General features: G+C 35.2%; 49 protein-coding genes, 1 tRNA gene, 1 pseudogene and 1 CRISPR repeat array (1 of these 52 cut by a window edge). Of the genes and pseudogenes, 33 read left to right on the top strand and 18 right to left on the bottom strand.

From position 1 onward, the window contains the following. Nucleotides 1-527: 527 nt before the first annotated feature. Complete coding sequence (locus ACGH47_RS06295; protein WP_411623002.1) at nucleotides 528-893, bottom strand: nuclear transport factor 2 family protein; 366 nt, start codon at nucleotides 891-893, stop codon at nucleotides 528-530. 410 nt (nucleotides 894-1,303) lie between these two features. On the opposite strand from ACGH47_RS06295, the gene ACGH47_RS06290 reads away from it, so the two are divergent. The 3 genes from ACGH47_RS06290 (at nucleotide 1,304) to plsY (ending at nucleotide 5,747) form a co-directional block, all read left to right on the top strand. Further along, nucleotides 1,304-1,774: a YhcH/YjgK/YiaL family protein gene (locus ACGH47_RS06290; protein ID WP_267351891.1), complete on the top strand. Its 471-nt coding sequence runs from the start codon at nucleotides 1,304-1,306 to the stop codon at nucleotides 1,772-1,774. 372 nt (nucleotides 1,775-2,146) lie between these two features. Continuing rightward, complete coding sequence (gene uvrA / locus ACGH47_RS06285; RefSeq protein ID WP_411623039.1) at nucleotides 2,147-4,987, top strand: excinuclease ABC subunit UvrA; 2,841 nt, start codon at nucleotides 2,147-2,149, stop codon at nucleotides 4,985-4,987. Between the two features lie 163 nt (nucleotides 4,988-5,150). Beyond that, the gene (plsY, locus tag ACGH47_RS06280) at nucleotides 5,151-5,747 is read left to right on the top strand and encodes a glycerol-3-phosphate 1-O-acyltransferase PlsY (RefSeq protein WP_267351893.1); all 597 of its coding nucleotides are present in this window, start codon (nucleotides 5,151-5,153) and stop codon (nucleotides 5,745-5,747) included. A gap of 257 nt (nucleotides 5,748-6,004) precedes the next feature. Here the strand turns inward: plsY and ACGH47_RS06275 are convergent, their stop codons facing one another. Together ACGH47_RS06275 and crcB are read right to left on the bottom strand one after the other, a co-directional pair. Continuing rightward, entirely contained in the window at nucleotides 6,005-6,403 is a 399-nt protein-coding gene (locus ACGH47_RS06275) for a cell division inhibitor SulA (protein WP_267351895.1), read from the bottom strand. Between the two features lie 109 nt (nucleotides 6,404-6,512). Continuing rightward, nucleotides 6,513-6,890 carry a fluoride efflux transporter CrcB gene (gene crcB / locus ACGH47_RS06270; protein WP_267351896.1) on the bottom strand — a complete coding sequence of 126 codons (378 nt, stop codon included), beginning with the start codon at nucleotides 6,888-6,890 and terminating at the stop codon, nucleotides 6,513-6,515. Between the two features lie 307 nt (nucleotides 6,891-7,197). Between crcB and ACGH47_RS06265 the strand changes: the two genes are divergently transcribed. Next, nucleotides 7,198-7,809, top strand: coding sequence for a riboflavin synthase subunit alpha (locus tag ACGH47_RS06265; RefSeq protein WP_411623001.1), 612 nt, complete (start codon nucleotides 7,198-7,200; stop codon nucleotides 7,807-7,809). Nucleotides 7,810-7,896: 87 nt separating this feature from the next. Continuing rightward, a complete protein-coding gene (locus ACGH47_RS06260; protein ID WP_411623000.1) occupies nucleotides 7,897-8,451 on the top strand; it encodes a YbhB/YbcL family Raf kinase inhibitor-like protein in 555 nt (184 codons plus the stop codon). A 139-nt stretch (nucleotides 8,452-8,590) separates the two neighbouring features. On the opposite strand, the gene mmuM is transcribed toward ACGH47_RS06260, so the two are convergent. From mmuM to mfd, 5 genes are all read right to left on the bottom strand, one after another. Further along, nucleotides 8,591-9,532 carry a homocysteine S-methyltransferase gene (mmuM, locus tag ACGH47_RS06255; RefSeq protein ID WP_411622999.1) on the bottom strand — a complete coding sequence of 314 codons (942 nt, stop codon included), beginning with the start codon at nucleotides 9,530-9,532 and terminating at the stop codon, nucleotides 8,591-8,593. After that, nucleotides 9,525-10,922, bottom strand: coding sequence for an S-methylmethionine permease (gene mmuP / locus ACGH47_RS06250; protein ID WP_411605263.1), 1,398 nt, complete (start codon nucleotides 10,920-10,922; stop codon nucleotides 9,525-9,527). The genes mmuM and mmuP overlap by 8 nt, the downstream gene beginning before the upstream one ends. A 53-nt stretch (nucleotides 10,923-10,975) precedes the next feature. After that, complete coding sequence (locus ACGH47_RS06245) at nucleotides 10,976-12,520, bottom strand: DUF945 family protein (RefSeq protein WP_411622998.1); 1,545 nt, start codon at nucleotides 12,518-12,520, stop codon at nucleotides 10,976-10,978. 101 nt (nucleotides 12,521-12,621) lie between these two features. After that, nucleotides 12,622-14,127, bottom strand: a complete 1,506-nt coding sequence (locus ACGH47_RS06240; RefSeq protein WP_267360032.1) for a DUF945 family protein — start codon at nucleotides 14,125-14,127, stop codon at nucleotides 12,622-12,624. Between the two features lie 470 nt (nucleotides 14,128-14,597). Beyond that, the gene (gene mfd, locus ACGH47_RS06235; RefSeq protein WP_411622997.1) at nucleotides 14,598-18,056 is read right to left on the bottom strand and encodes a transcription-repair coupling factor; all 3,459 of its coding nucleotides are present in this window, start codon (nucleotides 18,054-18,056) and stop codon (nucleotides 14,598-14,600) included. 160 nt (nucleotides 18,057-18,216) lie between these two features. Between mfd and lolC the strand changes: the two genes are divergently transcribed. From lolC to lolE, 3 genes are read left to right on the top strand one after another with little or no spacing between them, the layout of a single operon-like run. Continuing rightward, a complete protein-coding gene (gene lolC, locus ACGH47_RS06230; protein ID WP_411623038.1) occupies nucleotides 18,217-19,419 on the top strand; it encodes a lipoprotein-releasing ABC transporter permease subunit LolC in 1,203 nt (400 codons plus the stop codon). After that, complete coding sequence (lolD, locus tag ACGH47_RS06225; RefSeq protein ID WP_411622996.1) at nucleotides 19,412-20,104, top strand: lipoprotein-releasing ABC transporter ATP-binding protein LolD; 693 nt, start codon at nucleotides 19,412-19,414, stop codon at nucleotides 20,102-20,104. Before lolC ends, lolD begins: the two co-directional genes overlap by 8 nt. Before the next feature lie 24 nt (nucleotides 20,105-20,128). Then, complete coding sequence (gene lolE / locus ACGH47_RS06220) at nucleotides 20,129-21,367, top strand: lipoprotein-releasing ABC transporter permease subunit LolE (RefSeq protein ID WP_411622995.1); 1,239 nt, start codon at nucleotides 20,129-20,131, stop codon at nucleotides 21,365-21,367. Between the two features lie 51 nt (nucleotides 21,368-21,418). On the opposite strand, the gene ACGH47_RS06215 is transcribed toward lolE, so the two are convergent. Both ACGH47_RS06215 and ACGH47_RS06210 read right to left on the bottom strand, forming a co-directional pair. Beyond that, on the bottom strand, nucleotides 21,419-22,150 hold the full coding sequence (locus tag ACGH47_RS06215) for a rhomboid family intramembrane serine protease (RefSeq protein WP_411622993.1): 732 nt from the start codon (nucleotides 22,148-22,150) through the stop codon (nucleotides 21,419-21,421). Between the two features lie 54 nt (nucleotides 22,151-22,204). Next, nucleotides 22,205-22,699 (bottom strand): N-acetyltransferase family protein, encoded by a 495-nt coding sequence (locus ACGH47_RS06210; protein WP_411622992.1) that lies wholly within the window; start codon nucleotides 22,697-22,699, stop codon nucleotides 22,205-22,207. A 272-nt stretch (nucleotides 22,700-22,971) separates the two neighbouring features. On the opposite strand from ACGH47_RS06210, the gene ACGH47_RS06205 reads away from it, so the two are divergent. The 7 genes from ACGH47_RS06205 (at nucleotide 22,972) to ACGH47_RS06175 (ending at nucleotide 31,412) form a co-directional block, all read left to right on the top strand. Beyond that, the gene (locus tag ACGH47_RS06205) at nucleotides 22,972-23,607 is read left to right on the top strand and encodes a hypothetical protein (protein ID WP_411622991.1); all 636 of its coding nucleotides are present in this window, start codon (nucleotides 22,972-22,974) and stop codon (nucleotides 23,605-23,607) included. 485 nt (nucleotides 23,608-24,092) lie between these two features. After that, on the top strand, nucleotides 24,093-25,046 hold the full coding sequence (locus ACGH47_RS06200) for a hypothetical protein (protein ID WP_411622990.1): 954 nt from the start codon (nucleotides 24,093-24,095) through the stop codon (nucleotides 25,044-25,046). 48 nt (nucleotides 25,047-25,094) lie between these two features. Then, complete coding sequence (locus ACGH47_RS06195; protein ID WP_411622988.1) at nucleotides 25,095-29,534, top strand: toxin VasX; 4,440 nt, start codon at nucleotides 25,095-25,097, stop codon at nucleotides 29,532-29,534. Nucleotides 29,535-29,546: 12 nt separating this feature from the next. Continuing rightward, nucleotides 29,547-30,248, top strand: coding sequence for a hypothetical protein (locus ACGH47_RS06190; RefSeq protein ID WP_411622987.1), 702 nt, complete (start codon nucleotides 29,547-29,549; stop codon nucleotides 30,246-30,248). A 34-nt stretch (nucleotides 30,249-30,282) separates the two neighbouring features. Then, nucleotides 30,283-30,495, top strand: coding sequence for a hypothetical protein (locus ACGH47_RS06185; protein WP_411622986.1), 213 nt, complete (start codon nucleotides 30,283-30,285; stop codon nucleotides 30,493-30,495). A 13-nt stretch (nucleotides 30,496-30,508) separates the two neighbouring features. Continuing rightward, the gene (locus ACGH47_RS06180; RefSeq protein ID WP_411622985.1) at nucleotides 30,509-31,210 is read left to right on the top strand and encodes a hypothetical protein; all 702 of its coding nucleotides are present in this window, start codon (nucleotides 30,509-30,511) and stop codon (nucleotides 31,208-31,210) included. 34 nt (nucleotides 31,211-31,244) lie between these two features. Further along, complete coding sequence (locus tag ACGH47_RS06175) at nucleotides 31,245-31,412, top strand: hypothetical protein (RefSeq protein ID WP_411622984.1); 168 nt, start codon at nucleotides 31,245-31,247, stop codon at nucleotides 31,410-31,412. A gap of 276 nt (nucleotides 31,413-31,688) precedes the next feature. Then, nucleotides 31,689-32,633: direct repeats of the CRISPR family, unit length 29 nt; unit sequence GTGTTCCCTGTATACACAGGGATAAACCG. A 188-nt stretch (nucleotides 32,634-32,821) separates the two neighbouring features. Here the strand turns inward: ACGH47_RS06175 and ACGH47_RS06170 are convergent. After that, complete coding sequence (locus tag ACGH47_RS06170; protein ID WP_065557677.1) at nucleotides 32,822-33,403, bottom strand: IMPACT family protein; 582 nt, start codon at nucleotides 33,401-33,403, stop codon at nucleotides 32,822-32,824. 54 nt (nucleotides 33,404-33,457) lie between these two features. On the opposite strand from ACGH47_RS06170, the gene nfi reads away from it, so the two are divergent. Continuing rightward, entirely contained in the window at nucleotides 33,458-34,129 is a 672-nt protein-coding gene (gene nfi, locus ACGH47_RS06165; RefSeq protein ID WP_411622983.1) for a deoxyribonuclease V, read from the top strand. Further along, complete coding sequence (locus ACGH47_RS06160; RefSeq protein WP_411622982.1) at nucleotides 34,119-34,865, top strand: tRNA1(Val) (adenine(37)-N6)-methyltransferase; 747 nt, start codon at nucleotides 34,119-34,121, stop codon at nucleotides 34,863-34,865. Before nfi ends, ACGH47_RS06160 begins: the two co-directional genes overlap by 11 nt. 13 nt (nucleotides 34,866-34,878) lie before the next feature. On the opposite strand, the gene ACGH47_RS06155 is transcribed toward ACGH47_RS06160, so the two are convergent. The 3 genes from ACGH47_RS06155 to apt all read right to left on the bottom strand — a co-directional run bounded on the left by ACGH47_RS06155 (nucleotide 34,879) and on the right by apt (nucleotide 37,938). After that, a complete protein-coding gene (locus tag ACGH47_RS06155) occupies nucleotides 34,879-36,288 on the bottom strand; it encodes a basic amino acid/polyamine antiporter (protein ID WP_065557680.1) in 1,410 nt (469 codons plus the stop codon). 45 nt (nucleotides 36,289-36,333) lie between these two features. Continuing rightward, nucleotides 36,334-37,104 (bottom strand): dimethylargininase, encoded by a 771-nt coding sequence (gene ddaH, locus ACGH47_RS06150; protein WP_411622980.1) that lies wholly within the window; start codon nucleotides 37,102-37,104, stop codon nucleotides 36,334-36,336. Nucleotides 37,105-37,386: 282 nt separating this feature from the next. Next, a complete protein-coding gene (gene apt / locus ACGH47_RS06145) occupies nucleotides 37,387-37,938 on the bottom strand; it encodes an adenine phosphoribosyltransferase (protein WP_267352294.1) in 552 nt (183 codons plus the stop codon). A 303-nt stretch (nucleotides 37,939-38,241) separates the two neighbouring features. Here apt and ACGH47_RS06140 point away from each other — a divergent pair, with 303 nt between their 5' ends. The 12 genes from ACGH47_RS06140 to yegQ all read left to right on the top strand — a co-directional run bounded on the left by ACGH47_RS06140 (nucleotide 38,242) and on the right by yegQ (nucleotide 49,432). Continuing rightward, a complete protein-coding gene (locus tag ACGH47_RS06140) occupies nucleotides 38,242-39,579 on the top strand; it encodes a vWA domain-containing protein (protein WP_411622979.1) in 1,338 nt (445 codons plus the stop codon). A 7-nt stretch (nucleotides 39,580-39,586) separates the two neighbouring features. Further along, on the top strand, nucleotides 39,587-41,056 hold the full coding sequence (locus ACGH47_RS06135) for a sensor histidine kinase (RefSeq protein ID WP_411622977.1): 1,470 nt from the start codon (nucleotides 39,587-39,589) through the stop codon (nucleotides 41,054-41,056). Next, a complete protein-coding gene (locus ACGH47_RS06130; RefSeq protein WP_411622976.1) occupies nucleotides 41,037-41,720 on the top strand; it encodes a response regulator transcription factor in 684 nt (227 codons plus the stop codon). Before ACGH47_RS06135 ends, ACGH47_RS06130 begins: the two co-directional genes overlap by 20 nt. A gap of 129 nt (nucleotides 41,721-41,849) precedes the next feature. After that, nucleotides 41,850-42,455, top strand: coding sequence for a recombination mediator RecR (recR, locus tag ACGH47_RS06125; protein ID WP_267352290.1), 606 nt, complete (start codon nucleotides 41,850-41,852; stop codon nucleotides 42,453-42,455). 123 nt (nucleotides 42,456-42,578) lie between these two features. After that, the gene (locus ACGH47_RS06120) at nucleotides 42,579-43,397 is read left to right on the top strand and encodes a pyridoxal phosphatase (protein WP_411622974.1); all 819 of its coding nucleotides are present in this window, start codon (nucleotides 42,579-42,581) and stop codon (nucleotides 43,395-43,397) included. A gap of 13 nt (nucleotides 43,398-43,410) precedes the next feature. Next, the gene (gene truC / locus ACGH47_RS06115; RefSeq protein ID WP_411622973.1) at nucleotides 43,411-44,124 is read left to right on the top strand and encodes a tRNA pseudouridine(65) synthase TruC; all 714 of its coding nucleotides are present in this window, start codon (nucleotides 43,411-43,413) and stop codon (nucleotides 44,122-44,124) included. 321 nt (nucleotides 44,125-44,445) lie between these two features. Further along, complete coding sequence (locus tag ACGH47_RS06110) at nucleotides 44,446-44,856, top strand: DUF4878 domain-containing protein (protein WP_267378808.1); 411 nt, start codon at nucleotides 44,446-44,448, stop codon at nucleotides 44,854-44,856. Between the two features lie 91 nt (nucleotides 44,857-44,947). Further along, complete coding sequence (locus tag ACGH47_RS06105) at nucleotides 44,948-45,556, top strand: YiiX/YebB-like N1pC/P60 family cysteine hydrolase (RefSeq protein WP_267378805.1); 609 nt, start codon at nucleotides 44,948-44,950, stop codon at nucleotides 45,554-45,556. A gap of 337 nt (nucleotides 45,557-45,893) precedes the next feature. Beyond that, nucleotides 45,894-45,967: transfer RNA gene (locus tag ACGH47_RS06100), tRNA-Cys, on the top strand. Nucleotides 45,968-46,164: 197 nt separating this feature from the next. Then, entirely contained in the window at nucleotides 46,165-46,635 is a 471-nt protein-coding gene (locus ACGH47_RS06095) for a hypothetical protein (RefSeq protein WP_411622972.1), read from the top strand. Between the two features lie 974 nt (nucleotides 46,636-47,609). Further along, a complete protein-coding gene (locus ACGH47_RS06090) occupies nucleotides 47,610-47,801 on the top strand; it encodes a thermostable hemolysin delta-VPH (protein ID WP_065557694.1) in 192 nt (63 codons plus the stop codon). Between the two features lie 287 nt (nucleotides 47,802-48,088). Then, entirely contained in the window at nucleotides 48,089-49,432 is a 1,344-nt protein-coding gene (gene yegQ / locus ACGH47_RS06085; protein WP_411622971.1) for a tRNA 5-hydroxyuridine modification protein YegQ, read from the top strand. A gap of 48 nt (nucleotides 49,433-49,480) precedes the next feature. On the opposite strand, the gene proA is transcribed toward yegQ, so the two are convergent. From proA to gpt, 4 genes are all read right to left on the bottom strand, one after another. Next, nucleotides 49,481-50,734, bottom strand: coding sequence for a glutamate-5-semialdehyde dehydrogenase (gene proA / locus ACGH47_RS06080; protein ID WP_411622970.1), 1,254 nt, complete (start codon nucleotides 50,732-50,734; stop codon nucleotides 49,481-49,483). A 182-nt stretch (nucleotides 50,735-50,916) separates the two neighbouring features. Beyond that, nucleotides 50,917-52,029 (bottom strand): glutamate 5-kinase, encoded by a 1,113-nt coding sequence (gene proB, locus ACGH47_RS06075; protein ID WP_411622969.1) that lies wholly within the window; start codon nucleotides 52,027-52,029, stop codon nucleotides 50,917-50,919. Between the two features lie 24 nt (nucleotides 52,030-52,053). Next, a complete protein-coding gene (frsA, locus tag ACGH47_RS06070; protein ID WP_411622968.1) occupies nucleotides 52,054-53,310 on the bottom strand; it encodes an esterase FrsA in 1,257 nt (418 codons plus the stop codon). 30 nt (nucleotides 53,311-53,340) lie between these two features. After that, complete coding sequence (gpt, locus tag ACGH47_RS06065; RefSeq protein WP_220217131.1) at nucleotides 53,341-53,874, bottom strand: xanthine phosphoribosyltransferase; 534 nt, start codon at nucleotides 53,872-53,874, stop codon at nucleotides 53,341-53,343. A gap of 150 nt (nucleotides 53,875-54,024) precedes the next feature. Here gpt and ACGH47_RS06060 point away from each other — a divergent pair, with 150 nt between their 5' ends. From ACGH47_RS06060 to ACGH47_RS06045, 4 genes and pseudogenes are all read left to right on the top strand, one after another. Beyond that, entirely contained in the window at nucleotides 54,025-55,488 is a 1,464-nt protein-coding gene (locus ACGH47_RS06060) for an aminoacyl-histidine dipeptidase (protein WP_411622967.1), read from the top strand. Between the two features lie 182 nt (nucleotides 55,489-55,670). Then, the gene (gene argC / locus ACGH47_RS06055; protein ID WP_267359836.1) at nucleotides 55,671-56,681 is read left to right on the top strand and encodes an N-acetyl-gamma-glutamyl-phosphate reductase; all 1,011 of its coding nucleotides are present in this window, start codon (nucleotides 55,671-55,673) and stop codon (nucleotides 56,679-56,681) included. 71 nt (nucleotides 56,682-56,752) lie between these two features. Further along, nucleotides 56,753-57,532: an acetylglutamate kinase gene (gene argB, locus ACGH47_RS06050; RefSeq protein WP_267352278.1), complete on the top strand. Its 780-nt coding sequence runs from the start codon at nucleotides 56,753-56,755 to the stop codon at nucleotides 57,530-57,532. A 122-nt stretch (nucleotides 57,533-57,654) separates the two neighbouring features. Further along, a pseudogene (locus tag ACGH47_RS06045) lies at nucleotides 57,655-57,671 on the top strand (argininosuccinate synthase) (its annotated part continues 1,201 nt past the right edge of the window); the annotation flags it as partial.

Raw genomic sequence — 57,671 nt, 5'->3', positions numbered from 1 at the left:
AAAGCGGGGGATAGGATGAATACAAATTATAAACCAATTTAAATTTACCTCATCAACGATGATTCTCTCATGTCTGAATCTTTCTATGGAAGACCAATAGAAAGGAAGCAGGCTCTCTTGCAATAAAGCTACCAAATATTAGCAATGAGTATTTTCTTTTCAGTCTGCCATAATCTAGCAATATATATCAATAAAGCTCTAAATAATAGTAATTTTAAAATACAAATTAAAGTGGTTTCACATAAATCGAATTGATTATTGATACTGTATCTTTTTTGCATTCACTAATTATAAAAAACCCCTATTTATGATAAAAATTCGAGTAGACCATTTATCTTTTATAATTTAAAAGAAAAAGTTAAAGAAAAATACAAAACTAGTAGAAGATAGATATTATGTTAAAACTATCTTTTACATAAAAATAAACTTTGAAGCACAGAATGGGTATATTGGAGTTTAGCTAATTAACAACCTTATCCTTTAAACCCAACCAAGATAAGGTTGTCATGTTTATCCCATAAAATGAACTAAAATAAACTATTTTTATTAACCGATTTTACTTTTTCTACATGGGACTCAATGACATTCCAATGTTCAACGATCTTATTGCCTTCGACACGATAAATATCACATACTTTATTTACAGTACCGTCTGGTAGGGAACATTTATAAAATACGTAAACCATATTCGCTTCACAACTGATGTTGATAATGTCGAGTTTGGGTTTAGTCTTAATAAACCCTTTGAAAAATTTAATAAATCCTACTTGACCATCTTCAACTTGAGGATTATGTTGAATATAGTTTTCTGCAACATAATGAGGAATTTTATCCACATTACCGTTAATAAAAACATCTTTGTAATAATTTTCGATCAATTCTTTATTTTTCATCATAGTTACCTTTTGTTAGAAAGACATACATTCTATTGAAATTAATGATTTATTAAGAAAAGAAGAAGATCTGAATAGCTATTGTGTATTAAAAAATGGATATGATAATGATAAAGACTGTAAATAATAATTAGCTGTTAGTGTTATACCACCTCCTTAATCAAATGTCACGATTTCTGTTTAAACTCGATTAGTTTAAAGTCGACCATATTAGGTCATTTTAATCTTACTGGGATAACTTAACACAATAACTAATTATTTTATCAATATAAAGCATTCGTCATAGGCATCAAAAAAGTCTAAAGGCTATCATAGTCTATCTATTAAAATGTATTGGATAAGTATATACTTAAACAAATGCTGTGTATTTGTGATATCAGTAATGTTTCATTTATGAAGGATTATCAAATATGATTTTAGGTAATATTAACCATTTAAATTTAGTCCCTTATTTGCCTGCCAAAATAAAGCAATCGATTGAATATATCAAAGATAATGTCAATCAAAATACGCCTATTGGGCGTTATGACATTGACGGTGATAAGATATTTTTTATGCTTTCTGATAGTTCAACTCGTCACATTGACAAGGCTAACCCTGAATATCATCAAAAATATATTGATGTGCAAATTGTATTAGACGGTCAAGAGGGAATGGCGATTAATACTTTACCACCTTACACTAACAGGCTCGATGATCAACTTACTACTAACGATATTGCATTTGTTGAAACCCCGAAAGAAGAAACATTACTGGTTTTGCATTCAAACGATTTCATTGTTTTTTTTCCTAATGAAGTCCATAAACCTTTGTGTGCAATAAACAATAACATTAATACTGTTCGTAAAGTGGTCATTAAAATAGCCTTAGATCATCTTTAATTTAGGAATCATTGCGCTAAATTGAGATGAATTTAGCGCATATACTATGACATACTTGCCAAAATTGCATCCAAGCAAATGAGTTTAATAAATAGTGAACATCTATTTTCAATGCTTACTTCGAAAAGTCGGTTAACTGGCACATTATGCTTAAATGTTCTGGCATTAACGGAGTACGATAAAACTCATTATGATATTTTGCTCATTGAATTTTATTGATAAATTTGTTAGTGTTAATAAAAAAACCGTAAAACCCATAAACTCATCAACGGTGAATTAGTACTATATTTCATCACTCATCACTGGTATAATATACAGTTAAATTTTCATTTGAATTGTACAAAAAACATACTTAAGAAGAGATCTATGTCAATTAAAGATATCGATATTCGAGGTGCGAGAACGCACAACTTAAAAAATATTAATGTCATTATTCCACGCGATAAACTTGTCGTTATTACTGGGCTTTCAGGTTCTGGTAAATCTTCATTAGCATTTGATACGCTTTATGCAGAAGGGCAACGGCGTTATGTCGAGTCATTATCCGCCTATGCACGACAGTTTTTATCATTAATGGAAAAACCCGATGTTGATCACATTGAAGGATTATCGCCAGCGATTTCAATTGAACAAAAATCTACATCGCATAATCCACGTTCAACGGTCGGTACGATTACTGAAATTTATGATTATCTCAGGTTACTTTTTGCCCGAATAGGAGAGCCTCGTTGTCCAAATCATAATTTACCGTTAGCAGCGCAAACCGTGTCGCAAATGGTCGATAGCATTATGGCATTACCGGCTGAAAATCGATATATGCTACTTGCACCAGTGGTGACCGAACGTAAAGGGGAATTTGTTAAGCTTTTTGAACAGCTTTCTGCAAGCGGTTATATACGGATAAGGGTAGACGGTGATGTCTATGATTTATCTGATCCACCACAACTTGAATTACAAAAGAAACATACTATTGAAGTTGTTGTCGATCGTTTTCGTATTCGTGATGATTTAAAACTACGTCTGGCAGAATCGATTGAAACAGCACTATCCATTACCAATGGTATAGTTAAAGTAGCTAATTTGGATGATCCAAAAGCTGAAGAAAAAATATTTTCGGCTAATTTTGCCTGCCCAATTTGTGGTTACAGCATTTCTGAGTTGGAACCTCGTTTATTTTCATTTAATAATCCAGCGGGTGCTTGTCCCGAATGTGATGGTTTAGGTGTTCAACAGTACTTTGATCCTAAACGCATTGTACAAATGCCTGAAGTTTCGTTAGCTGCGGGCGCAATAAAAGGCTGGGATCGTCGTAATTTTTACTATTTTCAGATGTTAAAATCTTTGGCGGATCACTATAAATTTGATATTGATAAGCCTTACGAAAAATTACCTGAAAAAATAAAAGATATTTTATTAAATGGTTCGGGTAGTACCGAAATTACCTTTGTTTATACTAATGATCGTGGTGATGTGGTTAAACGAAAACATACTTTTGAAGGTATCATAAATAACTTAACGCGTCGCTATAAAGAAACCGAATCACAAACGATTCGTGAAGAATTAGCTAAATACATCAGTAACCGCCCATGTCCATGTTGTCATGGATCAAGGTTATGTACAACAGCAAGACATGTATTTATTAACGATACAAATTTACCAACGATTAGTGATTTAAGTACTCAACAAGCAAAAGAATTTTTTGACAACTTAGTGTTAACCGGTCAACGTGCCCAAATTGCAGAAAAAATTCTGAAAGAAATTAATGACCGATTACAGTTTTTAATTAATGTTGGACTTAATTATTTAACGTTATCACGTTCGGCAGAAACCTTATCCGGCGGTGAAGCGCAACGTATTCGCTTAGCCAGTCAAATCGGTGCCGGTTTAGTTGGCGTAATGTATGTACTTGATGAGCCTTCTATTGGTCTACATCAGCGTGATAATACTCGCTTAATTGATACATTGACTTATTTACGTGATTTAGGTAATACTGTCATTGTGGTTGAACACGATGAAGAAGCGATTATGGCTGCCGATTACGTGATTGATATTGGTCCGGGGGCAGGGGTTCACGGGGGCGAAGTTGTGGCTCAAGGAACACCTAAACAAATCATGGAAAATAATGCATCGCTTACAGGAAAATATTTATCCGGTAAAGAAAAAATCGAAATCCCCGCAACGCGTACCAAAGTTGATAAAAAACGGATGTTATCGCTAATCGGGGCAACGGGTAATAATCTTAAAGATGTCACGTTAAATATTCCGGTCGGACTGTTTACCTGTATCACTGGGGTATCGGGATCGGGCAAATCCACTTTAATTAATGATACATTATACCCACTCGCTCAAAATGAACTCAATGGCGCTGAAAAAAGTGATATTGCACCTTATAAATCCATTAAAGGTCTTAACTTTTTTGATAAAGTTATCGCGATAGATCAAAGTCCGATTGGACGAACACCACGTTCAAATCCTGCTACTTATACCGGATTTTTTACATCGATTCGTGAGCTTTATGCAGGAGTACCTGAAGCACGAGCCAGAGGGTACAATCCAGGGCGATTTAGCTTTAATGTAAAAGGTGGACGTTGTGAGGCTTGTCAAGGCGATGGCTTAATTAAAGTTGAAATGCACTTTTTACCTGATATTTATGTGCCATGTGATCAATGTCATGGTGCACGCTATAATCGTGAAACGCTTGAGATCAAATACAAAGGTAAATCTATTAACGAAATTTTAAATATGACCGTTGAAGAAGGGCGTGAATTTTTTGATGCGGTTCCAATGATCTCTCGAAAATTACAAACCTTGATTGATGTTGGTTTGGCTTACATTACTATTGGTCAATCGGCAACGACATTATCGGGTGGGGAAGCTCAGCGAGTTAAATTAGCCAAAGAACTATCAAAACGTGACACAGGTAGTACGCTCTATATTTTAGATGAGCCAACGACTGGTTTGCATTTTGCCGATGTTAAACAATTACTTGCGCAATTGCATACTTTACGTGATAAAGGTAATACTATTGTCGTCATTGAACATAATTTAGATGTCGTCAAAACCGCTGATTGGATTGTGGATCTTGGGCCAGAAGGGGGGAATGGTGGCGGTGAAATTATTGCCGAAGGTACACCAGAAGAGGTTGCAAAATCCAAAATATCTTACACGGGTCAATATTTAAAACCACTATTAGATAAACAAAAAAGAAAGTAAAATAGAGTCAATTTTGATTAAAGGATTAAAAAGGACGGGAGGCAACTCCCCACTTTTATTTATTTCTCTATTAATAAACATCGATAAAAAGTTCATTAATTGAATTAGTATAACTTTTTATCGATATAATAATCAGAAAATAGGTACATCTAGGGAGGGGCTTTTGTCATTAGAAATCTTAGCGATGATCATCATCGCCTATCTTTGTGGTTCATTGTCAGGTGCTATGATAGTTAGTCATGCTATGAAATTGCCCAACCCCTTAACGCATGGCTCTCACAATCCTGGGGCAACCAATATCCTACGAATTAATGGTAAACTACCTGCTATTGTTGTCTTAATTTTTGATATGTTCAAAGGTACGCTACCTGTGTATCTGGCGTATCGAATAGGAATATCGCCCTTCTTTTTAGGTATTATTGGCATTTCTGCTTGTCTTGGGCATATTTTCCCCTGTTTTTTTCATTTTAAAGGCGGTAAAGGGGTTGCGACAGCATTAGGGATGATGGCACCGATTGGACTTGATTTTACAGGATGTTTTATACTAACTTGGCTAATAACCTTATTGATAACGGGCTACTCATCAGTTGCAGCTATTATCGGGTTTCTTATGGCGCCATTTTATGTTTGGTTGTTTAAACCTGAGTTGACCTTACCGGTAACTATGCTTTCTTGCCTCATTATTGTTCGCCATAGTAGTAATATTATGCGTTTATTAAAAGGTGAAGAACCAAAAAGCTTAAAGCGATTAAAACTGTAATTTAATGGCATCAGTCGGATTCAGATCGGTTAACATAACAGTATTGACATGACGGTAGCGATGAAAAATGAGTTGTTAACTTCACAAATTATTACTTGATGATTATCAGTTAGAAATTCGCCTAAAAAAGTATCAATCTCAATAAAATTCTCGAAAAAAGAACACGTACATTGATGATGATTGATTCTTCATCGAATTAATTGGTGTTATCACTTTCCTTTTAACTTAACTTATCCAAAAATAATCATCTTTTCAGTTTAATGGTATTGAGTATATTGCTCTTTGGATTCATCATTGACCAAAAATAACGTTGTATCACTGGCTAACACCGCGTTATGCAAACGTATTTTATCTTGTTCATTAAGCTGCTTAATACAAGCAACGACATAACTACACGTTTTATTTTGTAAGGCTTTTTCAATCGTTGATACCAGATTTTCATTTTTTATATTGGTGATATGGATTACTTTTTGCTTATCTAAACCGGCAAAGTTAACCCAAGATCGCTTTAACATCGGTCTATCGGATAACCAAAGCTGCCATTTTTTTGCTTTATTAAATGAACGTAATAACGGTCGCTGTTGTTGTAATACTTGCTGAAAAGGAGATTCAAACTCAAACGCCATAATTTGTTGTGATGATTGTTCAATAAGCATAATGACCTCTAACTGTATTAATATACAGTGTATATTAATACAGTATTTTAAAGTTGTAAATATTTTTTATGTTATGTTAGGCTAATCAATTATTAGGCTAACAAAGCGATCAAGAACGAAAATATTGATAAGTCCAAATGCCTAAAAAAGTCATCAATACCGAGCCAACAACATGGATACCTATTGTCGCTAATGCCCATGTTACTCTGCCTTCCTGCAATAAATTAACAATTTCAGCCGAAAAAGTAGAAAAAGTTGATAAACCACCACAAAAACCCGTGACGATTAATAAACGCCATTCAGGGGAAAGATTAGAATGATTAAAAAAAGCGATGGCAAAACCAATAATATAGCCAGCAATTAAATTAGATAATAGTGTTCCGATTGGAATAGTAAAGGCAACCACATTGAATTTAAGTGATAAAAACCAGCGAAGTAAACCACCCGCTACAGAACCGAATGAAATGGCTAAAATAAGTTTTAGCATCAACAATCCTTAATAAAATTTGAGAAATGATTTTTACTCAGTGAATGAGAATGTCATTATAAAATGACTTAATAAATATTGACTAGTTTTTGTATAACAAATTCTAATAACGCTGCTTGAACACTGAGTTTCAATAGGGTATCAAAAAAATAGAGTTCTTAGGGTATATCTAATAGTACTTAACATAAGTTATTCAAACCAATCTTAACCGATTAAATTGATTTGTTAAGGAATGAATGATAAACATAGAAATTTATTATTAGATTACGATAAAATGGAGATCTCAAAAGATTTAAACGGAAATTATATGTTTACGGGTATTGTACAGGGTGTTGGTCAAATAATTGATATTAACGATCAAGATAAATTACGAACTTATAAAGTTAAACTTCCAAGTCAGCTAACGCAAAATATTGAAATTGGTGCGTCAATTGCGAATGATGGATGTTGTTTAACGGTAACAGGTTTTGCAGATGATTGGGTCTCATTTGATATCATGCAAGAAACGCTAGCTTTAACCACATTAGGCGATAAAAAACTGAATGATTACGTTAATATTGAACGCAGTGCAAAATATGGCGATGAAGTCGGTGGACATGTCATGTCTGGACACATCTCTTGTACAGCAACGATTGTGGATATTCAAAAAACGGCAACCAATTGCCAGATGCAACTTACACTACCCAAACAGTTTATAAAGTATGTTTTATATAAAGGTTTTATCGGCATTGATGGCGCTAGTTTAACGGTGGGCGAAGTAGATGAAAATGGTTTTAAAATCCACCTTATTCCCGAAACATTAGCGATAACAACGTTTAAAAATAAAAAAGTTGGTGATAAAGTCAATATAGAAATTGATTCACAAACTCAAGCGATAGTTGATACGGTTGAGCGAGTATTAGCAACTAAGTTTAAATGAGGTTGAAATAGAACATTGTGATGTAAACTGCCGATTAGTCAATAAGTTAGTTATTTATTTTATTCATTTAAAATATAAGGAGTAAACATGCGTCATTCTACCAAATTGAAACCCTTGTTTTACGGAGTATTATTGTTATTCACTAGTTACAGTTATGCATCTGAAATGCAGCTATCCAGTCCTGATTTAAATAAAAATGGTTTTACAGATCAATTTATTTATAATCAATTTGGTTGTCAGGGTAAAAACCTATCGCCTAGCATTGAATGGAATAATGTACCTAAAGAAGCAAAAAGTTTGGCATTAACCATGTATGATCCAGATGCGCCAACCGGATCAGGATGGTGGCATTGGACGGTTGTCAATATTCCGGTCGATACGACAGCGTTAAAGCAATCAGCTGGTAATAATATTGATTTATTGCCTAAAGGAAGTCAGCAAGTTCGTAATGATTTTGGTACGGCAAATTATGGCGGACCTTGCCCACCAGAAAACTCTAATCACCGTTATCAATTTACACTCTATGCACTTGATATAGACAATATCAATGTTGATGATAAAACAACGCCAGCTTTAGTTGGTTTTATCATCAATTCGCATCAAATCGCTAAAGCATCCATTACCTTCAATTACGGTCGTTGATGAGAAAGTTACTCTTCAATATGAAGTCTTTAATTAGTGATTGAATATAAAAGCTTGATAATATCGAAATCAAATAATCAAACCCAAAGTATACAAAATCAACATTATTTGATTTTGTATACTTACTCAACGGAAAGTTTTATTTATCTTGCAGGAATTTAGCGATATTAGCAATATCGTTAGGTGTGGTTTGACAACAACCGCCAATTAATTTAGCACCAGATTCTATCCAGTTTGTTAACTGATTAGCAAATGTACAATTATGTTGCGGGTTAGGGTGCCATTGTTTGATTAAAGGATCATATACTTCGCCAGAATTTGGGTAAACGATTAATGGTTTTGATGTGAGTTTGTTTAATACATTTAGTGACCTTGTCACTTTTTCTAATGCAATGCAATTGATGCCTACACTGGCAATTTGCTCAATATTATTTAAATATTCGACAACTAAAGATAACGGTGTTCCATCACTCAGATGCTGATCATCTTTCAGTGTAAATGAAAACCAGCAACTTATTTTAGGAAATTGTTTAATCACCTTTGTTAATGCTTTTATTTCAGTAAAAGAAGGCAAGGTTTCACAAGCGAGTAAATCCACATTGGCATCGATAAGTGCTTTTATGCGGACATAATGAAAGTCCATAAAGGCTTCTTCACTCAGTTGATAGGCTCCTGTATATTCGGAACCGTCAGCTAAATAGGCGCCATAAGGCCCAACAGACCCGGCAATAAGTAAAGGTTTAGGTTGGTCTAATTCGCTTAAATACTGTTGTTTAGCTTGTTGTGCAAGTTCAACACTTTTTTGTATTAACGCAATAGAATCGTTGAGATTAATGCCTTTTTTAGCAAATCCTAAAGGTGTTGCTTGATAACTTGCTGTAATGGCACAGTCTGCGCCAGCTTTAAAATAGTCATAATGAACTTGCCGAATTAATTCAGGTTGCTCAAATAATACTTTTGCTGACCATAAACTATCATTTAAATCGCTTCCACGACGTTGTAACTCGCTGGCAAGTGCACCGTCAACAATGATAAAGTTTTTTTGGTTTAATAAATTCTTAATCGGATTATTATTAATCATTTTGAGTAACTCGAGTGTGATACTTATGCGTCAAATGGTAAGCCATAAAACAAACAATGACAAAAGGGATGCCACAATATAGTGCTATTCGTTGCTCGGGATCAAAAGCCAGTCCAATACAGGCAATCACGCACAAAATTGTGCCTAGAATCGGGACTAAAGGGTAGTAGGGCGCTTTATATTTTAAATTAATAATTTGTTCTTGAGAAAGCTTTTGCCTAAAAAAGTAATGTGATACACAAATACTTAACCAAACAGCAACCACGGCAAAACCTGAAATAGCTGTTAACGCAACAAAGACTGTATCGGGTGCAATCACACTAGAAAACAACGCCAGTAATCCCCCTAACATACTCACCGTTATAGCGGTGGTTGGAATCCCTTTAGTGGTTAATCTTGAAAAGCATTTAGGCAAAGTACCTTGATTTGATAACGACCATAACATTCGACCTGATGCATAAAGTCCTGAATTAGCCGCCGATAAAATGGCAGTTAAAATTACAAAATTAAAGATATCTGCAGCATAAGGGATACCAATATTTTCAAAAACCATCACAAAAGGACTTTTAATGACGCCTGCTTGTTCCATGGGCAATAAAGCCGCCAGTACAAAAATAGTGCCAACAAAAAAAATGATTAACCGTAAAATGGTTGTTTTTATGGCTAAAGGAATACTTTTTTCAGGCTGCTTAGTTTCACCCGCAGCAATACCAATTAGTTCTGTACCAGAAAAGGCAAAATTAACCGATACCATTGTCATGATGATAGGTGTCAATCCATGTGGAAACCAACCATTATCTGTAATATTGTGTAGAAATGGGGCTGGCATATCGTTTTTCATCGGTATAAAACCAAAAATAGCTGCGCTGCCCGCAATAATAAAAACTATAATCGTAATGACTTTAATTATTGAAAACCAAAATTCACTTTCTGCAAAAAATTGTGCAGTCACAATATTCAAAACAAATATAACTGCACAAAAAATTAAACACCAAACCCAAACAGAAATATCCGGAAACCAATACTGCATACACATACCCGCAGCGGTTAGACTTGAACCCAATGCAACTGTCCAGGTTAGCCAATATAACCAAGCAACGGTATAGCCAGTAGCGGGGCTAATGAAACGGGAAGCATACGTATGAAAAGCACCGGTTTCGGGCATAGCAACCGCAAGTTCACCAAGGCACAACATAACTAAAAAAACGACCAAAGCACCAATTAAATAGGCAATAATCGCTCCCACGGCTCCTGCGGTTGCAATAATATAACCGGTATTAAAAAATAATCCTGTGCCAATCACGCCACCTAACGATAACATAATTAAATGCCGAGTTTGCATAGTACGTTTAAATTGATTCTCAGGTGATTTAGATAGATGATTGTTCATAACATGGTATGTCCGCTAGCGTATTAAAAAATTATTTATTGTCTCAATTCACATCAAAAATGAGTGAAAAAATCGTCTTTACTATAAATTTTACCATTCACTTCTGCTTGATGTGTATCACCTGAATAGTTGGCATCTGAATATATCCCTTTCATTCCATTTTTATCAAAAGTGAAAAGAATTGAATCTTCTAACCACGATTTTATATCATTTCCTATATCTATTTCATCAATTTGCTTTTGTGTAACAACATTTTGTTGATGATTTTCAAATTGAGCTGCAATATAATTTATAACGTTAAATGGCATATCAAGTTTAAGTTTGAATTGATTGATATTATCGTTAGAAGATAATCCACGAAAACTGGTATTACTCTTATAATCCACTAGCAAATCAGCATTAATATCGCCGACATCAGTATGCCAATTAAATTTATAGGACATGCTCCTATTATCTTTATCAGGATTAACATCATAAGGATCGCTAAATTCTATTCCAAATCCAAATTCGCCTAATACAAACGACAGCATACTGATTCCATCCATGTTTATAAATTCATTATTCGAGGAGATAGAACCAAGGTTTTGGTTTCCATACGTTAATGAGCCTATTTTAAAGTCTATTGAATCATAATAATTCTCATCAGTTTGATTTACTGATTGATTAATTAATATTTGGTTTAATATGGCGGTTGCGTTGTCATTGAAAAAATTCTGGGATATAACTTTATTTATGGTTAAATTGTTATGTAATATTCCTTTTTTAAAATCACCATTTCTAACAGCTTTTACATCCTGAAAATTTAGCTCTTTTTTATATGTCGTAACATATTGATAATTTCTGTCAATAAGATCATAATTTTCTTCTGAATAATAAAGATTTTTCAACTCCAATACATAATTTAAAGAGCTATGACTGCTTTCGGGCTCGGTTTTGATAGAAACTTGATCAAGTTTCAAGGATAGGTTTCTGAATTCCGATGTTAATTCTAATTTGTCCCAGTGTGAATTTACGCTGACAGTTGAAAAATCTTTAGAAACATTGAAAAAGCACTCACCTTCAGTTAAGTACAAATTGTTTTCGCCAAACACATGATTGACTAGATTTATCTTAATAGGGTTATTTTTCAAATAAATACTGAACTCTTTTTGAAAACTTAAATTGGCATGACCAGTGATGAATGATTGGTTATTTGACCATTTCCAAAGCTCTGGAAATGCTTTTTCAGTCATTTGATAATCTATCATTGCGACTTGAGGTGTAAAATCACCTTTAGCGATATTGACGATAGGAAAAGGGCCGTGATAAATTGTAATATCATCACTAAAGAGGATATTTTTATCATTCTCAAGATCCGTTTGATTATCTACTGATTCGGTGATAGTCAGGTGTAATTTCGTTGAGAATAGACCTTTATCATAATGGCTTTTGGTTATATTGATCTTACTCATATCCTTGCTGCCATTAATTTTTTCACTGATTAATGACAGGGTATTATCAATTTCATTTTCAATTTTATTGCCAATGTACCAAGTTGAACCTAAATATCCTATGCTTAAGACTGCAACTATTCCTATTGTAAATTTAATTTTTTTCATTGTTTTCCCGTTATTTTTTATAATTATTAATTTGATTTTGATAAACCTAAAGCAACGCCTAGTTAGCCTATCAAGCTAATTAGGCGTAACTAAAAAGAGTCTTAAAGAGAAAGAATTAGACGATTAAAATCATTTTTATTCATTTTTTGTCCATTGATTATCACGTCAGAATCACTCTGTTTTGTTTTCAAATCCAGATAGATACCTTGCTTATCTTCATCAATAGAAATAAGAGGATGATCTTTAATCTTAGATTTCGCGATTAAATTAATCATATATAATTTTCCAGCAATCATATCATCAGTCACATCCGTTTCATTGTAATTTTCCGTTTGTGCCCACATACGTGCTAATACTTTAAATGGAATCTGAATGTTATAACTTAACATGCGATCGGGGGTAATATCATTATTATTGTCATCCGTTGATAAGTTGTTATCGACTATCGCTGATGTGTTGGCAATAATATCGCCTGAAGCATTATGCCAATTTAACAAACCATCCCATTGAATTTTTGAAAAGTCAGATGCATTTTTTTCAATGAATAAACTTTCAAACGGATTCTTTGTGTTAAATCCTTCAAAATTAAACTTAAATTCACCATGACCTAAATTTTGTTTGCCAAAATTGAACGATTCAATACTAGCCTCATAACTGCCCTCTGAGCTATTATTTGGATTAGATCGAACATCTTGCTTAAAGAATATATTATTAAAAACAAATGGCGCTTGTGGATTGAAACTTAAGACAGTTGTTTTCAATTTTTCTATGTTCATCTTGGATTGATAATTAGGTATATTAGCTCCATTGATCGGATCAAATGTTATTGTGTACTGAGCTGAACTACTTATATTATCAATATCTATTTGGACTGGAAGACTTGATCGAGCGTTTATCGTTAAAGTATCAACGTTTGAGTTTAGATCAACGATATCATCTCCTTTATTTTCTAAGTTAACCTTAAGATTGCTCAATGAGATTGAACTAACCTGATCAATTTTATATCTTAATTTATCAAGCTTTATAGACATCGATGAGGTCAATTCATTTAAATCACTGGTGATGGTGATGTTGCCTTCTGAAATATCTATTCCTTCTTTAAACTGAGGCATGTCAATAGTATTCAAGGCTTTTGTGGTAATTTTTGTGACGACATAATCACTAAATTTAATCCCCATAGTGGCGGTAATAAAAGGTTTATCTCCTGCAAGTTTCCAAAGAGTTGGATTGTCTTTTTCAGTCATTTCATATTCAATCCATGCCAATTGGGGGACAAAGTTACCTTTAATTAATGCGGCCATAGGGAATGGACCATGATGGATAGTTATATCGTCATCAAAAACGGTTTTTGGTTCATTGACATCATATTCAATGCGGGGTTTTTCGGTTATAGTAAGGTGAAATTTGGATGTAAAAATATTTTTTTGATAATTGCTTGTTTTGATTGATATATCATATTGATTTTGGTAGCCATTAATCGTTTCATTAATGTTGATTAATTGACTATCTAATTCTTTCTCAATTTTATTGCCAATATACCATGAACTACCTACATATCCGATTGCTAATAGCGCTACAAAGCCGATAGCTAATTTACTTTTTTTCATTGGTTTTCTCTTTTAATTCATTGTTATTACATAAATTATGTGCTCATAATTCAGAGACGAGTAAAACTAAATTATTATCAATAAACTATCTTATTATGAATAAATAGTTTTATGCGATTCTGACCTTTCAATTCTAATGGATTTCAGAACGATAAGCGAGTTTTTAAGTGATTTTATAAAATCACAATTTATTAGAGAAAATATTGATTCTAATTTCATCGCATACTTAGCGATATAGAAAAAAAACTTAACTAATGGTCAAAATGAGTATGACCTTACTCATTAAGAAGGATAAAGAAAATGTTTGGTAGATAGGAATCAAAACATGATAGTTATTCAACTAACAAATAATGTTTTATATTAACTTCAAATTAACCGGCAATATTAATTTAGCTCTGCTCATTGCTATGTGGGTGGCATCTATACAGAGCAATGAGCTATTTATTAAAGAATTTTCAAGATGTTGTGTGTTATGCTTGATGTGTGGAAAATTCAGTTAACAAGTTTTTGATATATTCAATACGCTCTACACGTTGTAAATCAGTTTTTTGTAATCTTAATCTATTATTGCCTTCTAAACGATAATTTTTAGGTTCTTTTTGAATGATTTCAATTAAATAATCAACTGAAATTTTATTATTACTACCAAATTCGATAAATCCACCTTTTTCACCAAATTCAATTTTAGTAATGCCTAATTGATTAGCATGAAAACGAATTTTAGTTGTTTCTAACAAAAAGAGAACTGCATCAGGTAATTGCCCAAAACGATCACGCATTTCAACTTGTATATCGGTCAATTCATCTAAATTATTGATACTCGCAATACGTTTATACAAAGATAAACGAGTATTAACATCCGGAATAAAATCGTCTGGAATCAATGTAGGTAAACGTAACTCAATTTCCGTTTGTTGACTGGTCAATAGTGATTCAAGCGTAGGTTCTTTTCCTTCTTTTAAGGATTTTACGGCATCTTCTAGTAGTTCAATATATAAATTAAACCCAATAGTTTCAATTTGACCACTTTGATCGCTTCCTAACAACTCGCCTGCACCTCGAATTTCCAGATCATGCGTTGCTAAAGCAAAACCTGCACCCAAATCTTCTAGGGTTGCGATAGCATCAAGACGTTTTTTGGCATCTTTACTCAATAATTTAGGATGTGGTGTTAATAAATAAGCATATGCTTGATGATACGACCGACCAACCCGACCACGCAACTGATGCAATTGCGCTAAACCAAATTTATCGGCACGCTCAATAATAATCGTATTAGCGTTAGGAATATCGATACCGGTTTCAACGATGGTGGTACAAACCAAAATATTAAAACGTTGATGATGAAAATCATTCATCACTCGTTCTAAATCGCGTTCATGCATCTGACCATGACCAACGCCAATACGTGCTTCTGGCACTAATTCGGCTAGCTTTTCACTCACATTATTAATATCCGAGACATCATTATGTAAATAATAGATTTGACCACCACGCAAAATTTCGCGCAGGATAGCTTCTCGAATCACTAAATCATCGTATTCTCTGACAAAGGTTTTCACTGCTAATCGGCGAGCAGGAGGCGTGGCAATGATAGAAAGATCACGCATGCCACTCATCGCCATATTCAATGTTCGAGGAATAGGGGTAGCAGTTAGGGTCAAAATATCGATATTGGCTCGCATAGCTTTGATACGTTCTTTTTGACGAACACCAAAGCGATGCTCTTCATCAACAATCAATAGACCAAGATCCTTCCATTTTACATCATCCTGCAATAATTTATGCGTGCCAATGACAATATCGACTTTACCTTCTGCAAGTGCATCAATGACAGCTCGTTGCTGTTTTGCGGTTTTAAAACGAGACAAACTTTCAATACGTATTGGCCAATTAGCAAAACGATTACAAAAACTTTCATAATGTTGTTGAGCAAGTAAGGTGGTTGGCACCAAAACTGCGGCTTGCTTTTGATTGACGACAGCTAAAAAAGCAGCGCGAATTGCAACTTCAGTTTTGCCAAAGCCGACATCCCCACAAACCAATCGATCCATAGCATAAGGTGAACACATATCCCCGATAACGGCGCCAATGGCATTTTGTTGATCTTCCGTTTCTTGATAAGGAAAGGCTTGACAAAACAGTTCGTATTGTTCACGATCTTGCTTAAATTCAAATCCTGGTTTACTTTCACGCTCCGCATAAATATCTAACAATTCGGCGGCAACATCACGGACTTTTTCTGCTGCTTTTTGTCTGGCTTTGCTCCAAGCATCTGTTCCTAATTTATTTAAAGGCGCATTCTCTTCATCACCGCCAGAATAACGGCTGATCAAGTTAAGCGATGAAACCGGTACATAAAGTTTGGTATCATTTGCATAAAGCAAAATAAGATATTCAGCCGTAATACCGCCTGTTTCTAACGTCGTTAACCCAGCATAACGTCCTACACCGTGCTCTAAATGCACGACAGGTTTACCAGGGGTTAATTCGGCTAAACTGCGAACTAAACTATCGGTATTAATAGCTTGTCTGTTCTCATTTTTACGACGGATAACACGTCGTCCTAACAGTTCATTTTCAGTAATAAAAGCAAAATGCTGTTGCTCATCAATGAAACCTTGTTCACCCGCACCGACCATGACACAAAAGCGGTTATCAACCGTTGCTTGCTGATCAAGCTGATTAATGCTGGTTGGATAAATACGAATTCGACCTAAAATCTCTTGTAATGCTTCTTTACGACCTTCTGATTCAACCGAAAAAATAATCTTGCCATTAAAGTTTTCAGTGAATTGATTAAATTGATGATAAGGGTCTTTCAATTGAATCTGAAAACCAATATCAGGCAAACTCATAAAAGGTAAATTGATATTTTTCGATGACTCATCCACCGTGTTATTCGATACAATCATCCTTGGATAATGTTTAAAATTAGCAAAGATTTCATCCGTTTTAGACCAAATAACCGCGGGTTCAAGTAAAGGACGCATAGGATCAACTTTGCGACTTTCATAACGTTGATTAATATCTTGCCAATATTTATTGGCAAACTGCTCGATATTGACCGTATTAATAATTAACGTATTATCTAAAAAATAAGAAAAAAGTGTCGTTAACGGCTCACTAAAAAACAAGGCTTGCCAGTATTCAATCCCTGTTGGTAAGATATTTTTACTGACTTGCTGATAAATACTTTCAGGCTCTAATCTGACTTCAAATTTTGCACGCCATTGGCTACGAAACAATTCAATAGCCGCTTTATCAAAAGGAAACTCATGAGCTGGTAATAACTCAATTTCAACAATTTCTTCAAGCGTTCGTTGTGTTTCAGCATCAAACGTTCGGATACTATCAATTTCATCATCAAAAAAATCAATACGATAAGGTTTATCGCTACCCATAGGAAAAATATCAAAAAGTGCGCCTCGTGTGGCATACTCGCCATGTTCCATGACTTGGCTAACAGCGCGATAACCGGCATTTTCTAATTGCATTCGCAAATGTTCACGGCTAATTTGTAAGCCTTTCTTCATAATGAACACATGCCCACCTAAATAACTTTTTGGGCAAACTTTTTGCATTAACGTATTGATCGGTAAAATTAACGCGCCTTTGGTTAAATGTGCAAGATGATAAAGGCAAGATAAGCGTTCAGATACAATATCTTGATGAGGTGAAAAACTATCATAAGGCAAGGTTTCCCAATCAGGAAACGAAATAGCCGGAAAATGGCTAAATTGCTTCAGCTCTTCATAAATGCGGGTTGTTTGCTGCATATCATCGGTGACAATCACCACTAAACCGTTATGCGCAGCAATTGCATCGGCACACAGTTTCGATAATGAGGATCCCACCAGTTGTCCAAACTGTTTTACTTCACCGGGTTTTTGTGGAATAAGTGTTGAAATATTGAGTTTTTTAGACATGATAAATTTAATTGATATTGGTGCAAAAAGTATTAATACATTATAACGTAATTACTTGGATGTTTTCTATAACTGTTTAATCCTGTATGATAAACGTCTTCTATTTAACTTGCAAAACTTTGTCAAAAAGTTTCGGAAATGATAAACATTTATGTCAAAAATATTTCGTCCATTAGTGCTTTATATTGGGTTACGTTATGTATACGGTCAAAAGACTGATGGCTTTGGTCGCTTTGTTTCATGGTTATCGATGATAGGGATCATGCTTGGATCATTGGGATTAATTCTGGTGTTATCGGTCATGAATGGACTAGAAGATCAGATGCAAAATAGTGTTTTAAAGTTCTTACCGCAAGCACAAATCACCACACCACAAGGCAAAATCGTCATAGATAACACGGCATATGAACAATTTGGACAGATTAATGGCGTAAGTCGCATTACGCCGTTAGTCACTAGCGACGTGGTATTGCAAAGTGAACAAAGTATCAATGTAAGTACCTTGATGGGCATCAATCCTGAAGATGATGATCCCATTCAAGATTATATTTATACCGGATCGATATCCGATCTACAGGCTGGGCAATATAATGTAATCTTAGGACAAACATTAGCCAATCAACTCGGCGTGACAATAGGTAATACAATACGTTTAATGGTTACCGATGCCAGTCAGGTCACACCAGTAGGGCGTATACCATCACAACGTTTATTTACTGTTGTTGGACTATTTTCGGTTAACCATGACATTAACCAAACCTTAATTTATGTCAACCAAACCGATGCTCAAAAATTACTCCGTTACCCAGCTAATACAATTACCGGTTGGCGATTATTTTTAAAACACCCTTTACAGATTGCTGAAATTACGAATACTCCGCTACCGGAGGGACTTGAATTTAAAGATTGGCGAGCAAAACGAGGCGAATTATTTCAAGCAATAAAAATGGAAAAAAACGTCATGGGTTTACTGATTAGCCTTATCGTGATTGTTGCAGCATTTAATATTATTACGTCTTTAAGTTTATTGGTGATGGAAAAACAAGGTGAAGTGGCCATTTTAAAAACTCAAGGATTATCACGTTTTAAAATAATGCTAATTTTTATCATACAAGGCGCAAGTTCAGGGGTAATAGGTACACTACTAGGAAGCACATTAGGACTTGTACTTGCTTGTAACTTAAATAACATCATGGAAACCTTAGATTTATCGCTTGCAGGTATAGAATTACCGACATTAATCGAACCTTCACAAATTGTTTTTATTATTATCGGATTACTCATGTTATCGCTAATATCAACCTTATATCCTGCTTATCGTGCTGCAACCATTCAACCTGCCGAGGCGCTACGTTATGAATAATACTCAGCCATTACTGACTGCTAAAAATCTCTATAAAACTTATAAAGAAGGGAAAATGGTGACTGAAGTCTTAAAAAATGTTTCATTTGATCTTCATCCTCAATCATTACTCGCTATTATAGGAAGTTCAGGTTCGGGTAAAAGTACACTATTACATCTACTGGGTGGATTGGACAAACCGACATCAGGTGAAATCATATTCAAATCACAACAGCTTAATCAATTATCAGAACAAGCAAAAGCAAAATTACGCAATCAAGATATCGGTTTTGTCTACCAGTTTCATCACCTTTTACCGGATTTTACTGCACTTGAAAATATCGCTATGCCACTATTAATTGGTGGTGTATCGCCCAATGAAGCCAAAAAACGGGCAAAAGACATGTTAGCATCGGTTAATTTAACAAACCGAGCCGACCATCGTCCATCCGAACTATCGGGCGGTGAACGTCAACGTGTGGCAATAGGACGGGCATTAATTAATAACCCGTCTTTAGTCATGGCGGATGAACCCACCGGAAACTTGGATAAAACAACAGCGGATGCCATATTTGATTTGCTTATCAAACTCAATAAAGAACAAGGAACAGCTTTTTTGGTTGTTACTCATGATCTTGAATTGGCTAAAAAATTAGATAAACAATTGGTTATGAGTGACGGGCAGCTTTCTGAAAGCGGACATTAAAAAAACGATTTAGTGGAAAACAAAATGAATCTATCCTTAATGACGGCAATAAAATTTCGTCAAGGTCGCCGTAAAAGTGGCATGGTATCACTTATCTCGATTATCTCAACTTTAAGCATTGCAATTGGAATTGCCGCACTCATTATTGGCTTAAGTGCCATGAATGGCTTTGAATATGAATTAAAAAACCGAGTGTTATCGGTTGTTCCGCATGGACAGATATATTCTCAATATGGCAATTTAAATGACTGGCAGCATATTCAACAAGAGTTAGAAGAAGATAAAAATATCGTTTCAGCGGCACCATTTATCAGCTTTACAGGGCTTATCGAAAATGGAAGCAAACTTGGCGCCGTTGAGGTACAAGGGGTTGATCCACAGCGCGAAAAAGCCATAAGTGCGTTGCCAAAATATGTATTGGATGATCGTTGGCAATATTTTAAAAACGATAGTCAGCAAATTATTATCGGATCGGGACTGGCAAAAAAACTGTCGGTAAAACAGGGTGCATGGATAACATTGTTAATTCCAGTATCAAGTGATAATAACCAACTCAAACCACCTAAACGTGTGCGTTTACAAGTGGTGGGAATTTTAGATTTAAGTGGTAGCTTAAGTAACAATGTTGCGTTAATCCCTTTAGCTGACGCTCAAAAACTTTTAAATATTGGTGACAGTGTCACAGGAATAATGGTCAACGTTAACCAAGTTTATTTAGCTAAAAGCCTATTAGGCAGGGCGATATTAAATCTTGACGAAAACGTCACATACACCAGTTGGGAAAACTCGTACGGTTTTATGTATCGAGACATTCAAATGATACGACAAATCATGTATTTAGCAATGATTGTGGTGATTGGTGTTGCCTGTTTCAATATTGTTTCGACATTAGTGATCGCTGTAAAAGATAAACAACGAGATATTGCAATTCTTAAAACACTGGGCGCAAATAATCGCCTAATTAAACATATCTTTATTTGGTATGGGGTCATTTCGGGTTTAATAGGCAGTTTACTCGGCGTAGTTTTAGGCGTTCTATCTGCTTGGCAACTGTCGAATATCATGAAAGTAATTGAATCGCTGATCGGGCATAAAGTATTAAATGGAAATGTCTATTTTATTGACTTTTTACCTTCGAAAATTCATGCAACTGATGTGCTAATTGTATTTATTACCGCCATGCTATTAAGTTTAATTGCCAGTTATTATCCGGCTAAACGGGCATGTAAAATTGATCCGGCGAAAATATTAAACAGTTTTTAAAATGATAAATCAGGCGCTGATAGCACTAGTTATCAGCGCAACATAATGTGATTAATAATGATATTTTAAATTATCCGGTAATTCATAATGCACATACCCCATATAAATACACCAGATAGTCACGATAAATAATAAACAAATAAACAGTACTGTAAATTTACTTGAATACCCAAACCATTTTATCAATAACGACACGACTAAACCCAAACCAAAACCGGCAACAGCCCCCCCTAAATGCGCCATATTATTAATACCAGGAAGCAAGCCCAAACCAGCGGTAAGCACTAAGCTAATGATAATAGCATTGATGGGCATTTCTTTAAGATTGGCACGATTAACCAAGCTATAAGCCAATAATGCGGTAATAATTCCTAAAATTGCACCGGATGCCCCACAACTAATCACGGTACGATCAAGATTAGCAATATCACTGACTAAATTACTGATTAATCCAGAAAGAAAATAAATACCAATAAAGGCAAATTTTGGAAGGCGTTTTTCTAAAATGATGCCCACACTCCATAAGGCGATCATATTCATTAACAAGTGTGACAGGCTGACATGCATAAATAAGCTAGTGAACATGCGCCAATATTGCCCCGAAAAAGTCAATTGCGATACATCGGCGCCCCAATCAACCAAAAACAAGTTTTTTAAAGAATCAACAAAACTACGGCTATCACAAAGACGGGATATAAAAAACCAAGCAATATTAATCACAATCAGTGAACTGGTTATTTTGGCTTGGCGTCCTAGATAAATTAAATTTTGTGAAATGGTCATGTAAACTTGTATCCTTATAAATAAATTACATAAGTTATTTGATATTGACAACGTTTAAATAAGTGATTTTCCAAAAATAATTAAATCACGCTTTACACCGTCCAGTTCGGCAATCTTTGGACATAATCCCCATTGCTGATACTGCATTTTACTAAAAAGACTGATACTGGGAATATTATGACCAAATACATAACTTAATATGCTATCGATACCGACTTTACGGGCATATTCTTCAATTTGAGCAAGCATATATTGCCCAATTTTTTTACCTCGAAACTGTTCATGAAGATATAAACTCACTTCGACCGTTTTAGAATAAGCAGGTCGCCCATAAAACGAAGATAAACTAATCCAACCACAAGGTTGATTTTGATACTGAATTAACCAAAGAGGGCGGTTATTCTCATTATGTTGTTCAAACCAATCACGCTTACTGTCGATTGAAACAGGTGATGTATCAGCTGTAACCATACGGCTGGCAATGGTCGAATTATAAACCTCAACAATAAAAGGCAAATCATTGAGTGTGGCATGACGAAACGTGATCATAAAATAGAGTCTGTCAATGGATAAGGGAAGGTATTGTAATGAGATTATTTAAATCAGACAACCAATTAATTACCGAAACCGAGTTAACCATTATCAATAAATACAGGACGAAAAATAGTCAATAAACGTAGTTGCAATCATGCTTGAAGGACAATCATTATCACCACGGTTATAAATTAACTCTATGATAAACAAATAATTATTTTGCAATGTGTGTTAGGCTCTTTTATAATGGCAAAGTGATTATCACTAAAATGAATAGGAATAGCAGAATGAATGGAGCCGTTAACCAACCTTATATCGCCTTTGATCCTGAAGAGGCAGAATTTTTGTGTGATTACGATGTCAAATTAGAGTCTAAAAAAATTATTCTTTCCAATATCCACAATATAGTTCTTCGATTTCACCTTCCTAAAAAAAGAATACTAACCTTTATCGCATTAATTGCGTCTTGGGTACTGCTTACTGTGCTATACCTAAATTATAATCCGACAGATAAACTATTTTTTAATCTTCTATTAGTCATGTTGCTAGGTGCTATTATTATAGTATTTTGGATCCTTCAACATTATATTGCAGTTTCATTTGAAATCAGGCGACTAAAAAAACTTTACAACAGCTTAAAATGGCCTGTCACCAGTTATTTTGCCTTTTTTGAAGAAGGAATTTTAGTCAAATCTTATGATATAGAAGGGATATTTTATTGGGATGACTTTAAAAACATCATAGCCAGTTCTAACGTTATTACTTTTCAATTTTATCCTAAAGGTACTCCAAAAGGTGACTTACTAAAAAATCACTATCCAAAATTACGCCCATTTTATTTAATTATTGATGATGACAAAAAAATCCAGTCAATTTTGGCAAAAGTCAATCATCAACATGATGATTTGGTTGAATTTAAATGATGAATTTAAGCAAGTAAACATCTTTAAACAAAACGACAGTTTTAAAATAATGTTGTCTAACGTCTGCCAATTATAAAACATTAACGCTGATTTTTTCGCTATAATTTTTTAGATATCGCCATGACAAATAATACGATCTGAAATCGTAGACATCGCCAATAACCTATCACCCTTTGAAGGATTGTTCTATTTTTTCTCAAATTCATATTTATGATCTGAATCATCAATCCTGAATCATAAAAACACCAAAACCGTGTAAATTTTTTTTGCTTTTTGCTTAAAAAATAGATATTCTTATTGATAATTTTCAATATATTTACATAAGATTAATAATTAAAGTACAAAGCTTAGGATATTTATACTTATGTAAAAAATGGAAGGAGCATAAATAGGATGCCACTAATTATCGCAAATAATACCCTATATAATTGTTTTTGCCTGCTAGTCTTTAAGTTTAAATTTACAGTTTGTTAAGGGTAGTAGTAATGAATAATTCAATGCTCGATAAATTACTTACTGCAAATACCCGATTAATTAGTGAACTTAGCAGTGAACATTATCAACACCGATACCGATATCTGTTATTTGACAGATTAGGTGTAGTAAGTGAACTCTCATCAATATTCGATGAAACTTTATTAGAAACGATGCCAGCTGATCTTCTTGCTATAATCAAACGGCCAAATCTTTTGCATGATTTGGCCGTGTGTCCATTAATTGTCTGTATAGCTAAACCCAATGAATCTTTAAATGAAGAGTTATTATCAGTGGCAGTCATACAAATAAAAAATGAATATTTAACAAAAAAACAATATGTTTGTGGATTTATAACCAGCGTTTTACCACCTGAACAACTTGCCGATGCATTACTAGAATCTTATAGCCGTGCGGGAAAAGCATTAAATAAACCCTTTTTAACATTCTATGAACCCTTTACATTAGATCTAATTCGTCATAGTTATATTGAACCAGATTCTCATCTTGGTCTGTTATTGCCAGCAGAAACCAGTTATAGCTTTATTGATACCGATTGTGATGTATATACCTTTCATTCAAAAGCTTTTCAAAATGATTGGGATTTTACGCTACGCTTTACAAATCAATTATTACACTATAATCAACTTAATCAATTTGAGTTGTATCAAATAGCGGTAACATTAACTGATTTGTATGAAGAATACGATAGACCGCAACCGCAAAAATTACTATCACAAATTATCAACTATTTTTATGATCATAAAGGGACGAAATTGAAAAATCCCAATGATAGAAGAGTGTATGTCTTATTTTGCATAATCTATGGTCAATTAACGCAAAACGAAAAATTGACAGCTATCATTAATGACGTCATCGACAATGAAGAAATGCAAGGCGAATTAGGACTATTATTAAGTCAAGAAAAGCAAGCTTTAAGCAGCTTAAAAAACAACTCGAAATAGCGTAAATATTTTGACAAAATTGTTATAAATGGATGGAAGAAGTACTTAATGAATCACCAAGAAAATCAAGAAAAAAATAAAATAGAAGGATTAGAAAATCCTCAGGAAGAAAGTTTTAATCCCGAATTAGTTAACGAAGCGAATAAAAAAGCGTTGGTGTTAAGTAATGGTCAATGCGGCGTTTGTCAACGGAAGGGTTTTCCGATTTTTTTAGTACGAAAATCGATTGTTCCCATCAAGTTTAGAAAAGACATTAATTGGTCGCAAGGCATGGTTTCGCTAGGGGACAGAGAGCCGGAAGAAGAATGGAAAGAATATAAGTATGTCTACCGATCATTACGTGAAGGGTATGTATATATTTTATGCAATCCAATCGGAAATCAAGACGACAGCAAGCTTGAAATCATGGTCTATGAAGTGACCTATTCAGGTGCGATGCGATTACGTGAGTTTCGTGATGTAAAAGGTTCGAGACCCAAAGAGATCCCCCTCAGTTGTATTGAAGATAATCACAATGTAAAAGGGATGTTTATTACTATAGACAACCGTGTATATGACAAAGCATGGGTTGCTTACTCATCGGTACGTTGGAAGCTTGCTACGGTAAAACATTATCGAAAAAATAAAGAAGAACGGTTACAACGCTTCAGCGAAGTCGATTTGACACAAGAAAAGGCGCTGAATATTTCGCCTCAAGGACGAAGTTTTCCTTTCAATGACTTTATGTTTAAAAGTCGATATTTATTAGAGATGGAATGTGATAATCAGTTTGTAAAAGATTATTTTGAAGAGAAAGGAAGAAAGGCACATACCCAAAAAGCTTCACCATTGGGGTCACAAGCAAAAAAAATTCAATCGTTTATTGATTCGATTAGAAAAGGTATTTTTGGCAAAATGAAGTATTCATTGTCCACCTATCTTCATCTAATGGCTAATGGATTTAACGAATCTTATCTTTGGCTATTTTATACAGCAAGCCATTTTAATTCGTTAAATTCAAATGAAGCATCTGAAGCCTTGAAAAATACATTAAAAAATTACAACTTCAATGTCCATTATCAAGGAGAGATATCCGCACTGGTTGTAGAAGACCCGTTAGGTCTGGCTGAAGAGCTGTCAATTCAAAGGCGGCAAAAATTAACCCCGGTGGTTGAAGGATTGATGAATCAGGTTACACCGAATCAAAATTACGAAAAAGAAGCGAAACAGTTTCATCAATTAGTTCGAACAGGCACCCACGATGTAATTTATGAAACTGAACGGCACGCCACTAATCATCCTTTAGCGATAGCTATGCAATCCAGACATGGTCGAGACCAGTTAGCGGCCCATTTTAAAAGTGAAAAAGCAACCATAAAAAGCTATCCAATAAGCTATTTTAAACCTGAATTTAATTATGCCCGTCGTCAATATCAACAAATCGAGCAGTATAAAGCACTGTTACGTTCACCGGTTTCAAAATCTGATGTAAATGAAAGCTATTTGTTTTTATTTTATGATTCAGCGCATAATTATGATTCAAGTATTGAAGAAGACAAGATATATACGGTTAATGATGTAACAAAAAGAGAAAGAAATTTAAGTTTTATAAAGCAAAATAATATTTTAAACTATTATGCAACAGATCGAAAAAAAATGTCTGAGCTTAATGAGATTGATAAGATTCGAGTATTGGATGCGGTCGGTGAAGAGCTATTAGCAAAACAATTAGGTGTGAGTCGAGACGAGTCGAATAGAAAAGACCATCTTGCACATTTTGGTTATATGTATTGTCGTCAATTAAGCGTGCTTGGGCTTGAAGATAAGCGACTACCTCAATATGGATTAGGTGAGTACAAAGAATATAAATTAACCGCAGAGCAACAACAAGAGTTACTGGCACTGTACAAAAAGAACAATGGCAGTAAATCATCCCGATTGAAAAGAATTGATAGTGTTAAAGTAGTTCATTTTTACAATCTTGAAAAAGCAAAAGGAGCTTATGCTGACAAAATACTCAATAGTGACTGGGATAAACGTAAAAAACGCCTGAATCAACCTTCGTTAGACAATTTTGAAGCGTTAGAAAAAGCGGGTAAAGAATCCTTAACCACATTTGTGTCGAATGCTTCGAAGGACTATTATAACTACTTAATGTGGTTATTTGGCGAAAGTTCAACTCATTTTCAGATAGAAAATCAGGGCGAAACAGCCAATAAAATCAGCGTGACCTTACCAAGCCGTTACAATCAACTTCCTTTTTGGCGCAACGAACTTTTGCCTGATTTATCGGATATGCATATTAACTTCTTTTTCACGTTTTTACTGATAATCGATAGTGCCAGTTTAGGTACCTTGACACTACCGGAACATTCCGTATTTTGGGGCATGCTACTTAATAATGAAGAGTCGATTTATTTTTATCTGTTTGGTGAAAAATCACAAAAAAATACCGATAACAGTTCCCAAAAAGAGGACGAATCTTCACAACAAGGTTCAAACCTGTCGGTTATTCAATATCTTGCTAAAATGAATAACAAAGATGAATCAACACTTTCCGATATGGGGTTAACCCCTAAAGTCATTTTCAACACAACCAGAAGTATTATGGGTTTAGATTTTAAAGTCAATCTGGATATCGGTAGCCTGATAGTTGAAAAGCTCATTAACTCAAGTGTTGATGGGGCAACCAGAGCGATGCAGAATAATGTAAAAATCAATCAGATAAAATTACAAACGCAGTATTTTAATATAATTGGCTTGTTTAAATTAAACGGACCTGAAAAAATACGTCAATACAAAGTTCGAATGTCAATAAATGGATTAAACCAATATTTGAAAAAAAATCATGAATTAATGCCATTTTTCAACAACACACAAATGACCACTAATAAAGGGACCGTCATCAATTTGGTCCAGTCACAAAATAAGGACCGTTGGCATATTCAACAAAATGGTAACAAGTCAATAGGCAAAGAAGTGGTTGAAATAAATATGCTGGTTGCGTTTGAAAATCAGCAACGTCTGCAAGAATTTGAAAAGGGTTTCACACAAAAAGGGGGGCTTTCTCAGGGGGTATTAAAGAATATCACGCCTAATATGATAGAAGTCAATGGTGTCACACTGGACGCAAATGAAATTAACTATTTATCTGAAACGTTACCCCGACAAAAACGATATATGGAAATTTACGATACCTCGAAAAGTTTTGTACTGGGAAGTATCGGTTTATATTTTCAGGCAACCAGTTTAAAGGATATGATTAATCAGTTAGATAAAATACAGGATCCGGCATCAAAAGCGATCATGAAATTTCGCGTATTGGCAAATTATACCGCCTTAATCGTATCCACCACCGAAATAATATTAACAGTTACAAAATTATTGAGCGTTGCGTTGCGAAAATCATCGTCCTCATTATTTATGGAGCGAGTATCAAGATTAGCACAGATCAACAAAGCGCTAAAAGTTCTAAAAGGGGTTGCCAATGTGGTTAATGTGATTGACAGTGTGTTATCGCTTGCTCAAGCAATCAAAAGTTTTAATGAAGGGAATACCGGTTCCGGCGTCATTTGCGTAACCGGTGTACTGAGTTTGATATTAAGCTTTGCAGCATTTAGTAACTGTATTCCAGTGTGGGGACAGATTTTATTTATCATCATAACGGTCGGTATTATAATTATCAATGCCATTTATTACGATAACGGCGATGACTGGGATGAATTGAGTAAATGGCTAAACCGCTGTATGCTGGGCAACTTTGACTTTCGAGAATCCAAATACCCACCGTATTACTTACCGACGCCAAAATGTATGTTACTGTCGGATCAGGATTACTATTTAGCGATCAGAAAAGGGCGTTGTCTTTTAGAATCAGAAGAAACAAATGCGCCGATTGAATTTGTCCCCGTTGACGGAGAAAAATATCGCAAGGTTGTAAGAGAATATAGTCCAATACTGACGTTAAATTTGCCGGATTTTAATAGGAAAAAATCCGTATTTGAAGGCAAAATAACGATTAAATCGTTAACCAATCCGAATCAAACTCCGGTGGAATTAACTATTTCGCGTGGATCAAGGTGGCTGGAAATTTCGCCGGTTACTACCTCCAGCTTTTTTACCTCAAGAACGGATAATGCGGTTGGTGAGGGTGAACTTTATCAAATGGATGAAACTAAAGCAGAGCCTGCAAAAGAAGAGTCATTATGGAATCAGTTAATGGCTGTATCCCATAATCAACCGATGCCAACGACGACCGATAACACACAATCAGACAAAAGCGACGAGTCAGAAGCGCCAAAAATTGGTCTGTATTTAATTAAATGGAGCTTAGGTAAAATTAAAGGGAAGCATGACGTGACTATCAGGGTCAATTACTGGCCAGAAGGCAAGCTGGACGAAAATGCCGACCAAAGTCAAAGCGATGACAGCAGCAGCGATCCGAACACACCAAAACAAGCCAAAGAGCGCACGCCGTACTTACTGTCCTACCACTATTTAAAAGATTAACAGGATAACACCATGCAAACTAAAATAAATATAACCACACTTTTAATATTCACTGTCAGCGCTTTACTGTTAACGGGGTGCGATACTTATCCGTATAAAGAAAGGATTCAAGAATCTAACGATTACAATAACCCAACAGGCAATACAGCAAAATGTATGATGGTGGGGGATATCACATCCTCAATGTATCCCTATACCACCTATTATATGCAAGGGCAGGATTTGCCTTTTTCTCCAAGCACTCAAGAAGCGAATTATAATCGATTAAAAAATGACAGTTTGCACCTGTTTGCCGGGATAGGTTTTTTTACTGAAGAGTACGCCGGCGAAGTTGACGGCAGAGCGACGTATCGTTACGACCTCACCGATTTAGGGCGAAAATACGTAAAATTTGCATTGGGTGAAACCAATTTTTGTTTTGGTCGGGTGGTGGTAGACAAAATTAACCGCACAAAAGACACCATTAACGGTGTCGGGGGGGGTACGGTGCGGGATGTCTATTATACTTATCACCTTGAAAATGTGCCGGATTGGGTCAAAGACCCACAAATATATAAACGATTTGGATATTTTAAAAAACAAATTAATGGGGAACCATTTCCTGGGATTCACAGTTATAAGGTGTCAAGTAATGGAAAATTAACAACCATGACAGGCGAAAGTGCTTCATATCAATGGGCATATGATTTTAATGAAGAAATCAAAGAAGAGTAATTGAAATTTGTTAGTTTTAAATGGTGAAAAATCTGTGTATGAAGCACCAAAGATTGGGTTGTATTTAATTAAATGGTGCTTAGGTCAAATCAGAGGGAATTATGATGTCACCATTAGGGTTAATTACTGGCCAGAAGGCAAGTTGGATGAGAGTGGCGATCAAAGTCAAAGTGATGACCCGAACACCCCAAAACAAGCCAAAGAGCGTACACCGTACTTACTGTCACACCACTATATAAAAAGTTAAACAGGATAACACCATGCAAATTAGAACAAATATAACCACACTTTTAATATTCACTGTCAGCAGTTTACTGTTAACGGGGTGCGATACTTATCCGTATAAAGAAAAGATTCAAGAAGTTTATGATTACAATAACCCAACAGGCGATAAAGCATTATGCATGATGGTGGGTAGCGTGACAAAATCCATGTACCCGTATACTACCTTTTATATGCAAGGGCAGGATTTGCCGTATTCGTCAGAAACAAAAAAAGCGATTTTCAATCGATTAAAAAATGACAGTTTGCATCTGTTTGCCGGAATAGGTTTTTTTACGGAGGAATACGCCGGCGAAGTTGACGGCAGAGCGACGTATCGTTACGACCTGACCGATTTAGGGCGAAAATACGTAAAATATGCATTTGGTGAAACCAATTTTTGTTTTGGTCGGGTGGTGGTAGACAAAATTAACCGCACAAAAGACACCATTAACGGGGTCGGGGGGGGCACCGTGCGGGATGTCTATTTTACTTATCACCTTGAAAATGTGCCGGATTGGGTCAAAGACCCACAAATATATAAACGATTTGGATATTTTAAAAAACAAGTGAATGGGGAACCATTTGAAGGATGGCACAGTTATAAGGTGTCAAGTAATGGAAAATTAACAACCATGACTTGTGTTAGCGGTACATATCAATGGACATCGGATTTTAATCGAGAAATCAAAGAAGAGTAATTAAACATTGTTAGTTTTTAATGGTGATAAATCTGTGTTTGAAGCGTCAAAAATTAGTCTGTATTTAATCAAATGGAGCTTAGGTAAGATTAAAGGGAAGCATGACGTGACTATCAGGGTCAATTACTGGCCAGAAGGCAAGCAGGACGAGAGTGCCGACCAAAGTCAAAGCGATGACAACAGTAGCGACCCGAATAAATAAAGCAAAGCGTAAAGGTAAGATTAATATTGAGTAATACGTTAATATCATTCAACGAAAAGTTACATGTTACCTTGTTATCAAAAATTGCTCGGTACATTGGGAAAGTTGCCAAAGAGAGTACCGCTAAAAAAACTATGAAAGTGCAATTAACTTTATGATAAATATAAAATTATATTCATGGAGCGTGTTAAAATTAATCGCTTAAAAAAACAACAAAAAATCGGTAGAATTTTTCACCCAACTATTTTAATTAATAAACAATAGGTTATAATTAGAGTGTTCCCTGTATACACAGGGATAAACCGCCGGTTCAATTTCACGTAGAGCTGGTTATACCGTGTTCCCTGTATACACAGGGATAAACCGCTTTCCTTGATATTTCTCAGCAACCGAATTAGGTGTTCCCTGTATACACAGGGATAAACCGATAGTCGTTAATGCGCCGTACAAATTGAGGGGGTGTTCCCTGTATACACAGGGATAAACCATAATAGTAGGGACAACATCGGCTAAAAATCGAGTGTTCCCTGTATACACAGGGATAAACCGCTGTTCGTTTATCTCCTGTTAAGATGTCATTAGTGTTCCCTGTATACACAGGGATAAACCGAGCGTGTAAAGCTTTTCCTTGTTCGCCTTAATGTGTTCCCTGTATACACAGGGATAAACCGTCTCCAGATTGAATGGTAGTTTTTGAGCCAGTGTGTTCCCTGTATACACAGGGATAAACCGATCATCATTTTTACAATTAGTAATAAAAATATCGTGTTCCCTGTATACACAGGGATAAACCGGCGTCCTACGGTTGTCGTGATTTAATTCGTGTGTGTTCCCTGTATACACAGGGATAAACCGAATTAGGCGTTTTTTGTGATAACACCCTGATTGTGTTCCCTGTATACACAGGGATAAACCGGTCAACGTGAAAAGCAAGTTGAAATATATTAAGTGTTCCCTGTATACACAGGGATAAACCGACAGTCTCTCCCGATTTCGTTGCCCTCAGGGTGTGTTCGCTGTATACACAGGGATAAACCGAGAGTTATGGCAGTCATACCAAAAATAATGAGGTGTTCCCTGTATACATAGGGATAAACCGTATATGTTGCGTTGATAGATGTTGCTGTTTTTGTGTTCCCTGTATACACAGGGATAAACCGGGATGACTTAGATCTCTATTTAATCTAGATTCGTGTTCCCTGTATACACAAGGATAAACCAGCATAATAAATGAAAAACACACTCTATATCGCTTTATTTATTACTTGCTCATAACATAGAGTTATCGGCAGCGCTCAGTAATAATTTAAGAATTTCGTAGCAAGCCATTTTTATAAAAAAACTTTAGCAATATTAGAAAAAGAGTGACAGTTATGACTAGGTAAACATCCAACGCAAATTAATAGGATTTATACTGGTATTATCACTCTACCACGAGTAATATCACTGATACTTTTTTGTAGCGAAAGCAATTTATCTTGCGTAATGGCAATATTGACGTTTACCCCAATGGCATCAAAATCTTGATTTTCAATTAGTGCATCCAGTTCTTTTAAGCGATTTTCAATAATTGGCCATTCATTATAATAGCAGTGAAATTGCAAAGGTATTCGGGCAATAAGTTCAATCAATTCTGCTTGTTGTAGACAATGACTTGCTGACCCACCATAAGCTCGTATCAAGCCTCCTGTGCCAAGTTTGATTCCGCCAAAATAACGAGTTACCACCACCACAACTTGATCACAATCTTGTCCTTCAATCGCTGATAGAATCGGACGCCCTGCGGTGCTGGTTGGTTCGCCATCATCATTAAATCGATACTGTTGACCAATTTTCCATGCCCAACAATTATGTGTTGCGTTAGGATCGCTAATTTGATCGATAAAATCCGTTGCTTGCTGGGCATTAATAACGGGCGCCGCATTGACAATAAAGCGGCTTTTTTTAATTTCTTCTGTCAGTTCGGTCGGATTTGCTAATGTATATGGCATACTAATTCTGGTAAAATCGTTTTATTGCCGTTAATAATACTCAGCAGAAAGAAAATGTCTATTAATTTAGAACAATTGAAACTAACCCAGCAACAATTAGCTGAACAAGTAAACCTAACCGATAATTTTAATTCATCAATCACTTTAATTGGTGGTACCGACGTAGGCTTTGAAGATGAAGGCAAAACCACCCGTGCCGCTATTGTGATTTTAACGTATCCGGATTTTCACGTGGTTGAATATCATGTTGCGCGATTAAAAACCGAGTTTCCTTATATTCCTGGTTATTTATCTTTTCGGGAGTATCCTGCTTTACTTTCTGCTTGGGAGCAGGTCGAACATAAACCTGATTTATTGTTGGTTGATGGTCAAGGTGTTGCTCATCCAAGGCGATTAGGTATTGCCAGTCATCTTGGTTTACTATTGGATATGCCAACCATTGGTGTTGCTAAAAAACGCCTTTGCGGTCATTATAATCCATTACCTAAAGTCGCCGGTCAAGTGACGCCACTCACCGATAAACAGCAACAGATTGGTTGGGTATTACAAAGCAAAAATAATTGTAATCCGTTATTTATTTCATCGGGTCATCGTATTAGCCAAGCGAGTGCATTGAATTGGGTCAATTTATGTTTACGTGGTTATCGTTTGCCTGAACCTACACGCTGGGCGGATGCGGTGGCGTCGAATAAACCGTTATTTAAAAAATTTATCCATGCAAAATAAATCACAATCGTTAAAAAAAGGGGGCTTTACCTTTAAGCGCTTTTTTGTTGCGCATGACAAAAGTCCAATGAAAATTACCACTGATAGTTGTTTACTTGGGGCGTGGGTTCCGATCTTGTCTTCAACTCATAAGGTGCTTGATATCGGTTGTGGTTGTGGCGTGATTGCGTTAATGCTTGCACAGCGCCTTGAACATCAAGCTTGTCAAATTGATGCAGTTGATATTGATGCGCAAGCGGTCAATCAATGTCAACAAAATTGCCAACAAGCAGGCTTTAAATCTGTATCAACAATACAGGGTGATATTAATCGTTTTCAGGTGAAGAGTGACAATGGTTATGATTTGATTGTGACCAATCCGCCTTATTTTGAGTCGGCCGTGGATTGTCGAACGAACCAAAGGCAATTAGCCCGTTATACAGAAAGTTTAAACTACACACAGCTTATTGATTCAGTCAAACGATTATTAAAGCCAGACGGTCTATTCTGTTTGGTGCTGCCTTATCATTTAGCAGATCAATTTAGGCAATTATGCGAATCAAATCATCTATTTTTACAACAGTTGTTGCAGGTGAAATACACGGCAGATAAACAATTTTCTTTATCATTAATGGCGTTTGCTCCAAAGCCTAATGAGAATGTCATTGAACAACAACTGTGTATGCGTTGTAATGATGGGCAGTATTCGCCTGCTTTTAGAGCGCTATTAGCGGATTTTTATTTGTTCCAAAAATAGCGCCAAATGTTAGTTAATCCAGTATGACATAAAAATACATAACGGCAATAATGGCTAATATTATAATTGCGATTGCATAGATTTTGTCATGAACATAAGTGAAAGCCGTAAGGCATCGTTGCTTGCGTGCGTATAAGTAAAATATTAGCCCAATTGCATACAATATCATTGATAATAATAAGTAAGACATCCCACCAGCATAAATTAACCATGCGCCATAAATTGATCCCGCAGCCCCAATAAAAATCAGGTAAACTTTGCGAGATTTTATGGCTAATTTAAGGACGAATAAAGCTGATAATAAATAGGGGATTAGTACCATTGAGGTAGATAATTGGATTAAAGTGTTATAACCCGAATGGTAGAAATATGCGAGAACAATCAATAGGCTGATCAAGCTTGATGTTAAGTATAATGCATTGGCAGGCGTACCATTTTTATTTAATTTGCCAAAACAGCGTGCAACGGTATGATTATTGCCTTGTCCGGTTAAAAAAAGCATTTCAGCAGCAAGCATTAACCAGGATAATAATCCACCACTAACCGAAACAATCAGCCCAATATTAATTAATGTTGCTCCCCAACTACCAACTACATGCTCAATGACTAAAGCCATTGAAGGATTTTTCATTGCAGCCAGTTCTTGTTGAGGAACAATACCCAGCGACAAAACAGACACACAGATGAGCAATAAACTGGTAATAGCAAAACCAAAAAAAGTTGCCCGGCTTATGCTTAAAATGTTTTTGGCTCGTGAAGCATAAACAGTTGCGCTTTCGATACCTAAGTAAACCCAAACGGTATAAAGCATAGTATGCTTTATTTGATCCACGATTGAGCCAAGTTGTGGCGTTCCCCAAAAGTCAATTTTGAATGTTGAAACCTTGAAAGCAAGAATAATGCAGACAATAAACAGACCAATCGGGACAATTTTTGCTAATGTGACTAAGCAATTTAATAAGAAAGCATGATAAATCCCTTTTAGAACAAGGGCATTAACCAGCCATAAAAAGATGAGTCCGGCTATGACTGCTGGCAAGGTGGTGCCATTACCAAAATAACTAAAACAATCAAATGATCCTAACGCGCTAAATAAGATAACTAAATAACTGGCACACGACATCCATGCAGATATCCAGTATCCCCAAGCTGCGTTGAATCCTATATAATCACCAAAGCCTTCACGGACATAACCATATAACCCATCATTAATCTTATAAAAACGAATCGAAAGATACTGAAATATCCGTGTCAGCATTAACATGCCAAAAAGCGTTATGATCCACGCAATTAAAATAGCGCCAGCACCAGACGCTTCAGCCATGTTTTGCGGTAAACTAAAAATACCACTTCCAACAATACTGCCAACCACAAGTAAGGTTAAAGGAAGTATGCCTAGTTTTGTACGGGTAGGTGTATTCATAATTTTGTCTTATTTTGTGTTTTATTCGGCTTTAGCTGCGTTTAATTAAAATCGTAATGACATGCAGCTAACTCCACCATCGACTTTGCGATATTCTGATGTATCCACCTCAATGACTTGATAACCTAAAGCTTCGATCTTAGCTTTAGTGATTGGGTAACCAGCAGGCATGATGACCCGATCATTAACCCAAATACAGTTAGCGGCATAGCTTTCTTGTTCAGGAATTTCAATAATGTTCAGATGTTGAAATTCGGGTTTGGTAATAAATTCGCCGGCTGCTAATAAATTGTTGTTTTCCAGATAAGCCAATCCTGTTTTTAGGTGTAGAACTTTTTCAAGCGTGACCACCGAACCGGTTAAGCCATATTTTTGTAATATAGCAATCATTTGATTAGCACCTTCTTGATTAGTACGTGCCGATAATCCGATATAATAGTGATCTTCCACCATCATAATATCACCGGCTTCAACCGTGCCCGGAGCCGTAATCTTTTCGACTTTATTTGGGTAAAATCGTTCAATGGTATTGATGATGATTTCAGTCTCGTTACGTCTACTTTCTGCCCCTGGTCTGGTGATAATGGCACAGTGTGGCGTACACAGTGCAACATCTTCAACAAAGACCGAGTCAGGAAAGCGTTCATCGGCGGGTAATAGGGTGATATCAACATCACATTGCTGTAAGGCTCGGATATAGTTATTGTGTTGGTCTAAGGCTTTTTGATAATCAGGCTTGCCTAAATTTGCTGAAGTTAATCCATGAATCAGGGATTTGGCAGGCGTTCTGGCAATGATATGGCTAAATTTTTTCATGTTTGATTTATTTCCTATTTAATAATTATGCGATATTTTTGAATAATAATTCACATTAAAATGTAAATCAAGCATTAAGTTGATTTTTTATTCACTTTTTGATGGCGTCTTTTTTAGGCATGTGGTCAATTTAAATTGAGTATTATTGCGTAGCGTTAGTTGTGGTAGTTGGCGATCAGTATTGAATAAAAACAGAGTTGATATACAACATGGACAAAAAGTGAAGGGAGGAGTTAACTCTTAGCATGAGTAGGGCGACAACATCGCCCCAGTAGACTAAGATTATTCACCGGCAAAATCAACGAGGGTAAAACAGTTAATACCCAGATCGGTTAATTTTGTTTTACCATGCAGATCCGGTAAATTAATAACAAATGCGGCATCTTCTGCTATACCACCTGCTTTTTGAATTAATTTAGCAGTTGCAGCAACCGTTCCACCTGTTGCAAGTAAATCATCAATAATCAGCACACGTTCATTCGGTTTAATTGCATCTGAATGGATTTCAAGTGTATCGGTTCCGTATTCAAGTTGATACTCTTCTTTAAATACGTGACGTGGTAACTTGTTGGGTTTTCGAACTGGCACAAAACCAACGCCTAACGCTAATGCAATTGGTGCTGCAAAAATAAAACCACGCGCTTCAGTACCGACAACTTTATCAATTTTTTTATCTCGATAGTGATCGATTAACAATTCGACCGAAGTTCTAAATGCGACAGGATCTTCAAGCAGACTGGTAATATCACGAAATAAAATTCCTTGCTTAGGATAGTCTGGAATGGTGATAATGCTGTTTTTGATAAGCGCAAGTTTTTCTTGTATCTGAGTCATATTAAATGTTCTCTAAATATTCTCTTTTTAAGAATGGCTAATTTTGTATTATATACCTTCGTTCTTTGTGCTTGCAATAAACAAACCGTAACAATGCAGTAAAAGCGGTCGATTGTTCACAATTTGATTGATACATGTTGAAAGTCGGGATGAAATGATTCCTTTTTAAATAAAAAATTTAATTGGCGTTTTCCTGTCCTAAAAAGGTATTTTTTACAACTTTTTACAATTAAATACAACTATCTGACAGTTTGATTGGTCAAATCAATATAATGACATAAACTTTTTATATAAGGAAAAACAATGAAATTAATTAAAACAGTCCTATTAGCAGGGCTTTCAATATTAAGTTTATGCAGTCATGCTCAAGTCAATAAGCAAATTGAAATTCGCTCGGAACTTGCATCGCCAATTGTTATGCAAAATTCCCAAGATAAGAATTATTTAAAAATTTCGTTAACCGGTCATGAATTTGATTCAGCAAAACGGGTTCCTATTAATTTGGCAATAGTAATTGATCGCTCCGGCTCGATGCAAGGTGATCGTATTGTTAAAGCAAAAGAGGCGGCTATCTTTGCTATTAACATGCTTAATGAGAATGATACTTTATCTGTCGTTGCTTATGATAATGATGCAAAGGTGATTATTCCTTCAACCAAAGTTAACAATAAACAAAAACTGATTAGTTTAATAAAAGAAAATATTGTTGCAGATGGTGGCACAGCGTTGTTTGCCGGATTAAGTAAAGGTATCCATCAAGTTGAAAAACAGTTGTCTAAAGATAATGTGAATCGCATTATTTTATTATCGGACGGGCAGGCGAATATTGGTCCGACATCCGTTCAAGAACTTTCTGAACTTGCCATTATTGCCGCCAAAAAGAATATTTCTGTCAGTACTTTTGGTATCGGTGAGGATTATAATGAATTATTGATGTCATCGATTGCCAGTTATAGTGATGGTAATCATGTATTTGTTAATGATTCTTTAGATCTTGAAAATGTATTTGTTCGTGAGTTCAAGGATGTAATGTCAACGGTTGCCCAACATGTTAAGATCAATATCTATTTAAAAGATGGGGTAAAACCGGTTCGTTTATTAGGTAGAGACGGCATAATCAAAGGTAATCAAGTAACGGTAACAATGAATCAAATTTATTCTAATCAAGAAAAGTATATTTTGTTAGAGGTCGAGCAACCACAAGGTAAAGTAGGCGAAGAAAGAACAATAGCGGAAATTGATTTAGTGTATGATGATTTGTTAGATAAGAAAACTCAAAAAGAAAAACAATCAGTAAAACTTGCTTATACCGATAATCTGGAAGCCGTAAAAAAAGCCTTGCGCCAAGATGTCGTTACTGAGATTGAAATACAAGAAGTGAATGAAAATAGCGTTAAAGCATTAGAATTCTATAATAAAGGCGATCGAAAAGCTGCGCAGAAAATTCTAGAGGATAACAGTAAAAGACTTGAAGCAGTTGCAAATATGTATCCAGAATATGCGGGTAGAGTGCTAGATGATATAAAATGGAATGAAAAAATGGCAGCAGATGCAGTTAATGAAAGAGGGAATAGCAACGCTTATCGTAAAGGAATGACCGAAAAGCAACAAAATACTAAACTGGGTGTAATTAAAAAATAACGAAAGTATGAAAAAATTAGCAGCGATTCTCTCTTGTATAATATTTGTAATGGCACTTACCTATCTTGGTTGGCGTAGTATTGAACATGAAGTTTTAATGCGCCAACATCAGCAAAGAATGTTAGCACAAAGCCGGTTGGAGAATATAAAATCATCGATTGAATCGCTGTTAAATCAGCGTTCTGTTTATTTGATTAGCTTAATTCAACTTTTGGAAAAGGGCGTAGGTACGTTTGATAATCTGTTACAATCGCAGTCAGATATTAAAAATGCTTTCGAAATTCGGCATAATAACATTGCTTATATCAGTAATAGTAACGATCTGCAGTGGGTTAAATTTGTTGAGTCGATTAAGTATGATAATGCAATTTTAATCAATCCCAATTCCTCCAGTGAATTATCTCAGCCAACCTCGGGCTGGTATCAGTCTTATGATCATCTGATTTTTTGGTCTAAAAAGGGTAACATTATCAAGGGATTTGAGCTATCAACGATTAAATTTGCGTTAGATATTATTCGGTTATTTGAAGATCAATCTATCGATGATAATTTCAGTCTCTATGATGGTTCAAAACAAATCTATGTTCATGGTCACTCGACAATCAATGACATTAATGTGATGCTTGACTATCCACTACAGAATTGGCAATTAACTTATTATTATTTATCACCAAACTTTGTTACCTTTTATTGGTTAGGTGGTGGAATATTATTTTTGTTTATTGTGTTAGTTATTGGTATCGTTTGTTATGTTTATCGAGAATATACACGAGCGATTCGTTTAGCTAAACAACAAGTTAGCTTTGTTGGGCAAGTTTCACATGAGTTTAAAACGCCATTAACTAATATCACACTTTATTCAGAAATGTTAAAAGAACAGTTAACCGATGAACCTTTTCCTGTACCTGAATATTTGGATGTGATCACCAGTGAAAGTCAGCGATTAACTCGCTTAGTGCAAAATGTACTTAATTTAAGTAAGCCAGCTAAACAGAATTTTAAAGCCGTTAATTTAACGTTGCTCATTGAGCGAGTTTTTCAAACTTTCAATCCCGTTCTTAAAACAAAATCATTGCAACTGAATTTGATTTTAAATTCGAATAAAAATCACACTATCTTTACCGATGAAGATAGTGTGATGCAAATCATAAGTAATTTTTTAAGCAATGCTGAAAAATATGCCGTAGATGGCAAAAAAGTTGATTTATCACTGACGACTAATGATAAACAGACTATTATCACCGTGCGGGATTATGGTCGTGGTATCCCTAAGCATCTATTAAAGAAAATTTTTAAACCCTTTTATCGGATAAATTCATCCATTACCGAAGGCGTTTCGGGAACAGGAATTGGGCTTACTATTGCCAACCAATTAGCGCAGCAATTGCAGGGTACTATCAAGGTAACCAATGAAAATCCGGGTACTGCGTTTTCATTAATTTTAACGGAGCATGTGCATGAAGATTTTAATCGCTGAGGATGATCATAACATTCGTAAAGGAATGTCGGATCTTTTACAACAAGAAGGTTATATCATCCTTCAAGCTGAAAATGGGAAAACTGCGCTTAAATTGTTTAAACAGGATAAACCTGATTTTATCATTTTAGATATTATGATGCCCGAAATGGATGGGTATTGTGTTTGTCGTGAGATTCGAAAATTAGATGATGATATACCGATTCTTTTTTTATCTGCTAAAGATGAAGAAATCGATCGCGTTATTGGTTTAGAGCTTGGCGCTGATGACTATATGAGTAAACCTTTTGGCATTCATGAACTTCGAGCAAGAATCAAAGCTATTGCTAAACGTTATTTAAAATTAAAACATGCTAACCATATAAACGATGAATTTTTTTATTTTGGTGATTTGACGGTTTATCCAATCGAGTTATGTGCAAAACGTAATCAACAAGTAATCGAGCTTTCACTTCGAGAAATCAAAATTATATCTTGCCTGTATCAACATCAAAATCAAGTTGTGACAAGGGATATGCTTTTTGATTATGTATGGGGATATGATTATTCACCAAATAGTCGAACACTTGATCAGCATATCTCTAAATTACGTAAACAAATTGAACTCGATCCATTGAATCCTGTTTTAATTAAAACCATTCATGGCTTCGGTTATCGACATTAAAATCGGGTGATTTATTAAATCGTTCTGCCTGAATTGAAATTTAAAAGCGATGTAATTGTTGTTTTATCAAAGCTTGAAAAGAGGTATTATTAACGCTAAATGTATTTATTGTGATAACTAAACGAATTTATGCAAATTAGCCCATTATTAGAATCACTCATGGAAGCATTACGTTGCTTACCTGGCGTTGGTCCCAAATCTGCACAACGGATGGCTTTCCATTTATTACAGCGTAATCGACAAGGCGGTATTAAATTGGCTCACGTACTTCATGAAGCGATGATTAATATCGGTCATTGCCAAGAGTGCCGAACTTTTACTGAACAATCCATTTGTACCATTTGTGCCAATGCTCGTCGTCAAAGTAGCGGTCAACTCTGTGTTGTTGAAACCCCAGCAGATATCGTTGCTATTGAACAAACCGGTCAATACAGTGGTCGTTATTTTGTATTGTTAGGTCATCTTTCTCCTTTAGATGGTATTGGTCCAACTGATATTGGTCTTGATCTATTAAAGCACAAACTATCTTCAGAAACGATCAGTGAGGTTATTTTAGCGACGAACCCAACAGTTGAAGGGGATGCAACCGCCAACTATATTGCTCAAATGTGTGCAGAGTTTGATGTAACGGCAACCCGTATCGCTCATGGCGTGCCAGTTGGTGGAGAACTTGAAATGGTAGACGGTACAACGTTATCGCACTCGTTTGTTGGTCGTCAAAAAATTGAATGGTAAATCGGTTGTAGATTAAGCATCAATGTTTTCTGAACAGTTACCAAATCATTCGTTAAATTAGCCAAAGTCGAGTGATATAAAAGGGTGTAGGAATAGTTATTTGAAGATAGAAAGAGGAATAAAATGAAGTATAAAGCCGTTGCCTTTGATATGGATGGTACTTTACTTGCCAGTAATCGTCTAATTTTACCTGAGACAGTTGCGATGATTGAAAAAATCAGTGCCAAAGGTGTTAAAGTTATTTTAGTTTCTGGTCGTCACCATTCTGTTATTTATCCGTATTATTATCAACTTAAATTATCAACACCTGCAATTTGTTGTAATGGATCTTACCTGTATGATTTTGAAAAACAGCAATCATTTGCCGGTAAACCCATGACAAAAGAGCAAGCAAAAACATTGCTTAATTTGGTCAATCAATATGGTATTCATACGCTTATTTACACTGACAAAATGATGACTTATGAAGTGCTCGATGATCATTTAGAAGGTTTTTTTAAATGGGTAAATTCGTTGCCTTCATTTTTACAACCTGAGATTAAAAAAGTAGATAGCTTTGATAAGGTAATTGACGAAGCAGGAGCGGTTTACAAATTTGCCACAAGTAGTCATGATCTGCCTGCATTACGACAATTTTCGGATGCTGTTGAAGCACTTAATCAATTTTCGTGCGAATGGTCTTGGTCGAATCGCGCTGATGTCGCCGTGAAGGGCAATACAAAGGGAAATGGTTTAATGCATTGGGCTAAACACGAAAATATCGATCTTAGTGAAATCGTCGCATTTGGTGATAGCTATAATGATATTTCAATGTTGACGTTGGCGGGGCTGGGTATTGCGATGGGCAACGCAGATGATGAAGTGAAAGCCAAAGCCGACCATGTTATTGGTGACAATAACAGTACCAGTATTGCGAGTGAACTTGAAAAACTGTTTTTATAGTATTTGTTAAATAATGTTCGAAATTCTTTATCAAGATGATGCTTTAATTGCGATTAACAAGCCATCCGGTTGGCTTGTGCATCGCAGTTGGTTAGATAAACATGAAACGACGGTTGTCATGCAAACTTTGCGAGATCAGATTGGGCAACATGTGTTTCCTATTCATCGCTTAGATCGTCCTACATCTGGGGTATTATTGTTTGCTTTATCTAGTGAAACCGCTCGTTTAATGTCACAACAGTTTGCAACTAAACAAATTGAAAAAACGTATCATGCAATTGTTCGGGGTTATGTTGAAGGTGATGCGATAATTGATTATCCATTAGTTGAAGAGCTGGATAAAATTGCCGATAAGTTCTCGACACTGAATAAACCCGCACAAGATGCAATTACCTTTTATCGGGGTATCAGTAAGATCGAAGTACCGATTAAAGTTGGTAAATTTGATACAGCAAGATTTAGTTTTGTGGAATTAAAACCCCAAACCGGTCGAAAACATCAATTACGCCGCCACATGAAGCATATATTTCATCCTATTTTAGGTGATAGTAAACATGGCGATCTTCATCAAAATCGAGCTTTTACTGCTTACTTTGGTATTAAAAGACTAATGTTACATGCAAGTTCGCTTAATATTATTCACCCACTAACGCAGTGTCCAATCACGATTAAAGCTGATTTAGATAATAACTGGCTATCTATTTTGAAAAATTTTGAATTGATTTAATCAATTTGTTTCATATTTTTTTAAATAATTTGGTGTTATTTCAGTGCAACTTGCTTCAATTTCTATCAATAATACAAATGAACAGGGTCATTAAGTCCATTTAAAAAACGGAGTAAATAAAGTATTAAAATGTAATTTAATATAACGATTTTGTTTTTGATTACTTAAGAATAATTAATAAAATTTTACTTATTTCTTTTCAATTAAAATATTACATAGTATGATTTTGTACCTTTTCAAGTTTGTAAATCGATTTATGCTACCTTGAAAAGGAATTCGAATAGATTTATGTCGTTAATATTCTGTTAATGGGAAAAAAAAATGAAATTAGTTGTAAAATTTTTGGGTATTTTTATGTTATCGCTTATGGTTTTTGCCTGTACCAATAATGATTCTCCAGAAGCCGTTGGAGAAAAATTTACAAAAGCTGGTTATAGCGTTGATATGGATACCTTTATGGATTTATTGTATATTTCTGATGATATGCAAAAAGATGGTGTTGATGTAAAAATACTATTAAAAAGTAAATTTAAGAGTGTTTTAGATGAATCTGCAAAAATGGCAAAAAACCATGGCGGAATTGATAAAATCGTTAGTTCACCTGCTGAATATAATACCGATAAAACAAAAGCTCAAGTTGAAGTCACTGTTTCATTTAAAGATGGTGCTCAAAAGAAATCTAGTTTAGATTTGATAAAGATTGATGGTAAATGGCTTGTCAATATGAAATAAATCATAAGAATAGTATTTAATAACGAAAATAAAAAAGGGTAAATCAATGGTTACCCTTTTTCAATTATGATTAACTAATTTTTAAATTGTCATGAAATTTTGCCATTATGTCTTTATTGTTATACTGTTTTGTTCTAATTTAGTGACAAAAACGGTATCAGCTGATTCTTTAGATGCTCAATCTAACTTTATTCCACTTATAAAAGTAGGGGATTGGATTTTTCGCAAAGGTGTTCAAATTGATAGCTTGGTTATTAATCAATTAGGCGGGGGTGATTTTTCTCATATTGGTTTTATTATTGCAACTGAGCCAGAAGTTAGAGTAATTCATGCAACAACGGGCGATAATGAAAATCTACCAAATCAAGTTATTATTTCAACAATTGATGAATTTACTACGCCTTCACTTGCACAGAAGTATGCGATAGCAAGACCCCATTTTTTATCTGATCAACAACAACAATTGATAGTTGCAGAACTATTAACTAAACAAGGTGCTCCATTTGTACTAGCTAGTCGTGATGAAGATCATTTATATTGCACTACATTGCTTTATGACGCCATTGTCAAAATTTATCCGGAGTTTAATTTAGAATGGAAGTATGCTAACTTTCCTTTATTCAATGGCATTTACTTATTTCCGAGTGCCTTCGCAGACTATGAGGGTATCACATGGATCTATCACTATTCTGAAAATTAATCAGATAGACAAAGCTTGTAAAAACCGTTCTGATAAATCATGGTTATTAGCTTTATTAATTTAAGTACTGACATCAGTCGTTATCAACCACCATTTTAGTTAATCTGTAAGCAGGTAAATACCATTTTAAAACGTAATAGACTAGGTGATTTTTGCTGATTACTAAATTTTATTTTTTAAATTTATGTCTATTATATGTTGAAATTTGGATGAATAATTATCGAAAAGGGCAGTGAGATTAAATAACTTTTGTGACTGCTGTAATTATAAACTATTTATTCTTGACGTATAAACATGCCAATGCTAATATTTGCCACCTATTCAGTTAGACCTCAACGGCGCGTTGGCAGAGTGGCCATGCTGCGGATTGCAAATCCGTCTACCTCAGTTCGATTCTGGGACGCGCCTCCATTTATTGTCAATAAAATACTGTCATATTAAAACAATCAACGCTTCTATACGGCACAAACAGGTATAGTGAATTAGTTCCTACAGTAAATCTGACTGATGTCAATAGTGTAACTGCCAAAACTGTTCAATCGAAACTCATTGTTGAGGTTATAGCATGCACTGATTTTGAGGATTCAAGAAAGGAATCTTCAGATTTAATGGACGTAAAAAAAGCGATTTCAGAAGTTTTCATAGATGCTAAATATATAGAGTGCTATCGTGAAAAAATGGACTCAAAGGCGTTGTTCGAAGTTCCAATTACAGTTGGTGGTAAAACGGCTGTTGGCGATATCCAAATCACTAATGCTGGATTTGGTGGGGGGATGATTATTAGCATGTCTGAAAGAATAAAAAATAAGATTAATCGTGCTACTAAATCAGCTATGTCTAAGCCAGAGCCTTCTATAACAATAAATCTGAATAATGATTTAAATTCGGAACTCGATATTGTTGCTCATGCGGTATATTTAGATAATTATGCACTGCCGTTATCGCCCTACACGCTTTTAACTGGCGAAAAACACACGTTTAAATTATCTGACGTTTCGGTCTCCTCTGCATTTGAAAACGGAGTAGCGCTGATTTATGAGAATTTAAATAATAGAATGAAGATGGAAGTCAAAAAATAACGTAGTTTATCCTTAATTATAATTTATTCAGCGACAAATCGTGTCGCTGAATAGGTGGTTTCCCGTCATCAGTTAACTTTATAGAGGTGCTGATTTTGCTGACCAAAATAATTAACATGTTTTTTTGTTACTAGTTCATTAATAGTCACCTAAATTAAAAAATTGCTTTTATCCCTATAGAATGGATTTGACGCTTTAACTGTGATATCTATTCAATCGATAAGAATATTTGGCAATGTAATATTAATTCGTTTTTTTTCCAACAATTGCTGGCAAATTAATGCCAATAATCATCCAAGTGCCGTAATACTTATATTCAGCATTTTTTATATGAAGTATAGTCATTATGAAGGCTTTTAACATCTTTTTCACCTGATTCAATCATGTCTGGAATAGTTCACAAAATGGCTTAGGTTGCCATTGCATGGATGTCGCTTTCTTTTTCGCCAGTCAGAAAAAAAATTCCGTTTTTTGGTTTTTTTCGAACTTTTTCATAAAATTAACTATCTGCTATCGAGGATAGTTGAAAAAATGTTTTCTTATAATTTATAAAGTTATTTTAGACCAAAGGAATAGTAAGATAAGTTTGAAAAGAATTGTTATTTTGTGATAAATATTATATTGTAAAGATTATTCAAAATATGGAGATAACTATGATACCAAATTTAAGCATTTTTGGAGTATTTGTTTTAAGCCTAATATTTTATTGGTGGATTTATGCAATTATTTTTTTAACTGGTTTTTATATCTTTTGTTTCTCTAGAGGTAAATTTATGCGTAGGTTTGGTGCTTCATTAATGCTGTTGCCAGTATGTTGTTATTTGTTCTTCATATGTACTATTAAAATTTAATCGTTCAAATGAAAATAACTTAAGCTATATTCTCTTTTATATTTTTATTTAAACCGATTGCTATATTGCTCAAAAAGGAGTACAAATAATAGTCAAATATAGGTATTCTTGATTTGACTAACTATGAGCTACTTTAATTATCATGCAAAAGCAAAAAAATTAATCAAAGATGGTTTTCTTCTGGGCTATGAGTTTGTGGATAATTGGAATGGAATTAAACCCGCTTTGGTGCTGTATTTTGTGAACGAAAAGCCTATGCCAATCAGAGAGTATCGTTGGGAAGAGTATTTCCCTCTTATTAATAAAGAAATCTAAAAGATGAATAGTTAAACAAAGTGAAAACCATTCATTTACTGGTTTACGATATATGGTATATTCTTGTCGTTGTTCAATTCATTAAAGAATTAGTTATTTGAACAATTTGATTTGATTTTAATCATCATTTTTGATGAAAATCGTATTAAATCCTATCAAGTTAGGATTTGTTAAGTTCATCTTTAAATAAATTTGCCAAGCTCTAGCCTAAAGCGTAAAATGCCCACCTATTTTGCTTAACCTATTACTGCTGAGTAATACTGACTTGAAATCAGAGGCATTTTTTAATGACAAATTTATACCCAAAACCTGAGTTACTTTCGCCTGCCGGTTCTCTTAAAAATATGCGTTATGCGTTTGCTTATGGTGCAGATGCGGTTTACGCCGGTCAACCTCGTTATAGTTTGCGTGTTCGCAATAATGAATTTAATCATGAAAATTTAGCTATCGGCATTAACGAAGCCCACGCACAGGGCAAAAAGTTTTATGTGGTGGTGAATATTGCACCTCATAATTCGAAACTTAAAACGTTTATTCGTGATCTTGAACCTATTGTCAATATGAAACCCGATGCCTTCATTATGTCTGATCCGGGTTTAATTATGCTTGTTCGTGAGCATTTTCCGGAAATGGAAATTCATTTATCGGTACAATCCAATGCTGTTAACTGGGCAACCGTTAAATTTTGGCATCAAATGGGATTAACACGTGTTGTGTTATCTCGAGAGCTGTCTCTTGATGAGATTGCCGAAATACGTGAAAAAGTTCCTGAGATGGAATTAGAAGTGTTTATCCATGGTGCACTTTGTATGGCATATTCTGGGCGTTGTCTGTTGTCTGGTTATATTAATAAACGAGATTCTAACCAAGGTACATGTACTAACGCATGCCGTTGGGAATACAAAGTTGCCGAAGGAAAAGAAGATGAAGTCGGGCAGATTGTTCATAAATGTGAACCCATACCGGTACAACAAGTTGAACCTACACTTGGCATTGGTCAAACAACAAATAAAGTATTTATGTTAGAAGAATCTGGTCGACCCGGTGAATACATGCAAGCATTCGAAGATGAGCATGGTACTTATATCATGAATTCTAAAGATTTAAGAGCAGTAGAACTAGTAGAAGATTTGACTAAAATAGGTGTCCACTCATTGAAAATTGAGGGGCGTACCAAGTCCTTTTATTACTGTGCAAGAACGGCACAAGTGTATCGTCAAGCGATAGATGCTGCAAGCGAAGGTAAGCCATTTGATCCTCGTTTGTTGGCTGAACTTGATTCTTTAGCGCATCGCGGTTATACCGAAGGCTTTTTGCGTCGTCATAAGCATGAAGATATGCAAAATTATGTTCACAGTCATTCGGTATCCGACAGACAACAGTTTGTGGGGGAATTTAGTGGTGAACGTCTAAATGGTTTAGCAGAAATTATTGTTAAGAATAAGTTTTCAGTGGGTGATAGTGTTGAGATGATGACACCAAAAGGTAACATGACTTTTACTATTGAACGTATGGAGAATAAAAAAGGGCAACCAGTACCTGCGGGATTAGGTGATGGGCATATTGTTTATATCCCTATCCCAGAAGAAATCGACTTAAATTATGCATTATTAATGCGTAATTTTGACTAAATATTGAAGTATCAACTGTCAGGTGTTACTGAACAGTTGATACAGATTTTATTGACGAATTAAATCATCCCCAATACCTATCCATTTATAGGTTGTTAGTGCTTCAAGTCCCATAGGGCCTCTGGCATGTAATTTTTGAGTACTTACAGCCACTTCAGCGCCTAAGCCAAATTGTCCACCGTCGGTAAAACGTGTCGAGGCGTTGACATATACCGCTGCTGCATCGACTTGATTAACAAATTGTTCCGCATGTATTAGGTTACGGGTTAAGATTGATTCTGAATGACCACTTCCATATTCTCGTATATGTTCTATTGCATTTTCGAGGGAATCGACGATAACAACATTAAGGTCTTTTGATAGCCATTCTTGACGTAACTCTTCATCTTTTATCGGATACACATTAGCTTTATTTGAGTTTAACATTTCAATTGTGCGCTTATCTGCATGTAAGGTAACCTCATTATCCGTCATTATTTGGCTTAATATCGGCATGAACATTGGCGCAATTTTATGATGAACTAATAATGTTTCCAGCGTATTACAAGTGCTAGGGCGCTGTGTTTTAGCATTAATAATAATGGCTAGCGCTTTATCAAAATCAGCACTTTCATCAACAAAAATATGACAGACACCAATACCCCCTGTAATGACAGGTATAGTAGATTGTTCACGGCATAACTGATGTAGTGCCACGCCACCTCTTGGAATAATCATATCAATGTACTTGTCGAGTTTAAGTAATTCGTTAATATATTTTCGGTCAAGATTGTCTATATATTGTATGGCGGTTTGTGGTAATCCAACTTGTGATAAGGCTTGTTGGATAACGGAAATAATCGCCATATTAGTTTTAAGCGTTTCTTTGCCACCTCTGAGTATCGCTGCGTTACCTGTTTTTAAGCAAAGCGAGGTGATATCAATGGTTACATTTGGACGAGCTTCATAAATAACACCAATTACACCTAATGGCACTCTTTTACGTTGTAACTTTAAACCACTTTCTAACGTTGACCCATCAATAATTTCACCTATAGGATCCTTCAATGTGATAACTTTACGAACATCATTGGCAATCGATGATAATCGCTCAGGGGTTAGCAGTAGACGATCAACAATAGCATCACTTAAGCCTTGTTCTTTTGCTAATTTTATATCGTGCGCATTAGCTGTTAGAATCAGGGTACTTTGTGCTTCTAATAAATCGGCAATGACCGTAAGTACTTTATTTTTCGTAGCAGTAGGGCATTGTGCTAATTGGTATGCAGCTTGTTTTGCTGCTTTTCCGATTTGGTTTAACATGATGAGACCTTTATAGATTTTTTAATTCTTAATATTGGTTAAGCGCATAATATACGTTTAAAGCATTATGCTGATTTTCTACTTTATTATTGGTATTTATGAATTTAAATCAATTGATTTTATCTTAATTATTAAGCCTAATAATTATTAGTGTATTGTATTTAAATAAGATTGCTAATAAATTATGCTTTAATAATCATATCATTTCGATGAACGGCAACTGAACCATATTCATAGCCAATAATTTGGCTAATTTCCAATGAGTGATGTCCTGCGATCTGTTGTAGTGCATCGCTATTATAACGACTGACTCCTCGGGCAATGGATTTGCCTGATTTATCGCATATATCAACCACTTCACCACGTGAAAAGGTTTGTGCAACTTTTATAATTCCTTTTGGTAAAAGGGAGCTTCCATTATTTAAAATTGCATTCACTGCACCGTCATCTAATATAAGTTTTCCTGCTATCGGTGCACCAAATATCCAATGTTTGCGATGTTCTAATGGTGTTTTTTGAGCAAGAAAACGAGTGCCAACCGATTTATTATTCATGATATCGATAATTACATTGGGTCTGTTTCCTGCCGCTATAACAACTTCGATACCGGCACTTCCTGCGACTTCAGCAGCTTGTATTTTTGTGCTCATTCCACCGGTACCTAACCCTGAAACACTATCGCCTGCGATACTACGCAAATGATCGTCGATCTGTTCGATTTCTGAAATTAATTTAGCGTTTTGATCTGATCTAGGATCGGCAGTATATAAACCTTCGATATCAGTTAATAAAATAAGTTTATCGGCTTCAGCTAAAATAGCGGCAAGTGCAGATAAATTATCATTATCGCCAACTTTAATTTCCGCTGTTGCTACCGCATCATTTTCATTGATAACGGGTACAATTTGGTTATCCAACATTGCTTTTAACACATCTTGAGCATTTAGGAATCTTTCACGATCTTCTAAATCTGCACGTGTTAATAGCATTTGACCAATGTAAATTTTATAAATAGAAAACAGTTGTTCCCACAGTTGGATGAGTTTACTTTGACCTACAGAAGCAAGTAATTGTTTTGATGCAACCGTATTAGGTAGGTTAGGGTAGTTTAAATACTCTCGTCCGGCAGCAATCGCACCTGACGTTACAATAATAACTTTATGACCTTCTTGATGTAAGATTGCACATTGTCGTATTAATTCTACTATCCGTGCACGATCTAGCTGTTTTGTCCCACTTGTTAATACGCTTGTACCCAATTTAACCACGACAACTTGCTGTTTTATGTTAGTCATAACAATACTCATTTTATACTGGTATTACAAAATAGACTTCATCCATGTTACTGATTGTGTTAATGCTTGATGTAAACTTTTTTGTAATGGTGTTTTTGGAATAGTGATAATTTTATTTTGCTTGGCTGAATGAATAAGTTTTGCTTCAGTTAAGGTACTAAGCACATCATTTTCGAAAATAATATTCATCACAGGAACTGGGCAAGCTCGAGTTAAAAGACCCTGATTTTTCAGTGAGAAATAATTTAATTCGGCGGCTAATTGCTGGTTGGATATTAGCGGTAATCCCAAACGGCTAGCTAGCATATCTTTGTAGCTATTAGGTAGATTCTTTTGTAGTTCTTTATCAGTGAAAATTTGATGAACAAAAGGTGTAAAATTAAATAATCCTTTTATTTTATTTGGCATCAAATAGGTTAATCGTGTTGCAATATGCGAACCAAAACGAAAACCTGCCACAATTAAACGATTATTATCCACCCAAGGCACGGTAGAAAGTTGCTCAATAATGGCTTGATGAATCTGACTACTATTTTGAGTTAAAGTGAAGTTACGACTGTATCCAACACTGGGTAAATCCACAGTTAACATCGCAATGCCTTGCGGTGCTAAATATTCACTAAAATATCGATAAAAATCAATTTGCAAATTACCAAGTGCATTACAGATCACAACGACAGGGCATGTACCTTCAGTTTTAGGTAAATGAAGTAGCGTTTTGATATTCCGATCTTCAACTTTGAATTCAAGTACTTTAATCTTATAAGGGGAATAATTGAGTGCTTTTGTATAAGCTTGATATGCACATGTTTGGGCATACATCGCTAACTTGTCATTTTTAAAATGAGGATAGCTTGCAATACTTGCATATTCGCTTGCAATCAAATAAAAAGTATTTAGGTTTTTTTTATCGTCTTCGCTTAAATTGGTGGGATCGATTGCATCGGCTTTTGCTGACCATTCAGCAGCTTGATTCAAAAATTCGTAAATCCAGTTACCCGGTTGATAACCAATAACTGAATCTAACCATTTATCATTGGTGTGTTTTTTAGTTGAAGCAGCAATTCGTGATAAAACTGCTTCAACTTCAAGCTTTGGCAAACCACGCCAAAACCACAAAATGGGATTGATAATTCTATACCATCTTGAATCTAGGTCGCCGTCTAACGGACTAATACTACTACCGTCACTGTAATCAATACGATTAATAAGCCCCGAAGTTTCTGGATAATCATATTGCTGTTTAAATATTTGTTCTGATAGATTTTTAGTCGCTGACATAACAGCCAATTATCCCTTATGGTAGATTAATTATTCATGATCACTAATTGGTTTAACAAACATGACACCGGTATCCCAAGGCTGTTCAATCCAAGTATCTTGTTCAATATCTACAACATAATCATCAACAAGAGGTTTACCAGCCGGTTTTGCAAAAATAGTGACAAATCGTGCTTTAGGATACATATCACGAATGGTGTGAGCGGTGTTACCGGTATCAACTAAATCATCAACAACAATAAAACCTTCACCATCACCGTTAGCTTGTTTAAGAATCAGTTTTTCACGTTGATGATCATGATCATAGCTTGAAATACAGACAGTATCAACATAACGAATGCTTAATTCTCGAGCAAGAATCGCAGCTGGTACTAAACCACCACGGCTTACTGCAATAATGCCTTTCCATTGATTTGCGGGTAATAAACGTTTTGAAAGTTGACGTCCATAGGCTTGTAACATTTCCCAGGTAACGTTGAATTTTTCTTTTTCAGCGATGATTTCAGCTTTATGCTGTTTTTTAGCTTTAATTTCTTCTTCAGTTAAATTTTGTTCTATTGACATGAGTAACTCGCAATTTTAATCGAATGTGTAAATATAATAAATTAATATTAATGGACTAAAAATAGATGTAAAATTGCACTTTATTATAGAGCGATTACACAAAAAAAACCACTCATTAATTAATTACTCACTTAATATTGAGGATATATTATGCTTTCCACATTAGAGCCAAAATTTACTTGGCAGATTTTTAATGATATTTGTAAAATTCCACATCCTTCACATCATGAACAAATGATAACTAAATATATTGTTGATTTTGCCAATTCTCATCATATTGCTTATCAAATCGATAAAGCAGGAAATATTTTGCTATCAAAACCAGCAACCAAAGGTTTAGAACATTGTCCTTCAATTGCGTTACAAGCCCATATGGATATGGTTCCTCAAAAAAATGAAGGCACAGTACACGATTTTTTGACTGATCCTATTCAAGCTTATGTTGACGGTGAATGGGTCAAAGCTAAAGGAACAACTTTAGGAGCTGATAATGGTGTTGGGCTGGCTTCGGCATTAGCTGTTTTAATTGATCCGACTGTTGAGCATGGGCCGTTAGAAGTGCTTGTTACCACATCAGAAGAGACCGGTATGCATGGCGCATTTGGTCTTCAACCTAATTGGCTTAAAAGCAAATATTTAATTAATACCGATTCTGAAGATGAAGGTGAAATATTTACAGGATGCGCTGGAGGCGTTGATTTTACCACAACGTTTGCGATTACTTATGCTGTTATGCCTGAAAAACATGATTGTTATATGCGTATCTCATTAAAAGGTTTAAAAGGTGGGCATTCTGGGTGTGATATTCATCTTGGGCGAGGTAATGCCATTAAACTTATGGCAAGGTTTTTGGCTGAGTATGCTCAGGATTTTTCATTTCGATTGGCGGATATACAAGGTGGATCATTACGAAATGCAATCCCAAGAGAAGCATTTGCCGAAATTTCATTGAATAAACAAGATTTACCTAAGCTTGAGTCAATCATTCAGCAATACAAATCGACCTTAAAAAACGAATTAGGTAGCGTTGAACCAAATATTGAAATAAATTTGAGTGATGTTGATGAAACTAAAGTTAGACGTGTGTTAACAACCGAGCATCAAATCAAAATCATCAATTGGTTGAACTCAGCACCAAATGGTGTGGTGAGAATGAGTAATCAAATACATGGCGTCGTTGAAACATCTTTAAATTTAGGCATTGTGAATATCAAAGAGAATCAACTCTATGTAAATTTCTTAATCCGTTCACAAGTAGATTCTGCTAAAGATGCGGTTGTTTCGACCTTAATTTCATTGAGTCAATTAGTCAATGCAAATTATGAAATTAGTGGCGGTTATTCTGGTTGGGAACCGACATTAGATTCTAGTTTGTTGCAACTTGCAAAAGACAAATATCATGAACTTTTTTCGCAAAAAGCAAAAATTATGGTAATACATGCTGGGCTAGAATGTGGTCTATTTAAGCAATCTTATCCTGATATGGATATGATTTCGATTGGGCCAACAATTGTATCTCCTCATTCTCCTGATGAAAAAGTGAATATTCAAAGCGTTCATCGTTATTGGGATCTACTTATTGCAATTTTAAAATCAGCAACACTTTTAAAATAGTATCAATTTAAAAAACCTGCGGATCGTCGTCGGCAGGTTTTTAACTGTCTTAAACATTACTTTAAATCGATAAATGAAATTAAATTCATAAAAAGTGAATAAAAATTCATTTTAGGACTTGTGTCGGTTTAATAAATAACCTACTATATATTCATTATTTAATAATAAATTATAGGAATGGTATGTTAAAAGCGGTTATTGTTGGAGCGAGTGGTTATGCAGGTGCAAAATTAGCCTATTACTTGACTAAACACCCACATGTTGAACTTGTTGCTTTAACGGTTTCAGAAAATAGTCAAGATGGGGGAAAGCTTATCTCAGACTATAATCTTCATCCTCAATTAAAAGGGGTGGTTGATTTACCTTTGATTGCAACCTCAGATTATTCTTTTTTAATTAATGATATCGATTTAGTATTTTTGGCAACTGAGCATGCTGTCAGTCATGCTATCGCCCCGTATTTTTTAGAGCACGACTGTACGGTTTTTGATTTGTCGGGTGCTTTTCGTGTTAATTCTTCCTCATTTTATCAAGATTTTTATGGTTTTACTCATCAACATCAACAATGGTTAGACCAAGCGATTTATGGTTTAGCCGAATGGAATTTTAAGGCAATTAAACAAGCAAAATTAATTGCCGTTCCCGGTTGTTATCCAACGGCCAGTTTGTTACCTTTAAAACCATTAATAGAAGAAGATTTAATAGATAAATCGCAATTACCTGTCATCAATGCGGTAAGTGGCGTGAGTGGTGCAGGGCGTAAACCTTCACATAATAATTTATTTTGTGAAGTCAGCTTACATGCCTATGGATTGTTTACTCATCGTCATCAACCTGAAATTGCAACGCATCTAGGTCAAGAGGTCATTTTTACTCCTCATTTAGGATGTTTTAAACAAGGTATTCACGCAACGATAACCTGCCTTGTAAAAGCCAATGTGTCTTCTAATGATATTCTTTCGGCTTTAAATAAGTATTACAGCGATAAGCCTTTAGTTAGAGTTTATCAAAAAGATTGGCCAGCTTTAAAAGCTGTCGTTGGATTACCTTATTGTGATATAGGATTTGTTTTAAAAGGACGACATTTAATTTTAATTTCAGTGGAAGATAACTTATTAAAAGGTGCAGCAGCACAAGCTGTGCAGTGTATGAATATTCGATTTGGTTTTGATGAAACAACTGCGTTACTTTAAAAATTGGGATATTTATCGATAAATTAAGATGAATAGCGGTTAACGATAATCTAAGTTAATAGGGAATTGAAATGAAACCATTAATTATTAAGCTTGGCGGCGTACTACTCGATAATAAAGATGCACTCAATAAATTGTTTTTAGTTATTCGTGATTATAAACAGAATTTTAACCGTCCTTTAATTATTGTACACGGTGGGGGCAGTGTCGTTGATTCCTTAATGGATAGGTTATCGATCCCCGTTGTTCGTCGTAATGGATTAAGGGTCACACCGGCAGATCAAATTGATGTGATTGTTGGTAGTCTTGCTGGTAGCGCAAATACCACTTTACTCTCTGAAGCTAAAAAACAGCATATACCAAGTATAGGGCTCTGTTTAGCGGACGGTGATAGCGTCAAAGTTAAGCAGATTTCGGAAGAGCTTGGGTATGTTGGTGAAGCTCAGGCTGGGGATCCAACTTTAGTGAATCTTCTAATAAAAAATGGTTATTTGCCGATCGTAAGTTCAATTGGTATAACAGATGAAGGCCAAATGATGAATGTTAACGCTGATCATGCAGCAGTGGCGTTAGCTAAAACATTAGATGCTGATTTAATTTTGCTTTCTGATGTAGTTGGCGTTTTAGATGAGAATAAACAGCGCATTGAATCATTAACACAATCACAAGCTGATCAACTTATCGCTAATGGGGTGATTACTGATGGCATGATAGTTAAAGTTAATTCTGCATTTGAAGCTGCTGAAGCGTTAGGCAGGGGAATTGATATAGCAAGTTGGAAAGAACCGGATAAACTGATTGAATTATTTAATGGAAAATCCGGTATAACGGGCACAAGAATTATTGCTTAAATAGCGATCAGATATTATATTACATCGGTTATCATTATAACTGTTTTAAGAAAAAAAGTGATGTAGGTTTCAAGATTTTTTAACTTATTCGTCGATCGTCGTTAATTAAGAAAGGGTATAACATGAAAAAAAGTAGCAC

Origin of the sequence: Gilliamella sp. CG16, assembly GCF_046635785.1 — a bacterium.
Taxonomy (GTDB): domain Bacteria; phylum Pseudomonadota; class Gammaproteobacteria; order Enterobacterales; family Orbaceae; genus Gilliamella; species Gilliamella apicola_I.
Note: the sequence above shows the minus strand (reverse complement) of the source record. Positions and strands in the feature narration are given on the sequence as shown.

Bases quoted from the DNA above. Each gene is read 5' to 3' on its own strand.
- yegQ (WP_411622971.1), top strand. From the start codon at position 48,089: ATGACAAATTTATACCCAAAACCTGAGTTACTTTCGCCTGCCGGTTCT.
- ACGH47_RS06275 (WP_267351895.1), bottom strand. From the start codon at position 6,403: ATGCTTATTGAACAATCATCACAACAAATTATGGCGTTTGAGTTTGAA.
- proB (WP_411622969.1), bottom strand. From the start codon at position 52,029: ATGACTAACATAAAACAGCAAGTTGTCGTGGTTAAATTGGGTACAAGC.
- apt (WP_267352294.1), bottom strand. From the start codon at position 37,938: ATGACTCAGATACAAGAAAAACTTGCGCTTATCAAAAACAGCATTATC.
- lolD (WP_411622996.1), top strand. From the start codon at position 19,412: ATGAATAATACTCAGCCATTACTGACTGCTAAAAATCTCTATAAAACT.
- ACGH47_RS06190 (WP_411622987.1), top strand. From the start codon at position 29,547: ATGCAAACTAAAATAAATATAACCACACTTTTAATATTCACTGTCAGC.
- ACGH47_RS06205 (WP_411622991.1), top strand. From the start codon at position 22,972: ATGAATGGAGCCGTTAACCAACCTTATATCGCCTTTGATCCTGAAGAG.
- ACGH47_RS06245 (WP_411622998.1), bottom strand. From the start codon at position 12,520: ATGAAAAAAATTAAATTTACAATAGGAATAGTTGCAGTCTTAAGCATA.
- ACGH47_RS06215 (WP_411622993.1), bottom strand. From the start codon at position 22,150: ATGACCATTTCACAAAATTTAATTTATCTAGGACGCCAAGCCAAAATA.
- ACGH47_RS06060 (WP_411622967.1), top strand. From the start codon at position 54,025: ATGCTTTCCACATTAGAGCCAAAATTTACTTGGCAGATTTTTAATGAT.
- ddaH (WP_411622980.1), bottom strand. From the start codon at position 37,104: ATGAAAAAATTTAGCCATATCATTGCCAGAACGCCTGCCAAATCCCTG.
- mmuM (WP_411622999.1), bottom strand. From the start codon at position 9,532: ATGATTAATAATAATCCGATTAAGAATTTATTAAACCAAAAAAACTTT.
- ACGH47_RS06200 (WP_411622990.1), top strand. From the start codon at position 24,093: ATGAATAATTCAATGCTCGATAAATTACTTACTGCAAATACCCGATTA.
- mfd (WP_411622997.1), bottom strand. From the start codon at position 18,056: ATGTCTAAAAAACTCAATATTTCAACACTTATTCCACAAAAACCCGGT.
- nfi (WP_411622983.1), top strand. From the start codon at position 33,458: ATGTCTATTAATTTAGAACAATTGAAACTAACCCAGCAACAATTAGCT.
- ACGH47_RS06110 (WP_267378808.1), top strand. From the start codon at position 44,446: ATGAAATTAGTTGTAAAATTTTTGGGTATTTTTATGTTATCGCTTATG.
- ACGH47_RS06290 (WP_267351891.1), top strand. From the start codon at position 1,304: ATGATTTTAGGTAATATTAACCATTTAAATTTAGTCCCTTATTTGCCT.
- ACGH47_RS06180 (WP_411622985.1), top strand. From the start codon at position 30,509: ATGCAAATTAGAACAAATATAACCACACTTTTAATATTCACTGTCAGC.
- proA (WP_411622970.1), bottom strand. From the start codon at position 50,734: ATGTTAAACCAAATCGGAAAAGCAGCAAAACAAGCTGCATACCAATTA.
- frsA (WP_411622968.1), bottom strand. From the start codon at position 53,310: ATGTCAGCGACTAAAAATCTATCAGAACAAATATTTAAACAGCAATAT.
- gpt (WP_220217131.1), bottom strand. From the start codon at position 53,874: ATGTCAATAGAACAAAATTTAACTGAAGAAGAAATTAAAGCTAAAAAA.
- ACGH47_RS06240 (WP_267360032.1), bottom strand. From the start codon at position 14,127: ATGAAAAAAAGTAAATTAGCTATCGGCTTTGTAGCGCTATTAGCAATC.
- argC (WP_267359836.1), top strand. From the start codon at position 55,671: ATGTTAAAAGCGGTTATTGTTGGAGCGAGTGGTTATGCAGGTGCAAAA.
- argB (WP_267352278.1), top strand. From the start codon at position 56,753: ATGAAACCATTAATTATTAAGCTTGGCGGCGTACTACTCGATAATAAA.
- lolE (WP_411622995.1), top strand. From the start codon at position 20,129: ATGAATCTATCCTTAATGACGGCAATAAAATTTCGTCAAGGTCGCCGT.
- truC (WP_411622973.1), top strand. From the start codon at position 43,411: ATGTTCGAAATTCTTTATCAAGATGATGCTTTAATTGCGATTAACAAG.
- ACGH47_RS06260 (WP_411623000.1), top strand. From the start codon at position 7,897: ATGCGTCATTCTACCAAATTGAAACCCTTGTTTTACGGAGTATTATTG.
- ACGH47_RS06135 (WP_411622977.1), top strand. From the start codon at position 39,587: ATGAAAAAATTAGCAGCGATTCTCTCTTGTATAATATTTGTAATGGCA.
- recR (WP_267352290.1), top strand. From the start codon at position 41,850: ATGCAAATTAGCCCATTATTAGAATCACTCATGGAAGCATTACGTTGC.
- ACGH47_RS06090 (WP_065557694.1), top strand. From the start codon at position 47,610: ATGAGCTACTTTAATTATCATGCAAAAGCAAAAAAATTAATCAAAGAT.
- ACGH47_RS06105 (WP_267378805.1), top strand. From the start codon at position 44,948: ATGAAATTTTGCCATTATGTCTTTATTGTTATACTGTTTTGTTCTAAT.
- ACGH47_RS06170 (WP_065557677.1), bottom strand. From the start codon at position 33,403: ATGCCATATACATTAGCAAATCCGACCGAACTGACAGAAGAAATTAAA.
- ACGH47_RS06195 (WP_411622988.1), top strand. From the start codon at position 25,095: ATGAATCACCAAGAAAATCAAGAAAAAAATAAAATAGAAGGATTAGAA.
- ACGH47_RS06130 (WP_411622976.1), top strand. From the start codon at position 41,037: ATGAAGATTTTAATCGCTGAGGATGATCATAACATTCGTAAAGGAATG.
- ACGH47_RS06140 (WP_411622979.1), top strand. From the start codon at position 38,242: ATGAAATTAATTAAAACAGTCCTATTAGCAGGGCTTTCAATATTAAGT.
- ACGH47_RS06120 (WP_411622974.1), top strand. From the start codon at position 42,579: ATGAAGTATAAAGCCGTTGCCTTTGATATGGATGGTACTTTACTTGCC.
- ACGH47_RS06295 (WP_411623002.1), bottom strand. From the start codon at position 893: ATGAAAAATAAAGAATTGATCGAAAATTATTACAAAGATGTTTTTATT.
- mmuP (WP_411605263.1), bottom strand. From the start codon at position 10,922: ATGAACAATCATCTATCTAAATCACCTGAGAATCAATTTAAACGTACT.
- ACGH47_RS06095 (WP_411622972.1), top strand. From the start codon at position 46,165: ATGGACGTAAAAAAAGCGATTTCAGAAGTTTTCATAGATGCTAAATAT.
- ACGH47_RS06265 (WP_411623001.1), top strand. From the start codon at position 7,198: ATGTTTACGGGTATTGTACAGGGTGTTGGTCAAATAATTGATATTAAC.
- ACGH47_RS06160 (WP_411622982.1), top strand. From the start codon at position 34,119: ATGCAAAATAAATCACAATCGTTAAAAAAAGGGGGCTTTACCTTTAAG.
- ACGH47_RS06210 (WP_411622992.1), bottom strand. From the start codon at position 22,699: ATGATCACGTTTCGTCATGCCACACTCAATGATTTGCCTTTTATTGTT.
- crcB (WP_267351896.1), bottom strand. From the start codon at position 6,890: ATGCTAAAACTTATTTTAGCCATTTCATTCGGTTCTGTAGCGGGTGGT.
- ACGH47_RS06155 (WP_065557680.1), bottom strand. From the start codon at position 36,288: ATGAATACACCTACCCGTACAAAACTAGGCATACTTCCTTTAACCTTA.